Here is a 57671-nt window from a genome sequence, read left to right on the forward strand (position 1 = left end):
CTTACTAAATTCGACATTTTGGGGAGGTACTCCTTTTTTTAGTGCTTGAAAGCCTTGAGCCCGTAGGGCTCAGATTTACGAAATTGATTCACTTAAACAATTATTAAATGGAAATCCTGACATGAAAATGATAATTACTCATAGGTTGTAATAATGATCTAAGGGATAAATGATTAAAATTAGTACATATCTATTAATAATTCTATCAATATTTACTATTGTCCTCTTAGTTCAGATAAACTAAAGGGCTTTGTAAATATAACAATGATTATTGCTTCTTATCTTGTTGAACTAAACCAGTTTAGTACAATAAACAATCCAGAGCTCAATTAATTTCCAATTAATGTTATAATCTAATTAAGTAAAATTAAAAGGAGATGCTTATGCTTAAATATGTAAAATTCAAAAAAGTATTTATTGCATCAATGCTTTTTATATCTTTCTTTTATATCTTTTCATCTATACAAAAAAGTGCAGAACCTGAATCTGTAGATTCAATTGATAACAAGAATTTACCTATTAAAGATAAAAGCAAAATTCAAAGTGAAGACCCTGTTTATAAGGAAACAGGTGGCTTATACACTGAGGAAGATTTTGAAAGTGCAATTCCTGCGGATATGCCTTCATTAAAAAAGTAGACACCAACAACCTTTAAAATTTAAATTAGATGTATTAATACTTTTGAAGATTATCACTTAAATTATAAGGTGCGATACTTCTATACCGAAGTATCGCTTTTCCTAGTTAAACTAAGATAATAAAACTTTTCAAATTTTACCCAACAACGGGGTGCGTCCTAAATGATAAAAGGCTGTGTAGAATTATCTTGCATATTGAGTTAACGATGCAGAATAGTTGAATTTTATTATTTCCACTTCCTCCCAAAAGTACGGTTATTAATGCTAAAATTAAAGTGTAGTAAAAGCTAGAGAAGGAAGGAGCAATTTTAATGGTGGTTGGTCTATTTTTATTAGGAATAATACTTCTGATTATAAGTTTTTTAACACCTATTGCCTCAGGAACAACTTTATTGATTTCTGTATTTTTATTTGCTGCTGCAATCGTGTTCTTATATAAAAAAAGAAGAAGATTAAATTCTTGATTCTAAATTAATAGTTAGCGTAATTAATTATTTTTAAGTGTGGGTGATGATTTTTAAGTGAGTAAAATTAAAATACGGGTTCAAGATACTATCATAGAAATTGAAGAAAATGAAAGGTATTATATTGAGGTTGAGGATAGAACCTTTGTCGGTACAATTCTTAAGAATATGGATTTTGACTACGACGGTCGGGTATTCTTTTACATCTTCATTGATGAAGAAAACGAAGATTATCAAATTGTAGAAGATGAGATTATAAAAATTAAAAAACTTTAAGTATAATTATTGTCTTCTTGTGCTAACGGGAGTGATACTTCAATAAAGAGGTGTTGCATTTTTATTAAACTAACGATGCAGGTTAGTGGAAGAAAATAGGAGCGGTAAACAGAGGTATTATGTTAAGATAAACATACTTAGGTTTTAAATTGAAAGGACTATAAATATGAAAAGGTTAAAATATTTACTATTATTTATGTGTTGTTACTTTTTATTAACATTCTTCTATAGTGTGCTTGGCAGTAAAGGAGAAGTAATTCCTATTATACAGTTAATTTATGCAGGTATTTTTGGTTACCTTAGCTTCGTTATACATCAAAAAATGAATATTGCGAGTGATTAAGCGATACTTTATTAAAGAGTTATCGCTATTCTTATTGTACTAAAGGTGCAGAATAGTGGAATAAGTCGGTTGGGTTATTATGGTAATAATTGGATAAGGGGGATGGAATTGAATAAATTATTGATGATGTTAGTTATGTTAATTCTATTTACTGGTTGTTCTAACATGACAACCAAGAATGAAGAGAATACAGATTTACTAATTTCCGATGCTTTGACCTCTATTAGTGGAGTTAATGAAAGTTTTGATAGGCAAAATTTAAGTTATGAAATCACTATTATTAATAAGGGGAATGTTCCAATAATTGATGACTCTATCAAAGTAATTTTAACTGAATGGATTAATGAAAAACTAATAGAACATGAAATAACAGAGAAAAGATTTAATGAAGACAACATAATAGTTAAGGGCTATGTTGTTTTCGATTCCAAAGGTTTGACTAAGAACGATATTGTAGAAAATAAATCCTATATAAATGGAATTAATATCGAGACTATGAATGGTAAGGAAATACTAATTGAACATAAATATGATTAACTTGTGAAGAATTACACTTAAAGTAACGGGTAGCTTTAACACAATAAGGGATAAAACTAAAGAGCCTAAAATATGCAAGTTTTTATGCACTACTTGCGTATTTTGGCTCTTTTTTATTCTTAAAATATACTGCCACTTATAGCCTTTTTTAATTGCCAAATACATCTTCTACCTCTTTTATTAATTCAGAAGGAGACATTTGTAGTTCCTTTGCAAGCTTAAAAATTGTATCTAAGGAAGGCTGTCTTTTACCTCTCTCCAATAAACTAATGAAGGTCCTATCTAATTTACATCGAAATGCTAACTCTTCTTGATTTAGACCAAGCTCTTTTCTACGAGTACTTAAAACAAATCCAAAGGCTTTCTCAACCCCCATAAAATCACCGTCCTTTTTTGAATTCTTATTTAGAATCCAAAGGACGTCCACGGACTATAGTCTACAAGGAAGGTGACAATTATGTTATTGTAAGTAATGATGACTATAGTCTGCATTTCGAAAGGGAGTATGAATTTGTTTACTTATACTGAAATACCATCTGATTTATTTGAAAGAAATTTAAGTGCTGAGGAGTTGTATATTGAGATCTATAAATACAAAGTAAAGAGCTCAGGTGAAAAAGGTTTCAAGGTTGATGGAACCTGGATCAGCGTAGAATCAATAAATCTAGAAAAGAGAAATGAGAATTTTTTTGTACCATCTGTAATTTTTGGATTAGATGATAGTAAAGCAATCAGGGGAATCGATGTGATTATTTACACTTACCTTGCAAAAGTAGCCAGTTTAATTAAATCAGGAACTGTAAAGTTTGAGATTAGTGATTTATATAACAAAACAAAAATAAGGAAAACTCAGATAAAAACATCATTAAATAATCTTGCGAGAATGGGTATTATTAAACCTGACAAAAAGAGTGGTTATTACTTAATAGAGGAGTTGGACTTATTTTTCACAAACCCTGAACAGGTTATGGAAATTGAAAGAATGGCTAATTCAATCCTTAAAGATTGATGAGTTCACCCTTAATCACCTTAAAATTTCTTATAACATCAATGTTTTTCACTATATGTAAAGTATTGGGCTGAAATATTATAGTTTAATTTAAGATATTGGGATTTTGATAGGGTTACGAGGCGATTACTATGTCGGATATAGGTAGCTTTTGTTTACTTTATAAAAAGTGCAAGATATGTGGAGAAATAAAATACAAAACAGATTTTCCTCTATTGGGAGGGAAAAAGAATAAAGGCAAGAGAAGGTCATTCTGCAAGAGCTGTAAAGCAAGGAGATATGAAGTTGTTCTAGATAATACTTTGATATATAGCTTTGATACATCAATTTTGAATAAAAATGAGCTAATAATCATAAGGGGTAAGGACTAGTAATGATAAACGGTATGAGGACGTTATTGATTTAAAATTTGCAAGGACCTTAGTTGAAGAAGGCCGCGCAGGAATTGTTCATAAAGGATTAATACACAACCTATATAATAGGAAATCCTTCCGAATTATGATATTAGTGAGAGATAATTATACTTGTCACTATTGTGGGAATTATGGAGATACCGTAGACCATATTATCCCTAAATCAAAAGGGGGTTTAACTACACCTAAAAATTGTATCTGTGCTTGTAACGCCTGTAATAAAGAGAAAGCAGATCAGGATTATAATAATTTTCTTTAAAATTAGGCTTTTCATGTCCTTCTCTATATAAGGTCCATAGGGAATTTAAATTACCGCTCTGTTATTATATAATTAACAATGGAAAATTTTTTATTGGATAGAATAAAAGTGGAGGTGTTTTTAAAATGAAACTTAATATCGAACAAATTAAAGAAATTATTCCACATCGTTACCCTTTTTTACTTATAGATTCAATTGAAGAATTAGAACCGGGTAAACGGGCTATTGGAAAGAAAAATCTTACAGCGAACGAGGAAGTTTTTAATGGTCATTTTCCTAATTATGCTGTCTTCCCAGGTGTCTTAACTCTAGAAGCATGTGCACAAACTGGTGCGGTCGCACTTCTGTCAATGCCAGAGTATGCAGGTAAGATTGCTTTCTTCGCTGGGGTAGAGAAGTGCAGATGGAAACGCCAAGTTCGACCTGGTGATACTCTTATAATGGAAGTTGAATTATTGTCAATTCGTAGGGGAATCGGAAAAGGTAAGGCTGTTGCCAAAGTAGATGGTGAGACAGCTATGGAAGCTGAAATTATGTTTGCTGTTCAAAGCTAAAGTTAAATCTCCTTGTTTTTTATTATGTATAAGTTTTTATTACATATTCATTTTATATTTTTTAAAAGTTTTAAATGCATGTGTATATAAGAAAGTGTATAATGATAATAGTAAAATGTCCTTGAATTTAACGAATAAACACACTTAAGAACACATTAATCTACAACATATAACCCATAGCCCTTGCCCAAGTAGTTGGTATCGCTATGCTTCACAAAGAAGAAAACCATGGCCGTATTGCCTTTTTCACAGGAATCGATGGCTGCCGTTTCAAAAGACAAGTAAAGCCAGGAGACCAGCTTAAACTTGAAGTAGAAATCACTCGTGCACGTGGTGCGATCGTCAAAGCGACAGGTAAAGCAACAGTCGATGGTGAAGTCGCATGTGAAGCAGAGATGATGTTCGCTTTAGCAGCTGCAAAAGAAGAGTAGGATAAGAGAGCAATTTAACTTTTTATAGGTTAAATTGCTTTTTTTATTTAGGCTCTTTTCTAAGAGATTGTGGCTTTATGCACTAACCTTTTTAAGGGTTTGTTGGAGCGGAAGTGCGAGACTCCTGCGGGATGAGTGAGAGAGCTGAGACCCCGCAGGCGTTTACGCTGAGGAATACGATAGCCGCCGGAGCTAGACAGGCTCAGCACCCACCCCGCGGAAAGCGAGTACTGTAGCGGAGACAAACCCTAAACGACAACTGAGTTAAAAGCAACAATGTTTACGAAAACAGCCTTTATTTATTAAGAAACCTTCAAGTAAGACCAGAGCCTATGAGATTTTAATAAAAATTTGAAATAAATGTGGAATGAAAATAGTAATTTTGGAAATGCTAGTCATGGGCATGTGTAAATATGTTAACAAAATATGAAAGGAGAAATAAATATGAATAAAAAATGGCTCTTAACTTTATCTGGTTCATTATTAGCAGCTATGCTTGTAACAGGCTGTGGCGCAAATGATGATCAAGACCCAGCACCACCAGAAGATAACACCGAGGAAAATGCTCCAGCTGACGATGAAGGCAACATGGATGACAACAACGGCGGCACAGGCGAAAACAACGGTGACAATGGTGCAAACGAAGGTACGACAGGCAACAACGGTACAAATGAAGAAGGCAAAGACAACGGTACTGGCGGCCAAAATGATGAGAATGACGGTGCTGGTGACATTTTAGACGGTGCTGATGACAATAATAATGAAAATGGCACAAATGATGAGAACAACCCATTAAATCCAGATGAAGAAGAAGAGAATAAGTAATTGAGTGTAGAGGCTGACTGAATTGTAGTTGGCCTTTTTATTTTGGTGTGGGCGTGATGCGACGTGATGCGAGCGGCGAATTTTGTCGAATGGTAGATTTTTTTTAAAAGTTGACAAATTTTCCTCGAAAGTTGAGAGATTATCGCGAAAAGTTGAGAGATTTTTATTAAAAATTGACAGATTCCCTCATTTACGCCACCGATTTTGCCCGGGAAAATTGTGTTAAGCAACGGAGATGACAGCTTTTAGAATACGTTTTTGGTAGGAAAATAGAAAAAGTGCTCAGTTACTCAGTAGAATTAGAGCATTTTTTGAAAAAATAGACAAATCTTTAACAAAGTTCAGGGCTTCAGCAAACAGTTTTATGCCTCGAAAACAAGATAGTGGTCTATACTTATGTCCACCACGCCTCAACCATTATCCACACTAAAAGTACTGCTGTTCCCGACAAAGTGCACACCACCCGCCTTCCACCACATCAAAAGATACCAATTATATTCCAAAATCAATCATATCCACCAATCACCCCCGAATAAGATAGTGATAGGTAATTCCACATTAAGCATTCCCAAAAGAGGTGTAGATGATGAAAGTTCCTCAAAATGAGAAGCCGTCTTTTACGAGAGTGAAATATTATCAGCCGTACTACAGTCGCTTTGATCCTTGTCCTCCAATTGGTTTGAAGGTTTATTCAACACCGCCACATTTATATATGGGATTCCAACCAGCTAATTTGCAGCAGTTTTCTCCAAAGGTTGCGTTAAAAAAAGGTACATTATGGCCAGCGTTATATGACCCTTACCAAAATCCATATGAGGGAAAAAGGGGGTAGTAAGCGGTGAGTAACAAGCAAATGCCTGATGAGTACTACCAGCTGCTCGAGGAGATTCAAGCGGTCGACTTTGTGTTAGTAGAATTAACGCTTTACTTAGATACACATCCGAATGATTTACAGGCTCTTCAACAATTCAATCAATATGCAGCATATTGTAAGCAACTGAAGCAGCAATTCGAGGCAAAATTCGGCATGCTCCAGCAGTTCGGTGGGAGCTTTGCGGATGCGAATTGGAGCTGGGGAAGTGCACCTTGGCCTTGGCAAGTGTAAAAGTGAGCCACAACAACTAAAAGGAGTGCATCAACATGTGGGTTTATGAAAAAAAGCTGCAATACCCTGTAAAAGTAAGTACATGTAATCCGACACTTGCACGGTTTTTAATTGAACAATATGGCGGGGCAGACGGAGAACTAGCGGCCGCCCTCCGCTATTTAAATCAGCGCTATACAATCCCGGATAAAGTCATTGGACTGTTAAACGATATTGGTACAGAGGAATTTGCGCATCTAGAAATGATTGCGACGATGATTTATAAACTAACGAAAGATGCGACACCAGAGCAGTTAAAGGCTGCTGGCATCGCGCCACACTATGTAAACCATGACTCAGCTTTATTTTATGAAAATGCAGCAGGTGTACCTTTCACTGCATCCTACATTCAAGCGAAAGGCGACCCAATCGCGGACTTATATGAAGATATCGCGGCAGAGGAAAAAGCGCGCGCTACATATCAATGGATTATCGACCTCTCAGATGACCCTGATTTAAATGACAGTCTTGCTTTCTTAAGGGAACGCGAAATTGTGCATTCACAACGGTTTAGAGAAGCGGTTGAGATTTTGAAGGATGAGCGTGGGAAGAAGAAGTTTTTTTAATAGGAAAAAGGCTAAGGCTAGCTCAATAAAAAGAGCTAGCTTTTCTTATTTTATTTAAGTTCATATGTCATTTTTACTTTTCGACATAAAATTACATAAATAAGCATCTAACTGTGAAAAAGATCAGTTATATTGAACTATTTTATAATAATTTGTAGATTGGTATATTTTAGATTAAACTCTCACTAAAAAATGTAAATATATGATACGTGATACTTAGAGGTGTAATAATGGGCTTAAAAAAAATAATACAAACAACATTATTTTCCGGGAAAATAGTTATGAGAACTTGGGTAATCCCACTTTCATATTTACTGATACATAGTTATTTTATCTATATCTTCTATATATATCGCTATGACACATTTTCACCACCAACAGCATTAACCTCATCGAGTCAGTTGGTCATAGTAGGAATGTTAGCATACTTATTATTGGGTATTTGGATTGTTCGTATCGAAAACACTAGTAGTATGGAGGAGTTATCGAGTATTATTCAAAACGGACATTCCATGATGTTTATAGGTAAGTGCTTAGTTGGAATAATTTTTATACTTCTAGGTCAATTCATTATATTTGTATCCTACCTTGTCTTTTTCTATGGACAACCTATAATCGAATTTTCTTATTTCATAGCTGTTAATAGCTATATAAGTCTTTATTGGAGTGGTTCCTTTCTAATTGCCTATTTAATCGGGATGCTCCTTGCCAGTTTAATTAAGGGAAAATTTATCTACCCAGTTTCAATAGTGGTTTATTGTTTGTTAATCCCTATTAATTATGTTTTCTTAGAGTCTATAAATCGTTTTATAAAAGTCCCGTTAGATAAATGGTTAAACTTAGGGGAGCCGAATCCACATACTGTGTATCACGCTTTGTATGGTTTTTCCCTGGAGTCTTTTCATATATGGAAAAAGCTATTTTTGCTAACAATGTTACTAAGTATATTTCTGGTTTTGTTTATCAAAAAGGGGTTCATTCGCATAAGTAAAAAGCTATTATTACTGATGATTGTTTTTTTACTTATTATTACTTCTACTGCTTTAGAAATTTCAAAAGAAAAGCAGTTATTAAATGATGATAGCACTAGTTTAATTGACTACTATCGAAAATATAAACCAGATAATATAAATCAAAAACAATATTTAGAGCTAGAAAATGTAAAGATTTTTTTAGAACCACGGGAACAACTGCAATTAAATGTAGAGATTGAAATTGTTAATGTAGGGGAAGAGCGTTTAAGTAAGCTTTTTTTCACACTCTTCCATGAATTTGAAGTTAACAAAATAGAGACAAATGGGGAAAAATTAAATTTTCTCCAAAATGGAGATATGGTTGAAATTCAATTAAATCATGAGCTAGAAAAGGGTCAAAGAGTCAGCTTGTCATTTGATTATGATGGACTTCAAACAAACCTGTACTTTGGTAATCAGCAAGCTGTTTACTTACCAAGTCATTTTCCTTGGATACCAAGCATTAATGTAGCACCTGCATTTGATATTGTTTCGAACCAAAACGGCTTGCATAGAATTTCTCATAAATATTTGAAGGAAACAAAATATCAGCTAACAATCAATTACAATAATAAAATTTATACAAATCTAGATAAGCAGGGAGGAAATACGTGGAGTGGGTATAGTTCTTCTGGTGTAACTGTTATGTCTGGAATGTTGAATGAAAAGAAGTATGAAGATATGACATTTATATACCCAGTCACCTGGGAGGATGCCATACATGGTTTTGGTAAATTCGAAGCATATATTAACAGGGTATATGGCGATTTATCCAATGGATTTACAACATTAGCTGTAGAAAAGCCAAAAAACATTTACTTTCTACCTACAACGAATATTAGTGACAGTTTAATAGGTGAGAGCTCTTTTGTTGACCATGGCAGCCTTATTATAGGAATTCCGATTTATGTAGAACCAAACCGAGATTATTTTAATTACTTTTTAGCTGAATTAACGTATGAATTGGTACCAGCATATACAACAAAGGATTTAGCATATGAAAAACAGCAATACGAATTTAACAGCTTATTTAATCACGTATATGCTCAACTAATCAATAAACAATTGAGTTTAGATGATGATTCGGATTATTTGGAAAGCTTTATAGAACATAAATTAACTATTTCTAGTAAGGTAGACTCTGTATTAGAAGAATTACGAGCATGGCTTAAAACAGACGAAGCATATAACAGTCATCACCCTGTCTATGAAGAGTGGTATAACTTAGTTCGGGAAGGAAAAGGTTGGGACGAGTTAAATACATTGTTAAAGAAACACATTAGTATGTGAGGTGACTACATGGAAACAGTTGTCTTAAGTAATATAAGTAAAAAGATAAAAGGAAAAGAAATTATAAAGAATGTAAATATTGAGTTAAATGGATCAGTTGGTTTACTGGGGCCGAATGGAGCAGGAAAGACAACTTTAATGAGAATTTTGACTACACTAATTAAACCTAGTAGTGGCTTGATTCGTGCTGGTGAACTTAAATGGGAGAATAAGACAGAAGTGAGAGGTCATATAGGCTACTTGCCCCAACACTTTTCTATGTATAAGAATATGACAGTTATTGAATGTCTTAATCATATCGCATTGTTAAAGGATGTTGATACCGGAAAGAGGCACAATATCATCCAATCAACATTAGAAGAGGTCAACTTAGTAAATGTGCAATCACAAAAAATGAAACAATTATCTGGTGGAATGCTAAGACGGGTTGGCATAGCCCAAGCATTAATAGGTAACCCAAAGCTTCTAATAATAGACGAGCCAACAGTTGGTTTGGATATTGAAGAAAGAGTGCGTTTTAGAAGCTTACTGAGGAGACTAGGCCAGAACCGTAATATAGTCATTTCTACGCATATCGTAGAAGATATAGAGACTACGTGTGATAAAATTTGTATTTTGAAAAATGGGGAAGTTATTAAATTTGGAACGAAAACGGAAATATTGGATTGCGTAAAAGGAAAAGTAGCAGAAAAATCATATTTGCTTGAAAAGGTGAATTTAGATTCATTAAGAGTCATTTCAACTAAGGAGAGTGAAGGGGAGTATATTGTTAGATACTTCACAACAAATGATAAAGAAGATAATATCGTCGAACCAACTTTAGAAGATGCATATTTATTCCTAATCCAGGAACGAGAAGAAGTATGAAGAGTATAAGAAAAATTGATATTCCTTTCGAGTTAAAAACAATGGGATTGTCAGCTGTTCTACCGATAATTGCTTTCCTTATTCTAGTATTTCTTAATTATACAGATCAAGGACCAGAAATTACAAGAATGCTGTCTATATTAATTGAATTTGTGATTTGCCCACTCGCTGCATGGTGGTGTATTTATTTGTTTATTGATTATTATGAGGATAATATGGAGGAAGTTTTATTTACATATCCAGTATCAGCATTATACCATGGGGTTCTTCGTTCACTTATTTTTTTAACATGTTTCTTGGTGATTTTTACAGTTTGCCTAATCCTAATATCTCAAAAACATGAAGAAATATTATTTAGTATGCAAGTTCTTCAGTACCTGCCCCAATGTCTCTTATATGGAGCGATTGGCTTTAGTTTAATGGTCGTAACAAAAAATATTGTCATTCCAATTCTCTGTATTGTCGGTTATGTAGCTGGGAAGTACTTCACTGGAGGCTCAAAGTTATTCCCAGTTTACAACATCATGTTTTATGAAATAGAAAGTTCCTATCAGTTAGTAATAGAAAAAGCTCTAATTAACATAGGATTAGCATGCTTATTCTTCTTAGTAGGGCATTGGTTATTAGCGAAGGGAAAACATATATGATTTTTGTAAAAATATTAAGAGTGTAAATTAGATAAGTTCTCCAATAGTTTTGTTATGCACTCTACCTTAATTTATAGACGATTGAAAGGCTAGCTCACCAATCAGAGCTAGCCTTTATAATTTCGTCGTTTCCTTACGTATATTCACATTTTCAGTAAATGCATCAATCAAGCTGTCGCCAGTGAGCCCTTTGCCCATTAACGTGCGCAGTAATACTTCAGGGTCGTGAAGTGGCCGTGAGGCGATAAGGTGCCCATCTAATAAAATCGACATATGCTCTTCTAGTGGAGTAATTGTCCGAACTTTTGCAATGATTTGTGCTGGTGTGTTCGTTTTTTTAGAAATTGTCACGAATGCTCTAATTTGTGCTTGTGACTGATGGAGCTTTTCAAAAAAGTCATGCAAATCCTTGCTAATTAATGCCTCAATAAGCCATGAGTTCTCGCCGTCCTCACGATTTAACACGAGCCCATCCTTTAATTCAATTTCTTGTAACCGTTTCTCACTTGCTGCTTCATATTCAACCTCAAGCCCAACAAGTTTAAATGTTTTCACATCAATCACCCTTTTATTTGGATTGTCCGGTTTAGCTACATTTATTATAGCATAGGAAAATTAGCGATATTTTAGTCTGAGCTTATGAAAATGAAAAAAACGAAATAGCTGATACTGAGGAAATCTGTCGAAATAGACAAGATGTGTGGACGATATCAAATATATGACAGTGCAAAATAAGGATTTGGATATTTTTCCAATTACGGATATTCATGTACAATGCAGTTGTACATGACAGGAAAGGAGGGAAAAGGTGATAAATCAAGTTATCTTAGTCGGTCGCTTAACAAAGGACCCGGAAATACGCTATACAGCAGATGGTGCCCCTGTTGCTAGCATTATCCTAGCTGTGAACAGGCAATTTCGCAATCAAGCAGGTGAAATTGATACAGATTATGTAAGGTGCACACTGTGGCGGCGGACTGCTGAAAATACAGCAAATTACTGCAGAAAAGGCTCAATCGTAGGTGTCACGGGACGAATTCAGACACGAAGCTATGAAAATAATGAACAAGCCCGCGTCTATGTAACAGAGGTTATTGCCGATTCAGTCCGGTTTATGGGTGGCAAACCTCGCGAACTTGTTGAGCAAGGAAGCTAGTCGATTTACATTCTTCACTTTAAGAGAAAATCAATAGTATTCCTCCACTAATCCCCATGCATGATGAGGGTAACTCAAGAAATGACACCCCTCCAACAACCACTGGTAAGGGGTTCCCTGAGTGACCCTCGTTTTTTCAAAAGAAAAGCGACAGCTACGTAACTGTCGCGTTAATGTGATACCTTTTTCTCAATCAATTTGATTAGTTTTTCCCATTGAGGGGCTTTTTTCTCAGTCGCTTTTTTGTCCTTTGGCTTTTGTTTCGGTGCCATACGTTGTTACCCCTTTCTAGCTCATTGATAACGTAAATAATTCCTCAAGCTCTTCACCGGATAGCTCTGTAATCCAGCTTTCACTTTGGATAATTTCATCGTTCAATGATTGCTTTTTATCGAGCATGACGTCGATTTTTTCTTCAATTGTACCCGTCGTAATCAGCTTATGAACATGGACGAAACGTTCTTGCCCAATCCGATAGGCACGGTCGGTCGCTTGGTTTTCGACAGCAGGATTCCACCAACGGTCATAGTGGATGACGTGGTTGGCAGCAGTTAAATTGAGCCCTGTACCACCGGCTTTTAAAGACAAGATTAGAAATGGGAATTCCTTGTTTTGGAATGCCTCAACCATTCGGTCACGGTCAGCCTTCGCTAAGCTTCCGTTTAAAAACAACACTTTCTCCGCGAATTCTTTTTCTAGCAGCTTTTTAATCATGTTGCCCATCCCGATATATTGCGTAAAGATAAGGCAGCTTTCATCCTGCTCTCGAATTACCCGTGTTAACTCGAGGAGCTTTTCAATTTTATGTGAGCGCGACACGAGCTGATTCGGGTGCTCCTCTTTTAAATAAAGGGCAGGGTGGTTACATATTTGTTTTAGTTTACCGAGCATTTTCAAAATTAATGCCTTTCGTTGCATACCGGCGAGTGAATTCACTTGTGCAAATGTATCTTTAACAAGCTGCTCGTATAAAGAAGCCTGTTCAACAGAAAGCGGGATATACTCTTTTTGCTCCTGCTTTTCAGGAAGGTTTAAAGCAACCTGTTCATCACGCTTTGTTCTTCTAAGTAAAAATGGCTTAATATATCGTTGCAGCTGTTCAATTTGTTTCACGTCACGGTCTTTCTCAATCGGGAGCACATAACGTTTATGGAAGCTATGGAGACTTCCTAAGTAGCCGCGATTCAAAAAGTCATAGATGGACCAAAGCTCAGTGAGGCGATTTTCCATCGGTGTACCAGTTAACGCAATATGGTGCTGTCCATGAAGTTTACGAATTGCTCGTGACTGCTTCGTATGCGCATTTTTAATGTTTTGCGCTTCATCAAGACATATGGTACTCCAAGTTACAGCTGAGAGCTCCTCATAATCAGCGTGTGAAAGGCCATATGATGTAAGGATCACATCTGCACCTTCAAGCGATGGAGGAAACTTATCTGCTTTCGGACGGTTTGGTCCATAATGGAGCTTGACTCGTAAATGTGGTGCAAACTTTTCAAATTCCTTTTGCCAGTTCCCGAGTACAGAGGTAGGTGCAATAATGAGCGCAGGCTGCTCAGGATTCTCATGTTCCTTAACATAAGAAAAGTAAGCAATCATTTGAATCGTTTTTCCTAATCCCATATCATCTGCTAGACAAGCACCAAACGAGACACTTCGTAAAAACAATAACCAGTCCACACCGTTTTGCTGGTAAGGTCGGAGTTCACCAGTAAATGCAGCTGGAACTTCATGTGTCGGCAGCTCACTCGTATCCGTTAACTTTTTCAACATCTTCCGCATTTGTTGGCTTAATTCAATTTGTATCGATGCGAAGGCACGCGAATCGAGGACATCATCATCGTCTTCCTCGTCAAGTTCCTTCGCGTGAAGTTCCTGATGTAAAATATCAGAAAGGTGCAATCCTTCTTTATCTGCTTTTTTCAATATCGCCTGTACTTGCTTAATGAAGGCAGGATCTAATTTAATCCATTGCCCGCGAAAATTAACGAGACGACGTTTTTGGGAAACAAGTGCTAAAAATTCCTCCTCACTCATTTCAACACCGTTTGTTGCGAAGCGCCAGTTGAAATCAATCAGCGAGTTCATTCCGACAAACGATTGTCCGCGTGGTGTAGAAGAGACCTTTGCCTTCAACATGAGCTGTGAATCTTTGACAACCTGCCACCATGACGGAAGTAGTATTTCAATGCCCATATTAATTAATGTTTCACTTGCGCTCGTTAAAAACAGCCAAGCTTCATCCTCAGTAATATAAGTTGTTCCTGTTTGAAAGCTAAGCCACGGAACAATTTCTGAAAAGCGGTCTTGCTCACGTTCAATTTTATCTAAGTAAGGCTGCCACTTCTTCTGTAAACGGTCAGGCCCTTGGTAATGATGAATGTCTTCTTCATTCTTTTTGTTGCGCAGTAAAATTTCAAGTTGCCAATCCTCGCCATCGATTTCCGGCTCATTGAGACGCAAGCCTACAGTAAACGGCGTATCATCAATGTGCCAGCCGATTTTTTCGAGAAAATCACTTTCATCAATAAAATGCCCATCGAATGTTTGCAAAACAGGAAAATCAGTAAGCAGCTCATCCCAGACAGCTTTTAAGTTTACATCATTTACAATCAGGTCCTCGAGTGCCGCGGAAAACCATTCGAGCGCAAATCCTTCGAGCTGGTTCGTCGCATCTTTGAAACGGAATGCTCCTTGCTTCCATGCAGCAAAATCAGGCACATACTGTTTATCCGAAATTAACTCATAAATTAGGTGTGCATCATTTGCTAAGCGCTGCGCATCATCAGACAACGTAATTGTCGCGAGTGAATTGTATGTTTCTTTCCCTAAAAGCTCGACCATCATCCATGGCGAGAGGAGAACGGAGGGCATGCCGATATAGCTAATATCATCCAGTTTCGTACCAAAGAATGATGACTCATGCCATGTGAACAAATAGCGGGAAAATTCCTCGACCTCAAGGGGTACATCATCTACTGCCGCTGTGCAATAAACATAGAATTGATAATCTTCAATTTGTTCCGCATGAACAACAATGTGAACCGTATTAATCATGTATTAGCTTTCCTTTCGTTAACTCTTCCTTCAAGGCACGTAACCGTTTATGCTCTTCAGCAAGCTGTCTAATATAGTTATCCCAAACTTCTTCACGTTTTAATTTTTTATATTGCGATTTCATTCGTTTTAAGTAACGGACCGCCATTTTATAATTAGCACGTGTCTTCAGCTTAATTTCTTCCTGAACCGATTTCGCGTACAATGGCAGGAGAATCCCAGGTTGTTTCTTCTCAATCTCTTTTAATACATATGTGTCAAAATCACTAAGTGCAAAGCCAAGCAGTGATTGTAACTCAATCCATGTTTTATATTCTTCTTTATTTAATAAGTAGTCATTATATTCTGAGTAGCTATACGGAAGCATTTGCCGACAAGCTTTTTCATATAGCGTGTGATTCCCTGTTGCATCTACATATTGCCGCATCACTTGGAGCATATAGCGGGCCGTATTGCGTTTCTCATGAAATGGCAGACTGCTATTTAAATAGTCAGGTGTGTTAGCTAACAAATACGTAATCCAGTTTGAAAGCCGACTCCAATTTTTCTTATTTAAAATATCATTTACCCAATAAAACGTGAACGGCAATGCAGTAGGTGATAACCCTTCGATTTGCTTAAACAGCTCCTCATCTTTTGATTGGAGAAAATTCATATGCAACAGTGCTGTTTCATACTCATTTTGAAAAGGAGAATCCTGACCCTGTACAGCGTTTAACCATTCTCTCTCAATTGAAATAAATTTATCTCGACGTAACAGCTCAACCCATAATAATTGATAAAGCTGAAGACGTTCATATTGAAAATTAGTACCGACATGCAGAAGCTCACGAAAACGTTCGACACTATCGGTTAGTAATGGATCCAGTGCAAATGGCAAGGCATATCGTTTCATCTCGCGGATTGCATTCGAAACATTTTCAATCAGCTGGTCTAGGTAAGGAAAAATAATTGATTGTAACATATAGTCAGATGGCTTCGTCTCATTAATTAGTTGAATGATTTTTAAAAATACTGTAACAGAAGCCTGAACATAGAAAAACTGCTTCATTTCAGGAGACTTCGGTGCCTTTTGTTTAAGTGTAGAATAATAATGATAATAAAGACTTTGGAAAAGCTGATGTGGCGAAGAAACCTGTTCATACCACGTGTCATACTCACGTTCAAAAAAGGCAATCCAGCTTGCAAGCGAGGAATCCTCGTATTCCTTTTCTTCCGTGAAAAATGAGCTCGCCTTTCGAACGTGCTTCTTTAACACATCATCAATTGGCTTTTCTTCCTTCCAATTGTCTACAAATGTACCAACGCGGTCTACACTTGCATATACATAAAGGAAAGTAGCAATCCGGTGCCGGCAAATCGTTTCTGAAGGACATGTGCATGTACTCAACACAAAATCATCCAAGTCTAATTCAACTTGGACATTTGTGACATCCTGAACTCGCGCAGAAACTGTATGGCTTGTCGTCGAGACATTATAAATGCTCCCTTGCCGAAACAAGATAAGCCCTTTTTTCACTAAATTGCGATGATCTTCCTGAACAGGTGATAACAATTGCTTAATTTGCTCACCGGCACCAAGAACAAGCTCCTTACTAAGTTCCTGACCAAGCATTCAACAAACTCCTTTCACGACAAAATCGTCGTACCGTACTTAATAAAAATACAAAAAATCCTAATTCTTTTATTATAACCGATCCAAGCCTTCTCAAAAAGCTTTTGGAGCAATGTAAGAAAAAAGGATAATACTTAATGCAAAAAGTCACGTAAGGAGTAAAGGATATTTATTCCATATTGCTATTTTAATTGGAAGTTAGTATAATAGTTTCATATTGTCTGATTATGTAAAAAAAGAAAGGGATTTGTATAAATGAAAGAAAGTCAGCTAAAACAAGAAGAGCTGCTACAAATTCTGTTACGCGCTCACGATAAAGGTGAAAAATCAACAGATATTACCACACATGAATTACTGCAAGACTTAATTTCGCAAATTAAAAAAGTATATGCTACTTGAATAATGATAAAAACGAGTGCCTTTGGTGCTCGTTTTTTATTTAGTGTCTATTGCTTTTTCTATTAAAAGTAGGTTTGGGTGTTAAGGGAGTGCAATGTCGAGTAATGCTTGTGAAATGTGCGGATTGTGTACTAAGGGTGGTCCGTTGTCCACGCTGTGACCTATTATTGAGGGATAGAGTCTAGTATTTTAGATGTTCAGCTATTTCCTCGGCAATATAGTGACCCTAGTAAAAATCAGGCGTATGCGAAAAACTATTTTCTAGCACATCTTAAGTAGATTTTGTTTATACTATAGTACGTTTGAAAATGTAAGAAAAGATAGGAGGAATAGAGACGTTGTTACTAGATGAACTATTCAATTTGTCCAATAAAACAGCCATTGTTACAGGTGGGGGTAGGGGACTTGGTGAAATCATGGCTCACGCCCTTGCAGATGCAGGTGCCAATGTTGTTGTTTGCTCACGGGATATTGACACGTGCAAGGCTGTAAGTGAAGCGTTAAAGCAAAAAGGAGTTCAATCGCTAGCGTTTGAATGTGATGTAACAGACCCTGCTCAGGTCGAGCATGTTGTAAACGAAACAGTTGCTCAATTTGGAACACTTGATATTTTAATCAACAACAGTGGCACATCATGGATTGCTCCATTTACAGACTTACCGGCTGATAAATGGGATAAAGTGATGGCTGTCAATTTAAAAGGAACATTCTTATTCTCGCAAGCAGCAGCAAAAGTTATGACAAAGCAAAAGTCAGGAAAAATCATTAACATCGCATCCATCTCCGGCTTTGGCGGCACGATGGACACCTTCATGAATGCAACAGCCTATAACACAAGTAAAGGCGCAATAATGACCTTCACAAAAGACATCGCTGTAAAACTAGCCCCACACAACATTCAAGTCAATGCAATTGCTCCAGGCTTCTTCCCAACAAAACTATCAGCACCCGTCCTCAACCACTTCAGCAAAAAAATTATCGCCCGCACACCACTAGGCCGAATCGGCGAACCAGACGACCTCAAAGGCGCCACCCTCTTCCTAGCATCAAACGCATCCAACTACATCACCGGCCACATCCTCACCCTAGACGGCGGCGCCACCGCAGTCGTTTAAATGAATTGGGGGGGACAGACCCCCAATGCGTTAAAGCGGTAAACCACTGGGGGACAGACCCCCAACCCTTTAAAGCGGTAAACCACTGGGGGACAGACCCCCCAACCCGTTAAAGCGGTAAACCACTGGGGGACAGACCCCCAACCCTTTAAAGCTGTAAACCATCGGGGGACAGACCCCCAACACATTAAAGGAGTGAAGCACCTCAAATGACGAGAGATAGAATTGATGAGTTTTATCGTAATATCAAGCGCCTAGCTCAAGGTAGTGAGGCACAGTTAAATGAACAGATTCAAAATTTGTTAAACCAAGAGGATGTTGTTCAGCAAATAGCAACTGAATCAAATCAAGCTGCGTCACTTCTAAGGAACCTCCAAAGGTATGATGACCTTGTTACGACTATCCTACGCATTCCAACAAAGGATGACATTGCAAATGTGGCAAAGTTACTCATTCAACTAGAGGATAAGATTGATAGGCTTGAAGAAGAACTAATAGATATACGTCCAGCGTTGGCTAACAACAACGATTCAGATGCATATAATCAATTAATAGAGGAGATGGAAGATATGTTAAATCAAGCATACAAAACTGTGAGAAAATTGGCAAAAGGTCTTAAGGATAATTACGGATTAAATCTAAATCCAGCAAAGCGTAGACGTTCAGCGTTACGGAAAGAGTTAGCATCTGTACTAAGAGACCAGGCATTACAAAATCTACAAAATCTATCAAACACAAATGCTGACACACCAATACGACAAACTACTTCTGTACAGGAAGCACCAATAGAAGTTTTAAAACGGAGATTGAGAAATCGTGGCTAACAGCAACGAAAATAAGGATTTAACAAATCGAGAAATCAAACGCTGGCAGGGTTATTTTAGCCAGTGGACCGAGGAACCACCTCAAGTCGGGCTAACACCTAAACAAGCAATATGGCAAAAGAATAAGGCAACACTATGGTATTACCCAACACCAAACAAACGATTCCACACACCAATTTATATAATCTATTCTTTTGTAAATAAACCAACCTTGCTAGACTTAGGGCCAAACATGAGTCTTATTGAATCATTCGGTAAAGAAGGATACGATGTCTATTTAATAGACTTTGGCATACCCGGCTACGAAGACAAAGATATGAAACTAGATGATTATATTAGTAGTTATGTCCAACCTGGAGCAAAACGAGCGCTACACCATTCAAATGCTGATGGCCTTACGATCATTGGATTCTGTCTAGGAGGAACACTCGCAACCATTTATACAGCTATTGCTGATGAACCGATAAAAAACCTTATTCTCCTTGCAACACCAATTGATTTTAGCACGATACCTTTCCTAGAAAACTGGGCACAGGCAATTAAGGATGGCACATTTGATGTAGCGGAAATGATTGATGTTGTTGGTCTAGTACCAGCCTCTGCAATGGGAGTGGGAATGCGCATCATCACCTCACCACTTTATTACAGCCCACAAGCAGCACTTCTTCAAAAAAGCTACGACGACACACATGTAGACAGATGGCGGCGCCTTAATATGTGGTCAGAAGAACATATTCCACTACCTGGTGCAACATTAAAGCAATTAATATACGAAATTGGAATGGAAAACAAACTAATTAAAAATAAGCTAGTCATCAATAATAAAAGAGTTTCTCTTAAAAATATCAAAGCAAATCTATATGCTCTCTCCACAACGTACGATAGACTCGTACCACCTGAACAACTAAAACCAATCATGAGCAAAGTCTCAAGCCGTGATAAAAAATTCCTTGAAGTAGACGGCGGCCACGCCAACCTAGCACTAAGAGGAGAAATCCCTGACTACTTTGCAGAATGGCTCAACCCACGTTCTTAAAAATGTATCTTAGGGGGACTGTCCCCCTAAAATGCATTTTTCAAAACGAAGCAGGAATCTGAAAAAACAACCACGAATTATAAATATGAAAGGGCAAAACAGCTCAGCTCAAAAAATAATAAAGAAAGGTGAATTAACATGGTAAGAAGAAACAGAATATGGTTTCCCGGCGCAACCTATCATATAACTGCTAGAGGAAACCGAAAGGAAAACCTATTTCAAGACAATGAAGATTACAACAAGTACTTAAGCCTCCTTAAGGAAACAAAGGAAACATACCCATTCCTCCTCCACTCCTACTGCTTAATGAACAATCACATTCATTTACAATTGGAAACAGGAGAAACCTCAATTAGTCAAATCATGGCGATGCTCCATACGAAATATGCAATTTATTACAACAAACGCCATTCACTCGTAGGACATGTCTTCCAAGGCCGATTCGGCTCAAAACTCATCCTTAGTACAAATTACTTCTTAACGGTAAATCGCTACATTCATCGAAACCCACTTGAGGCAAACCTCGTTATTAACCCTGAGGATTATAAATGGAGCAGCTACAGAACATACATAAACACTCCTACTAAAAACACTCTCGTTACCACAACGAAAACTCTCTCATTCTTTACAAATTCTGATATGCAGGCATATAAGAGATTCATTGAAGAAGAAACGGATAGTCCTTATATGATCCAAAAAAAAGAACTGAAATAACTTTGATCATAGGGTGGGGACAGTCCCCCACCGCTTTAAAGCACTGAGGGACAGTCCCCGCTACTCTACATCTTCACAGGTCCAACTATTTCCGTTAAACTATCAATATAACATATAGTAAAGAAAGCGGTGAAGGTATGCGCATAGGTAGAAATGACGAATGTCCATGTGGGAGTGGAAAGAAATATAAGACGTGCTGCATGAAAAGTAGTGTAGTTTCATTAGAGGATATCCGTGATAGAGAACTTAATAGCTTGCAGGAAGAATTAATAGTTTATGCAACAACTCATTATGATGAAGTACTTACAGATGTGATGGATGAATTTCTAAGGGAAGAGTCGTTTACGGACATTGCCGAAGAGATTATCCTATTTTATATGACAGTATGGATTATTTTCTCAGTCGAGTATGTAGATGACCGTACGATTATTAAAGATTTTATCGGACAAAAGGAAAAGGAAAATAAGCTCCGTCCTTCAACAATAGCACAGCTGGAAAATTGGCAGGGAGCTACAGCCTCATTTAGTGTTGTAAGAAAAGTAATTGATGCGCAACATATAGAAATTGAAGAAATATTGAGTGAAGAAACGAGAGTAGTCAAAGTAGATGAAGACCAGTTAGGGATAGAAGAAGGACAAGTCCTTATGGGGTTTCTCCTCCCTTATGGTAGTTACGATGTCTATTACTCGACGTATTTAGATTTTGAATTAATGGAAGGACAAGACCTAGCTGAAAGAATTAAAGCAGACTTTGATGAAGCGGAGACTGAAGATGAGAAAGTTTTTATGAGGATGTTCTTCCCGCACATTTTTTTAGGAATGTTCGCTAGTAGTGAAAGTGAGCTTGTAAATATAGATGAATTACAATGGGATCAATCGACATATTTAATGGTTGCATTGAAATATAAGGAGTTCATTGACGACGAGGAAGTTCCGGAACCATTTTTTCAAATTGGGATTATGCTCTGGAATATCTATTGTTTAAAAGAACAACCACTTATAAAGAAAATTGACAACTACGCAGCAGCACTAGTCTATCTGATTGATAAAAACGTTCCATTTTTTGTCGACTATACAAAAAATGAATTAGCGCAACTGTTTAATATCAGTAAAGGTTCACTTGAAAGTGCCTACCGAAAGCTTGAAAAAGGAATCGGTTCAGATATTGAAAGAATGCTGGAAATGATGGCTAACGATAGCCTTTTTGATGATGAGCATGATGATTTTGGATTTGACTTTGATGATTTATTCCTTGAAGGGGAAAAGTTTAAAAAATAATGAATAGTGGGGACAGACCCGCCGCTTTAAAGCGGTGAGGGACTGTCCCTACTCACAAGGAGGAGTACATATGTATACAATCGGTATCGACTTAGGAGGCACAAATCTGCGCATCGGCCTTTTCAACGAGCAAGGGGAAGTAGTCGAGGAGTATAGCCGTCCAACAGAATCAGAAAAAGGGCCTGAATATGTTATCAATAACATGGCAGAAATAATTAATGCATTAAAGGATGAACATACCATTCATGCAGTAGGTATCGGCTCACCAGGCCCACTTAATCCATATGAAGGTGTCATTATTGAACCACCAAATTTAAAAGGATGGATAAACGTCCCACTAGTTAACATGCTAGAGAAAAAGACAGGTCTTCCTGTAAAGCTTGATAATGATGCAAATGCAGCAGCACTAGCGGAAGCAATTCTTGGTGCTGGAAGTGGTGCAAGTAGTGTGTTTTATGTAACCGTAAGCACTGGCATAGGTGGAGGTTATGTCTTAAATGGCAAACTTGTCTCAGGTGCGCAAGGAAGCTGTGGAGAAATTGGCAATATGATTGTAAACCCAAATCCTGATGCATACCAAGGACCTGGACTAAACAAGGGAGCACTTGAAGGATTAGCAAGTGGCACAGCAATCGGACGGATTGGGAACGAACGTCTAGGTATCACAAACGGTGCCCAAGGTGTATTTGAACTTGCAAGTCAAGGAGACAAAGCAGCCCAAGAAATACTCGATGAAGCAATTAACTACCTTGCAATCGGACTAGCCAACATCGTCCACACAGTCAACCCAGAGGTATTCGTCATCGGCGGCGGTGTCATGAAATCAAAAGAACTCATCCTAGAACCACTATATGAAAAAACAAAACAATACCTATACCCAAGCCTAAGAGACTCACTCATCATCAAACCAGCTAAACTTGACCAAAAAGCCGGCCTAATCGGAGCGGGATTATTAGCAAAATAAAATGGGGACAGTCCCGCAGTTTGTTAACACTTTAATGTGGTGGGGGACAGTCCCGCAATATGTTACAGCGTTAAAGTACTGAGTGGTGACCTCCCACACTTTTATAGTTGTAGCCTAACAAAATAAAAATCTCAGAATGTAGAAAAGTAAAAAAAGAAAGTCTGATTTCCCTAAGGTAAGGGAAAAGCAGACTTTCTTTTTTTGGGGCAACCCCAATGTTTTAGCGCATTACAGCAGCGGGGGACAGTCCCGCAGTCGTTCACCGCGTTAAAGAGTCGAGGGACAGTCCCCACAAATGAGTCCCTACAAACTATTGCGTCTTCAACCTCTTCTTAATCCGCACAGACAACACTTCCAGTAAGATTGCAATTGCCAGGATGAAGTACGTGATAGTACCGATTTCGCGGATGTCTAGGTAGAAGTTGCTGGCCATGAACATGTCGAAGCCGATTCCGCCTGCGCCGGCTGCTGCGCCCATGGCGACGGCAACGGCGAAGTTGATTTCAAAGCGCAGGAATGTCCATGATAATAAATAAGTAAGTGAGGAAGGGATGACCGCTTGGAAGATGATTTGCCACCAGCTTGCCCCACTTGCCTGAAGCGCCTCAATGACCCCTTTATCAAGCTCCTCAAATGATTCGGAATAAGCCTTAATCAAGTAACCAACAGAGTGAAACGTCATCCCGATGACAGCAGCGACACTACCAAGTCCTGCTGCAACAGCAAAGATTAACACCCATAAAACCGTTGGCACCGCCCGGATAAAAGCAACGATTCCCTTAATAACGGTAGACACACGTCGCGAAGTCAGGTTTTCCGCAGCAAGCAAGCCAAAGAAAACAGCAATCACAGCCCCAAACAAAGTTGTTAAAAATGCTAAACCTAGTGTGACAAAAACTTGATACAAAGCATGTTGGAAAGTAAAATGCTGAAAATGCGGCTCGAGAAACATCGCCCTAATGTTACCAAGTGTCTCTAAAATAGCGTCAAAAACATTGAGCTCCTTATAATCAAACGTAAAAAAGGCATAAACCGTTAAAAAACAAAGGGACAAAAGCGTCACCCTCGTCACGATCGCAGACTTTGTAAGCCTTTTAATTTTTATTTGCCCGCGAGGAGTAGGCAAGCTATCAATTGATGGAGTTCTTTCCATTATAAAATCACCCTCCTCACATAATTTGAGATTGCTTCAATAAAGAGAATTGCAACGACAATTACAATAACAACAAGAGATGCAATATCATAGCTCAAATTTTTATAATATAAGTTGAACGTAAAACCAATTCCAGACCCGGTAAGAAGACCAATTAATGTTGCATTACGAATATTCATTTCAATCATAAACAGAATCCAACTAATCATTTGCGGCAGACTAGATGGAATCACCGATTGAAAAATAATTGGGAAGTAACTCGCACCTGTTGCTCGTAACGCTTCAACTGAGCCACTGCTTACCTCATCAATTGCTTCAACGAATGCTCTTGTTAAAAACCCAAATGAACCGAAAAATAACGCAAAGTATCCTGTTAACGAACTCTGACCGAAGGAAAAGAGCAAAATCATCGCCCATGCCGCCACATCAATATTACGGAAAACCGTTGCAACACCGCGACAAATGCTACCGAAGAATCGATTGACCTTCGTCGTATTCGATCCCATAATCGCAAAAAACAGGGCGAATATTGCTCCAACAGTAGTTGCAGCAACGGATACGAGCAATGTCTCGATAAGCTTGTCCAAAATATCAGGGAGCTTTGCTAATGAATCAGCTGTCGGGTAAAAATTGCCGAGTGCCCACTCGACAGCCCGAGGGAGGGAAGCAAAGCCTTTGACAATATTATACTCTGTAATGATGATTGCTAAAAATGTGACGACACCTAATACTAAAATGAAGCCGGCGGTACTTAATCGTTTTTTGGCAAAGAAATCAGCTTGCATGGATGTCACCTAAATCAATCATAAGGTCATCGGCTTCAGAGCCGTAAATTTGCTGAATATGTTCCTTCGTAATTGTGTTTGGTGTACCTTGAAAAACGACACGACCGCTGTTAATGCCGATAATCCGATCTGAATACCTTAACGCAACATCAACTTGGTGGAGGTTAACAAGAACGGTAATCCCCATTGTTTTCGAGATGTTTTTCAGATGGTCCATAATTGTTTTTGCAGAGTTAGGGTCAAGGGAGGCAATTGGTTCGTCACATAGCATCATTTTTGGATTTTGAATTAACGCACGGGCAATGCCGACACGTTGTTTTTGCCCGCCACTTAGCTGGTCAGCCCGTTTATACATAAACTCACCAAGACCTAGTGAGTCTAACAGCTTAACCGCTTGTTGTTTCTCTTCTTGGCTATATAGCCCAAGCACACCGGCAATCGTTGACTTTTTCCCTAATACTCCGTGTAGTGTGTTCTCGATGACACTAAGCCGATGAACTAGATTATAATGTTGAAAAATCATCCCGATCTTAGTACGGGTAAGCTTCAATTCCTTTTTCTTTAATTTCATGACGTGCTGGTTGTCAAAAATAATGTCTCCACTCGTTGTATCTATCATGCGGTTAATACAGCGAAGCAATGTCGATTTTCCTGCGCCTGATGGACCGATAATTGAAACGAATTCGCCTTCGTTCACAGTGAATTCGATATTTGATAAGGCCATCGCATCGTTGCCAAACTGTTTCGAAACTTGATTTACTTGTAGTAAGGCTGTCATTGGTTTAACTCTCCTTATTTTTTACATGATAAGAAAGTATAAAATTTGTACCTTGTTATAGCGCGCCTAGCCCCTCGAGGTCATAAGTCACAAATGAATGGAAGACAAAGCTCGTATTCTATTTATTTACCTAAGGCTGTTCAAGGCGCTTTCGCTTTTCTTACATAGTAGAAGGGCAATCGAAGTGATGCTTGACTGCCCTTACGTTCATTATTTTGAAAGTTCACGAATTGGATCGAACCAAGCATCTTCAACTTCGATTAAACGCTCGTCTTCGGTTTTCTTGAATAAGCCTGAGAACTCAGAATCTTCTGGTACGAATACTTTTTCATTGTTGGCAACGTCATCAGATGACATCACTTCTAGTAATTGCTTTTGCAAGTCTTCGTCAATATTGTCTGTATTAATAACGAATGGTGCATTTAAAACAGGTGTGACAGAGATAAGCGTGAATTCTTTGCCTGTTACTGTGTTGAATGGCTCTGCTGCATCGTCTTTTACGCGGTAAATCGCACCAGCTTTGTTTTCTTCGCCTTCGACTAATTCAACATAGTTGTTGACACATGTATCACAGAATGCGGCAACTTCTGCTTTTTGTGATAAAAGGTTTACGGCTGAACCTTGGTGTGAACCACCGTATAAGACTTCACTAAAGAATTTGTCATCGCCACCTTCTAGTAGGTCTTCAGCTGTTAAGTCTTTGAAATCATCTTTCTCACTGAAGTAATCTACGATACCTGTTGAAGGGACTTTGAATCCTGATGTAGAGCTGTTTGAAACAAATGAGAATTTCTTGCCTTGGATGTTATCAATAGCAAAATCACTGCCGTCTTTGTAGTTGTCGGCGTTGTCCTTTTCAACAGCTAACCAGCTGTGGTAGACAGCATCTTCAAGTGTACCTGATGGGCCTGTTGGAACGACTAGTGGCTGAACTTTGTCATTTTTGTTATTTGCTTCAATATAGCCTTGCGCGCCTAGGAATGCCATGTCTGCATTTCCGTTAGCAATTGCTTCGATTGCAACGATGTAGTCAGTTGTTGTTTGGTGTTCGACCTTTTTACCTGTTTCTTCTTCGATGATTTTGCCAATTTCATCACGGGTTTCGGTAAGGTCTGAGCCTGATTCATTTGGAAGCCAAGCAATTGTTAACGTGTCTTTTGAGTCGGATTTTTTCTCTCCTGAACTAGACGTGTCGGATGATGAACAGCCTGCGACAACTACAGCGAAAATGAGTGCAACTAAAAATAACAACTTTTTCTTCATTTGAATTCTCCTCATACGTTTAATTTGATTGGTGGGCGCAGTGTAGCGCCTCTCGATTGTCCATTCGCTTTATACTATAACGATCAAATATAAATCTATTGTTAATCTAGTATTAGGATTTATTAAGAGTTTGTAAAACTAGTAGATTTTGTAAACTCTCCGTTTTGCATGTTGTACTCACGGTCACATAGGTGATGCATAAATTCTAAGTCATGGAAAATGCCAAGCATCGTTGTGCCTTCTTTCATAAGCTGTTCAATCAGTTGCTTCACCTTCAGCTTTGAATCATGGTCAAGACTTGCTGTCGGCTCATCTAAAAGTAACAGTCGCGGCTTTTTAACCATGGCACGGGCAATATTTAAGCGCAGCTTTTCACCGCCAGAAAACGTAGTCGGGTAGCTATCCCATAATTCACGGTCAAGCTCAAAGTGCACAAGGATATTCTCTGTTTCCTGCTCAGCAAACATCGCATCCTCACCCATTTCAACAATTGCCTGCTTCACAAGCTGACGTGCACTTGTCCGGGGCATGACATTTAAAAATTGCGAAACATAGCCGATTTCATGTTTTCGTAAATAGATCATTTGCCGGTCGCTGGCAGTTGCTAGGTTCAATGGACCGAATTTTTTAGAATGATAAATAATGTCGCCTTCTTCAATTCGGTATGTACCGTAAATACATTTTAAAATCGTTGACTTACCGCTGCCGCTTTTACCGGTAATCCCAACAAATTCACCTTCATTTAACCGAATGTCAACATGACTCGCGGCACGAATATGCTTACCGATATGATGGAGTTGAAACGTTTTTGATAGATTGTTAATCTCTAGTAATGTGTTCATCGTGTCACCTGCGTTTCTTGTGGTGTGACGCGATAATTTGTGCGTTGAATAAGCTCTCCATCGACAAATACACCAGTAATCACAGGGAAGTTATCACTAATTTTTTCTATAATTAAAAGGTCTGCCTTTTTCCCTACAGAAATCGAGCCTAGCTCATGACCCATTTTTACTGCCTTAGCCGGGTTTATCGTGACAAGCTTAATCATCTCAACAAGGTCTTGTCCGTAATCTTCTACTAACTTAAAAATAGAATGGAGCATGGCGGCTGGATAATAGTCACTACACAAAATATCAATCACTTTTTCTTCTATTGCTTCGGCTGCAGCGAGATTGCCACTATGTGAGCCGCCAAGCAGGACGTTTGGTGCACCAGCAATTGTGTACATGCCTAGCTCTTGGGCCCGCCGTGCTACCTCCATCGTGATTGGGAACTCACTAATTGTCGTACCGAAGCTATGGACAAGGTCGAGCTTCTCTAAAGTGTCATCGTCATGTGAAGCAATCGCAATATGATGGTCCTGTGCAAGTGCAGCAACATCGCGAATAGCTTCAATCGAAAGCTTTTCTTTCGTTTGATGTGTTTTAATAAGCACATCGATCGATGCATCACTCATATTGTTATAGCTTTTCACTGTTTCCCGCCAAATTTCTAAGTGACGGTATTGCCCTTGTCCAGGAGTATGATCCATAAACGACACTAAGTGAACCTTGCCCTCGCGAATATAGTCTTTTAAATTCTCAATTTCTTCTACATTATCAATCTCAAATCGCGCATGAAAACGATGGCGAACGAGATGCTTTTGATGGTGTGTATTTTCAATTAAATCGATAAATTTACGGACATTTTCAGGCTCGCGAATTGGCTTATATGAATAGTCAGAGCCTTTATAAATCGAAAGCGAGTGGAACATCGTCGTGATTCCGTGTGTAATGAGCTCTTTTTCTGTTTCGCGTAAGCTCAAATCAAAATTCATGAGTGAAGTCGGCCTTGGTGCAGCCATATGCTCGATATAGTCAGAATGGATATCGATAAAGCCAGGTGTGACATAACCGCCTTTTGCATCAATGATTTCCATGTCTTCGGCAAACTTGATTTCGCCTTTTGGAGCGATCCCTGCGATGCGGTCTCCTTTTATGAAAAGGTCATACCCTTGCAACAGGGCATCCTCGGTAATGATTTTCCCATTTGTAATGACAAACAAATTCGTTCCTCCTCAAAAATTGGACGTTACAGCAATGAATGGACAAGCTGTTGTGTATAGTGATGCTGCGGGTCCTCTAAAATTTGGTCTGTTAAGCCTTGTTCAATGACTTTGCCTTCAAGCATGACGATTGTGCGGTCGGCAAGCATTCGAATCACACCTAAATCATGTGAGACGAGGACGATGCTAATTCCAAGTTCCCTCTGTAAACCTTTAATTAAATCAAGCACACTAGCTTGGACAGACAAATCAAGTCCAGTTGTCACCTCATCTAATAGAAGCAGTGGGGGATTATTTGATAATGCTTTCGCAATTTGGACACGCTGCTGCATCCCGCCTGAGAAATTTTTAGGCGCTTCTTTCCGGCGATGAACGGGAATATTTACTTTATTCAGAAGCTCAGTACCACGCGCTTCCATCGTGCCAACATGAAGGCTGCCAGCTGCAATTAATTTCTCAGCAATATTCCCAATCGATGAAAAATTCATCTTTAAGCCAAGTAACGGGTTTTGGTACACCTTACCCATGACATGATTGCGAATGTAGCGTTGCTGCTGTGACGACTCTTCAAACAAGTTTTTCTCGCCATTTTGATAGGAAGAAATATACGCCGCACCACTTGTGACATCTTGGTCAAAATAGAGACATTGCATTAACGTCGACTTGCCGCTGCCACTTTCGCCAACGATACCGAGTACTTCCCCGGGAAATACATCGAAGGATACGTCGCGACATGCGTACACCGTTCCACAAACCTGACAATAGTTTTTTACAAGGGAGGGAGACACAGGATCCTCACAATGTGTACAGCCAGGACCAAATTGTTTATGTAAATGTTGTACCGACAATACCGGTTTTTCAAAATCTGTCATTTAGTTCACTCCAACTGCTTCATTTAGTTTTGCAAGACAATAGCTAGTATCATTGCATTGATAAACGGTTGCATCTGTCTGTTCATCAACGAGCTCATCTAAAAATACATCGCTTGAACCGCATAAACGGCATTGCTTCCCAGTAAACGATTCACTCTGGAACGGGTAATCGTCAAAATCTAGGGAGACAACCTTCGTATATGGCGGCACCGCGTAGACCTTTTTCTCACGCCCAGCCCCGAGCAAAATAAGCGCATCACTATGATTCATCTTCGGGTTATCAAACCGGGGAATCGGACTCGGCGCCATCACATATCGGTCATGGACAAAAACAGGGTGGTCAGCATCTGTCGTCATATTGCCAAACTTCATAATTTGCTCAAACAGCATGAGCCAGGCACCACTATATTCCTTCTCAGCATGAAGTCGTTTCGTCTCCTGCTCACTCGGTTCAAAATAACGGAGCGGTTCAGGGAGCGGTACTTGTAAAACGAGAATTTGCTTACTTGTGAGCGGAACCTCTGGAATGCGATGGCGTGATTGGATAAGGGTCGCTTCACTCGTTTCATCTGTCACGACAACACCTGTTGTATCTTTGACAAGCTTTTTAATATTTACAGCGTTGACGGACTCGTCAGAACCTTGGTCTATGACCTTTAACACATCTGTTTTTCCAATTAACGAAAGGGTGAGCTGCAGACCACCTGTACCCCAGCCACGGCCAATCGGCAATTCTCGTGAAGCGAATGGAACTTGGTAGCCTGGAATTGCGATTGCTTTTAATGTCGCTCTTCGAATTTCCCGCTTCGACCCTTCGTCAAAAAAGGCAAAATTATAGGCACTATTCATCAGTTTTTCACCTCTTGTTTTTCCTCATGCTTCGTTTTCCGGACACTATCAAGCTTTGATTGGAACGTTACGTAGTGAGGCATTTTTAAGTGTGAGATAAATCCGGTTGATTCAACGGAATCAATATGGAATAAAACAAATTCTTCATTTTGGCTCGGATATTCATTGTTTGGATGTTCAAGGCTATTATCTAAAATCCCCATCGCAATCGCCTTCGTTTCATTTTGACCAAAACAAAGCCCATAGCCGATTTCAAATTCAATTTCCTTTTTACCGTACTCTTTTTCAACGGTGACAGGCATGAGCATCTCTGCTTCAGTTACTTTCACTTCGCCGAGATAATAACCATCAAGGGCATCACCCGTATGAATTGGATGGTCAATTGTCACCGGCAATGTGCCAACGCGGATTTCCCCGACAGTTGGGTGCAGGGCGCCATAGCCGCGAATAACAGAATAAGCGAGGGAAGTAACCGCACCTGTTTGCCCTCTCGTTAAGCTTTGCAGCCGTTGACTGCGACTAGTAGGAAATGAAAGACTTTCCCGTGTGATATCATCTGGCATTGTGTCATTGTTTTCACAAGGTGGAATGAGTCCTTCTTTGCGTAAATAGTCGAGCACCTTTGGTAAAGTGAGTTTAGTAGGTGCTTCGGATTGTTGCGTATGTTCAAGTTCCTCTTCAAAATTTTGCAGCCATTCCTTGATGGTTTGTTCCGTTTCTTCTATTAAATTGAAATCAAGTAATCGGTGTGTATAATCAGTGGTGGCGCCGAGAATTTGCCCACCTGGAATGTCTTTAAAGCTCGCTGAAATTCGGCGCTCAATGTTCATTTCCTCAGACTCAATGACTCGTGAATAATGCTTACGAGGCACGGTTGAGCGGTAGGCACGTAGTAAAAACACGGCTTCCTCAGGATTTCCCTCTGCTTGCTTAATCGCAAGTGCTGCTAATGTTTCATTGTAAAGACTGCTTTCAGACATAACCTGGTCGATAAGCCCGCGCATGCCTGCTGCAATGCTTTCGACGTTCATTGTGTTTCCTGTTTGGATTCGTTCGTATTTGAGACGCTTAATCGACTCTTCAATCGCAAGCGTGCCACCTTTTACTGCAACATAGCCCATTAAAACATCACCCTAACTCAGTTATTTGCGTTGTGCGTGGCAGTGATAAAAGCTGATGTGACGCATCAATGAACATCAAATCAATGCCAAGCGGATATTCCTTGTTTTTTTCCTGACGGCTGTTCACCCAATGCTCAGGAGTGGAAACTGTAACAGAAACAGAGGTTTGAATTCCTGGTCCTGTTAATGTAAGTGGACCGTTGATTGCCAGTTTGTCTACTTCAGCAATAATTGTTGCCGATTGATGAGGGTCAGACAATGTGCCAGGATTTGCTGAAGAAATCGCCTCTTGAAGTGAACCTGTTTCTGCATCTCCTACAATAAACACGTAGTCTGCATCCTTAGTATCGGCAGGTCTTGCATACGTAAGTTCATTAATCATAGTTGTAATTAGGCTTTCTTGGGCAGAAATGACCTTAAAGGTAACTTCCTGATCAAGCAACGTGTGGGCAATGATGAAAAGAGAGGGATTGCACACTGCTTCATTATCAGCTACGTAAAGCTCAGCCTCTCTAGCAAGACTTGATAATTGCCCTGGTCTTGATGTAGAATCGACCATTTTTCGATAAACTGCTTGTAAATCATGAACGAAATCTAGCTTCATTTGTTATCACTCCTACACATCCATCGTTTCAAAGTTTACTTTCGTTTTAAGAATCGCTTGATTTCTTTTTGCTTGCTGTGCGGCTATGTTTTGCTCCTCGATTAAGAGACGGTCAGTCCATTGTGCTGTCTCTGGTAGTCCAGCTTCATAGGCTGCATCAATGACAGCTAAGTTGTGTGCAAGCTCATGATTGTCGCCCATGACAATGCCGATCCCAATCGTGCAGTTGATTTGCACCTTGCATTCTGTAACAAACACTTCGCCTGGGTAAAACAAACTGCGCTGTGACGTTTCACGAAGCTTTAACATCACAAGTCCATGCTCCGGCGCTTGAATGACAGTCACACGGTAGTTTCCAATAATTGATTGAGCAAGCTCTTGTGCAAGTGCGTGTGAGCCATTAATCAGAATTTCTGTTCGTTGTCTTCTTCGCATCTAAAGACCTCCAACATGAGTTTCTCTATCTTGTTTACATTTCTAATCTACCTTGTTGCCAAGTTTGGTGTTGTAAAAGATTGGTGAAGAATTGATGAAGATTGTTAAGGGATTGTTGAGGGGGGATTTACAAAAGGAGAAAAAAATAAGGCCACTATGTAAGTGACCGTTTAGATAACATATGTAAAACAATCGCTGCGATAGATGATGCGTGAATGCTCAAGCCAAGTACCGGATTGTTTATCTGCACAGCCGGATTCAACCTGCAGGAGCGGAACAAGGCTCGGACATTTTAATAAATCCCGTTCCTCCTGGTTAGGGAGGATGACGCTTAATTGGCTTCGGCTTGAATCAAATTCAGTGAAACCTTTGCTGCGATAATATTGGAATATGGAGGTGATTGCATCGCCTTCGTTAGAGATGTCTGGAAAAACAGATTGTGTTAAAAAGGATGTATGAACAGCAATTGGACAGTCTTCAATGATACGTAAGCGACTGATTTTATAAACGGTTTCATTTGAATCGACCCGGAGACTGCGATAGATTGCCGAGTCATACTCTATAACTTCGCAAGAGAGATTAACCGTTCGATAATCGTAGTTTAGCTCTCGCATTTTTTCGCTAAAGCTAACATCTCCAGTTAAAATGAGTGGAATTTGCAACTTTTGATTTTGGACAAAGCTGCCCTTGCCTTGCTTTGAGAATATATATCCAAGTTCCTGTAAGCGTTCATACGCTTTGCGGACGACCATCCGCGGAACATGATAACGATCAGCAAGCTCATTTTCGGATGGGAGCTTGTCGTTAGGTTTGTAGTAGCCGTCTTGGATCTCCGTGATGAGCTTGTCGACTAGCATTGTTTTAACAGACATTGTATCGGCTCCTTTCAACTTTTGGGGGACTGTCCCGCACTTCGTTAATGCGTTAAAATGCTGAGGGACTGTCCCCCGCCACGTTAGTGTGTTAAAACATTGAGTGTCAATTATTCTTGATTTTGTATTTGGCTCCTTCTTGCTCTCAATTGGTCTAATACTTCTAAACCAGGGGATTTACTACCAAGCCTTACAGGTTTTTCCCCATATGCACCGTGGAAATCAGATCCGCCTGTTTTGACAAGGTTATAGGTCTCAGCAAGGGATTTAGCGTTTTCCTCGTGTTCTGTGTTATGTAGCGGGTGCCATACTTCGATTCCTTGTAAACCAGCCACAACTAGCTCAGGTACCTTTTCGAAATTACCATATTGACCAGGGTGAGCAAGAACGGGTACACCACCGGCTTCTCGGATGACTTGGACGGCTTGCTTCGCGTCAATGTAAGTCATCGGGATGAAGGCAATGCCTGGTGGTTCACCGTTTTGTCCACGGTTAAATAGTTTTTTGTATAATGGCCCATAAATAGTATCTGTGTAACCAGCTTCTATTAAAGCTTGCATAATGTGCTGCTTGAACACACCGGTACCTGATCCGGCAATTTCTAAACAGCGTTCCCAAGTGATTGTATACCCTGCAGCGATGATGCGCTCGACCATTTCCATTGAGGCGTTGTGACGTTGTTCGATTAGCGGAAGGCATACTGAATCTATTGCATGGTGACCAGGTTCGATCCAATATCCGAGAATGTGGACTCGTCTGTTTCGTTCAAAATCGTAGCCGGAAATTTCGATACCAGGGATGATGTCTACATTGTGAGTCTTGCCAATCTCAATTGCTTCAAGTAGACCCTTTGTTGTATCATGATTCGTTAGCGCTAAATGACTGACATTTTCCTGTTTCGCTAGTAATATGACTTCTTCAGTAGAAAGTGGGCAATCAGATATGTTCGTATGACAATGGAGTTCGATTTTCATTGTTATTCCTCCTGAGGCTTTTATCTCTAGGATAACTTGGCACCATGTGGGGGTGATTAAGGGAGTGTTAAGATTTTGTAAATGGGGGACAGTCCCCCGGTACTTCACCGCATTAAAACGGTGGGGGACAGTCCCCAAAAAAGTGGGACAGTCCCCAAAAAATAAGTACAGCAAGGCCCCAGCCTTGCTGTACTTAACATATATCCACTCACCAAGCTCTTTTTGTACTCAATTGTTCAAGCTTATATTGATGGTATTTAAATTTACTATGTAATTGCTCTTTTAACTTTCGATCAAGACAGCTATCTAACAGTTCCTCGTGATAATTTTTTCTGATGTAATGCCAACTGTATAAAAGTTTAGATATTAAAGACATTTAACCGCCTCCTATCTTAATTACTTACATTATACATTAATGTAAGCGTATACAAAAGCGAAAATATAACTATTTGAAAAAGGTACTTTCCTCGTATACATTTCAGGAATATTGTTTATACTGTTTTCATATATAGAACTTCAAACTATTCATACTGAATATTTAACATAGCAATCTATACTAACATCTATAATAAATAAGTGATATGTACCACTACAATATTAATGAAACAACTGAATTACCACTAAAGTCCACTTGAATAATACTCAAATTTCAATAAAATATTAAGAGTGTTTCAATTTCTTTAAGAATAGCTTAAAAAAGTAACATTAAGACTATATAACTTTTTCAAAACTAGTCGATATAGAGTATAGATAAATCATGAATCGACATCGCGTCGAAAAAATATATAGGAGGCAACACATTTTGGCGAATTGGACAACACCCGAAGAGATGGCAAGAAAAAGGGAAATAAAGAAAAAAGTACTTACATTTACATTCCCAGTAATCGCAGTAATCATTGGTGTACTCGTAACAATAGCAGCTAACGGACTATAATAAAGGGACTGATTCATATACGAATAATGAATCGGTCCTTTTATTTTCGAATGCAATAGGTAAACGCTTCCACTATTTTGGTACAAATTACCCAAAAAAAACTGTAAAAAAATTAGCAGAAAGATGGTAGAATTAATTTTGTTGTTGAGAAAATGTAGAGAAATCTCTGCATTTGTAGGAATATGTAAATAATTATGGATATAATATAGAATATTCATTATAATAGTTAAGGCTTATGTTTTAATAGATTACAAACTTTGGAGGTTATCATGGAAGAAACAATCAGCTTGAAAGAGCTTTTTCTTACATTAAAGAAACGTCTTTCACTCATTATAATCATTGCGGCGATTGCAACAGCGACAAGTGGTATCGTGAGTTACTTTGTATTAACACCCGTATATCAATCATCCACACAAATTCTAGTTAATCAGGCGAAATCAGACCAGCAAGCATATAACGTAGGTGAAGTTCAGACTAACTTACAATTAATTAACACATACACTGTCATTATTAAAAGTCCAGCAATATTAGATAAAGTGATTGAAAAAGAGAAATTAGATATGTCAGCAGGAGCGCTTAACGGATTAGTTTCAGTGTCTAGTGAACAAAATTCACAAGTCGTAAACATAACTGTCCAAAATGAAGATCCTCAACAAGCAGCAAACATTGCGAACTCAATTGCGACAACATTCAAAGAAGAAGTCACTACTTTAATGAATATCGATAACGTCAATATTTTATCAGAAGCAATGATCGGTGAAAATCCATCACCAATTAAACCACAACCTGTCATGAACATGGCAATTGCGTTAGTCGTTGGTTTAATGGCGGGAGTTGGACTAGCATTCTTACTTGAATATTTAGATAACACACTTAAAAACGAACAAGATGTTGAAAATCAATTAGGTCTTCCTGTATTAGGGGCTATTACAACAATTAATATGGAAGAAGAAGCAAAGGCTAGTGCAAACATGACATCAACTTTAGGAGCGCGAGGTGAGTCAATTGGCTCGTAAGGATCGAAAACAAATATTCAATTTACAAAATAGAAGTTTAATCTCATTAACAAATCCAAAATCACCAATTGCCGAACAATTTCGGACGATTCGTACAAATATCCAGTTCTCAAGTGTTGATGAAGAACTGCAAACAATTATTGTAACATCTTCAGGACCAGCAGAAGGTAAGTCAACAACGACTGCGAATTTAGCTGTTGTATTCGCGCAACAAGGGAAACGCGTCCTATTAATAGATGCTGACCTACGTAAACCGACGGTACATTATACATTCCGTACAGAAAACCATGTAGGACTATCAAATGTTCTAACGAGACAAATGACATTAGAAGAAGCGGTGAGCGTTACTGCGCAGGATAAGCTCTGGGTGTTATCAAGCGGTCCAATTCCGCCAAATCCGTCTGAGGTACTCGGTTCAAAAGGCATGCAAGCGTTACTTGAACAAGCTAAGGAAGACTATGATTTGATTATTCTTGATACACCTCCAGTACTTGCTGTTACAGATGGACAAGTGTTAGCGAACCAAGCTGACGGTGTCGTTCTTGTTGTCAGCAGTGGAAAGACTGAGATCGAATCAGCGAAAAAGGCGAAAGAACTGTTAGATAGTGCAAAAGCAAAGATTCTAGGCGTTGTATTAAACAACAAGAAAGCTGAAGATTCTCATTATTATTACTATTACGGGGGAAAATAGTCAATATTCGACAAAATTACCCCCTTTTCATTGGGTAACTGTAATGCTAAAATTACGGGTATGCGCAAATTATAGTAAAATAGTATTAGAGATTACCCAATAATAACCATTGGAGGTGTTTGTTACATGATTGATATTCATAGTCATATATTGCCTGGAATTGATGACGGTGCGCAAACTGTCGAAGATTCAATCAATATGGCGAAGTTAGCAGTAGAAGAAGGAATTACGAAAATCATCGCAACCCCTCATCACCAGAATGGTAAGTATAATAATAAGAAGCATGACATCATTTCACGTGTTTCGGACCTTAACCAAATACTACAAAACGAGAAGATTCCTTTAGAAGTGTTACCTGGACAAGAAACACGGATTTACGGTGAAATGACAGATGATATTGATAAAGGTGAGATTCTCCCTCTCAATCATACAAACTACTTATTTATTGAACTACCATCAGGACATATTCCGAGATATACAGAGCAGCTTTTGTTTGATATCCAACTTAAAGGATTCACGCCGATTATTGTACATCCCGAAAGAAATTCAGGAGTGATGGAAAATCCTGATAAACTGCTTCACCTAGTAAAGAAAGGGGCCCTTACGCAAGTAACAGCGGGCAGTGTTACAGGGTACTTTGGGAAAAAAATTCAAAGGTTATCAAAGCAATTGATTGAGGCAAATATGACCCATTTTATTTCCTCTGATGCACATAATGTAACGAATCGGAGCTTCCATATTAGAGAATCAATTGCAGAAGTGAACAAAGAGTTTGGCAGCCAAGCCGTATATTATTTTCAAGAAAATGCAGAGCTAGTTGCAAAAGGTCAGACAATCTATAAATCGGAGCCTAGCTCAATTAAAAGGAAAAAGTTTTTGGGGATTTTCTAAAAGTTGATTGGATATAAAGGAGAAGCTTATGAAGTGTTTTGTTGAATTACCGAAGAACATAAAAAAGACAGTCCGTTATCTTTATCAGGATGCACCGCTAGACAAGCTGTTAGAGATAAGAAAAATCCTCAATGATGTAATTGATAAAAGACTGAGTGAGCAAAAAATTAGGCATGATTAAATGTCTAAGGAAAGAACGTAACAATTGCGTTTTTTCTTTAGATATGTGATTGAAAAATTTTTGTAAAGAAGGGGACAAATTTGAGCTATTCCAAAAGACTGTCACTACTTATAGGGTTAGATTCATTGATTGTATTATTCTCTGTTTATATTGGATACTTTACTCTTAACCCTTATTTTGACTATTATAATTTACAAATGCTAGTCATCAGTTCCTTAAGCTTACTCATAAGTCATCATGTGTTTGCCTTTATTTATCGTTTATATCATAAAGCGTGGGAATATGCGAGTGTTGGAGAATTAATGACAATTGTTAAAGCTGTTACGTTCTCAATCGCAACAACAGCGGTTGTACAGGTAGTAGCAAATGGACACATATATGTTCGTGTATTGTTTATCACATGGCTGCTTCATATGTGTCTAATAGGCGGAACTCGCTTTTCATGGAGAATGGTTAGAGACCGTTATATGAGTTCACAAGTTGAGAAGAAAAGGGCACTGATTATTGGTGCTGGTTCTGCTGGGACGATGCTTGTTCGTCAATTGTTGAAGAACAATGATAGTGGATTACAACCTGTTGCTTTCGCTGATGACGATCCGAACAAACAAAAGTTGCAAATTTACGGTGTAACAGTGCAAGGTAAGACTGAAAATATTGCTGAAATTGTTGAAGCGCATAATATTGATAACATTATTATTGCGATTCCTTCATTAAGTAAGCATGAAATTCAAAGAATCTATCAAGAATGTAGCAAAACAGAAGCAAAAACGAAAATTATGCCAATGATTGAAGATATCGTTACCGGTAAGATATCCGTCAATCAATTTAGAGATGTACAAGTAGAAGATTTACTGGGACGAGACCCGGTTGAGCTTGATATTCAAAGTATCTCGAAGAAAGTTACAGGTAAAACAATTCTTGTTACAGGTGCTGGTGGCTCAATTGGTTCGGAAATCTGTCGACAAGTATGTAAGTTTAATCCAAGAAAGCTTTTACTTTTAGGACACGGAGAGAATTCAATTTATACGATTGATATGGAGTTGCGAAACAAATATCAAAAAGAAATTGAAATTATACCTGTTATTGCAGACGTACAAGACCGTCATCGAATTTTCTCAGTCATTGAAGAGCATAAACCAGAGGTCGTTTATCATGCGGCAGCACATAAGCATGTGCCGTTAATGGAGTACAATCCGAAGGAAGCTGTAAAAAACAATGTAATTGGAACAAAAAATGTTTCAGAAGCTGCTGACACGTTTGGAGTAAGTACATTCGTTCTAGTTTCAACGGATAAAGCAGTGAATCCAACAAATGTGATGGGCTCAACTAAACGAATTGCGGAAATGTTTATACAAGAATTAGATAAACATAGCCAAACTAATTTTGTTGCTGTTCGATTTGGGAATGTGCTTGGTAGTCGTGGTAGTGTTATTCCGTTGTTTAAAAAGCAAATCCAAGCTGGGGGTCCTGTGACTGTGACACATCCTGATATGACAAGATACTTCATGACGATACCTGAAGCGTCACGACTAGTGATGCAGGCTGGTGCATTAGCTCGCGGTGGAGAAATTTTTGTGTTGGATATGGGAGAACCAGTTAAAATTGTTGATTTAGCTGAGAACTTAATTAAGCTCTCTGGTTATACAGTTGATGAAATCGGGATAAAATTTGCAGGAATTCGCCCTGGTGAGAAGATGTATGAAGAATTGCTAGGGGAAAATGAAGTCCATAAAGATGCGGTGTTCCCGAAAATCTTTATTGGAAAATCAGTTGAGGTTGAGTATGAACGTGTGACTAAATTAATTGAGAATCATGATAGTTACAAAGCAGATTATATTAGAGAGTATGTATTGAATTTAGCGAACAATAAGTCTGAAAAGATATTAGAAACTGCAAAATAAGTATGGGGTGAATATATCTTGCAAAAGGTAAGAAAAGCAATTATACCAGCAGCTGGGTTAGGAACAAGATTTTTACCTGCAACGAAGGCACAGCCGAAAGAGATGCTTCCAATCGTTGATAAGCCGACGATTCAGTATATTATTGAAGAAGCAGTACAGTCTGGAATCGAGGATATCATTATTGTCAGTGGTCGTGGCAAGCGTGCGATTGAGGATCATTTTGATAAGTCATATGAATTAGAGGAAACACTTGCGAAAAAGGAAAAGTTTGAACAGTTAGAGGAAATTCAAGAAATTGCTAAATTAGCAAATATCCATTATATCCGCCAAAAGGAGCCATTAGGATTAGGTCATGCAATCTCATGCGCAAGTCGTTTTATTGGCAATGAACCATTTGCGGTATTGCTCGGTGATGATATCGTTCATTCACCAGAAAATCCATGCTTAAAACAGTTAATTGATGTATATGAGCGTTACAATTCTTCTGTTATAGGTGTACAGGAAGTACCTGAAGAAGATGTGTCAAAATATGGAGTTATTTCGATAAAAAATGGTGAGATTAATAATCGAGTTTTTCATGTCGATAGCTTAGTTGAGAAGCCAAAAAAGGAAGATGCACCTTCAAATTATGCAATTTTAGGTCGTTATATATTGCGCCCTGAGATATTTGAAATCTTAGAAAAACAAACACCTGGTGCTGGTGGAGAGATACAATTGACGGATGCGATTAAGCAGTTAAATGATAAGCAGGTGGTTGTTGCTTATGAGTTTGAAGGTAAACGATATGATGTTGGGGATAAGTTTGGGTTTATTCAAGCGACTGTTGAGTATGCTTTAAGAAGAGATGATTTAAAAAGTGACATATTAGACTATTTAAAAAGGGTGTTACAAAGTGAGGAAGTTATTAAGTGATGTTACTTAATTCTTCCTTTTAATTGGTAGTGTTTTGCTAACGATTTATGGCTATGCATGTTGTAAGATAAGTTATGTAGCAATGAAAAACTATCACAATGTATTGAATTTGATACGTTTTAGGTGATGTCTCCTTACCATTATCAATGGAGGTACTCGACTACGCTGTGGGCATAATAGCCTTAGACACTTGTTGTCAGGAGTGTGGTGTGAGGTGGGGTTGGATGCCCTTTATGATTATTAGACTAGTGTTAAGAATTGAATCGAGGTGTATGTGAGATTAGATTTAAACGTGTACGTTTGAATGAAAGTGGACTTACACTCATTGAGCTTTTAGCAGTGATAACGATATTAGGAATCCTATTAGCTATTGCAGTTCCCTCATACTTTAGCTATATAGAAGAAACAAAGGCTGATGTATGTGATGTGAATAGAGTAAAATTAAAGGAGACTTATGAAGCACAACTGAGTATAGATGGAATGACTCATCGTGAGGTTCTTTTTAGAAAATTTTTATTAGAATATAATCATGATATTTGTCCTGATGATGGAGAGATTGTATATCTGGATAAAGAGATTAATTGTCATGTTCATCAGGGTGAGAATGATGTGGATGATAATGAGAATGGGGTTCCGTTTTTGTGAGGTTGTGATAAGGCTAAGGATGGGAGAGTTCACGATTTAGGTGTTTTAAAGATCTAGCTCTTTAATGTGGATAGTCACTGGGGATGCATTTGTAATGTAGGTTTTATTAGCTTTATATGAAGGTAATATTGAATAGTGGGAAGGAACTGAGAATAGTTAACAGATAACCACAACATATTGTGCTTGTTTTTTTGACTGATACCTAAGATATACCGTATATAGATCGTTATCTAAATGCTATATTGGTCAAGGATGTATTTTGATTATTAATAAAGATAAAAAGGTGAATTTTAGAAAATGTGTTATTGAGAAACGTTGATATAACAGGGCTTTTGAATAAGGAAACTCTGACAGGTACGCCGAAATGATTGAATGGAGAAACGGAACTGAGTATCGTAGTTAGATTGAACGTTAGAAACCTTGCGAGATAAGGGTTTGAGGCGATTTTAGTGAGAATTATAGATTGATTGAATGGTATATATAATAGGATGAAACACGGTTTAGAGTGGTTTTCTAGTAAATATCTATTTCGTATTTGTTTGGTAGATTGAATAGATATTACGAGGTGAGTATCATAATAAGATAACAAAACACTATATGTAGTATCTGAATATGTTTTTTATTAACAAAACATACTATATGTTGATTTTTTCATCTATTTCTCATATTGAATATTATATGCGAGGTGGCTATCAGTAGTAGATGAGATTTAGTGGTTTAGTAGTTGATTGGAATGGAGGAACAACAGATTCTAATTAAGTCCTAATCTACTAAAGAACAAATTTTAAAGGAGTGTAGCTGGATGTATATGAAGGTTAAAAGATTGATAGATATTATTCTTTCTTTGATTGGACTTATTTTATTATCACCGATTTTTTTGATTTTAATTATTGCTATTAAGCTTGAATCAAAAGGTCCTGTTCTGTTTAAGCAAAAGCGTATAGGCATCAATAAAACGCATTTCAATATCTTGAAGTTTCGTACTATGAGAATAGATACGCCTAAGGACACTCCTACTCATTTATTAGAGAATCCTGATCAGTACATCACTAAGATGGGTAAGTTTTTGAGAAAAACTTCACTTGATGAGCTACCGCAAATCTGGAATATCTTTATGGGGCAGATGAGTATTATCGGGCCAAGACCAGCACTGTGGAATCAATATGATTTGATCGATGAACGTGATAAGTATGGAGCGAATAATGTTCTGCCTGGATTAACTGGATGGGCACAGATTAATGGGCGTGATGAACTTTCTATTGAAGTTAAGGCTAAGTTAGATGGGGAGTATGTTGAAAAGATTAGTATTGGTATGGATGTTAAGTGCTTCATTGGTACCATCGTTAGTGTTTTAAAAAGTGACGGGGTTGTTGAAGGTGGGACTGGAACTACAGCGAAGAAGGAAATCGCAAGTAGTAAGGAGAGTGTTTCCAAATGACAAAAATACTGATAACAGGTAAAAACAGCTATGTGGGTAAGGCCCTGGAGAAATGGCTTGGAAAACATCCTGATAGATATTCAATAGATGCTATTAGTTTAAGAAACGATTCGTGGAACAAAAAAGATTTCTCAGATTATGATGTGGTTTTCCATGTGGCTGGGATAGCACATATAAAGGAAACAAAAGAAAATACACCTTATTACTACAAAGTGAACCGTGATTTAGCTTACGAAGTTGCCCAAAAGGCAAGAATTGAAGGGGTTAAGCAGTTCATATTTTTAAGCTCGATGAGTGTTTATGGTATTGAGACTGGTGTGATTGATAAAAATACTATTCCTAATCCAAGAAGTAATTATGGCAAGTCAAAGCTTCAAGCTGAGGAACTAATTACAAGTTTGGAGGACGTATCTTTTAAAGTTGCAATTTTACGCCCGCCTATGATTTATGGGAGGGGTTGTAAAGGTAATTATACTAGATTAGCAAGACTTGCACTTAAAATACCTATTTTTCCTGATATAGAAAATAAACGTAGTATGATTTATATTGATAACCTATGTGAATTGGTACGATTGTTAATCGACAGTTCTAGCAGTGATTTATTCCTTCCACAGGATAAAGAATATGTGTGTACGTCAGATATGGTTAAGCGGATAGCAGAAATCCACGGGAAGCAAATTAAGATGACCAGGTTATTTAATCCATTGTTAAGGCTACTGAAGACAAGTACTATAAATAAGGTATTTGGAGATCTAGTGTATGAGAAATATATGCCTGAACCAAAGATGGAATATCAAGTATATGACTTTAAGTCTTCAATTCATTTGACTGAAGGGGGGCATTAATATGAGTGATATCAATAAAAGAGAAAAGTTAATAAGTATTATCATGCCTGCCTATAATTGCGAGAAATTTATAGAGGAAGCTGTTACTTCTGTTATTGAACAAACATACAAATTATGGGAGTTAATAGTAATAGATGATGGTTCTAGGGATAGTACAGTAAGAATATTAAAAGAACTAGCAAATAAAGATGATCGTATTCGGTTCTATATAAATGAAGAAAATCAAGGTGTATCAGCAACAAGAAACAGAGGAATTTCGCTTGCAAACGGTGATTGGATTGCGTTTTTAGATAGCGATGATATGTGGGAAGAAACTAAATTACAAAAACAGATGGAACATGCATTTAAAACAGCTGCTGAATTTTTATTTACTGGTTCTTCTTATATAAATGAAGAGGGGGAATATTATCAAGGCATTTTTGAAGTCCCTAACCAGGTAACATATAAAATTTTAAGAACACATAATGTAGTATCCTGTTCATCTGTTCTTATAAAAAAGAAGTTTTTTGAGAATATAAAAATGGAAAAAGATGATATGCATGAAGATTATGCAGTGTGGCTTAGGATTCTAAAAACGGGGGTATCCGCCTATGGGATTAACGAACCTCTTCTTATATATAGAATATCACGGAATTCAAAGTCGGGTAATAAAGTCAAAACTATTAAAATGACATATAAAGTATATCGGTTTATAGGGATAGGCCCAATAAGCTCTGTATATTTTATGTGTAGACATATTATAGGGTCAGTTAAAAAGTACCGGAAGATTAAAGGATTATAGTCTAGAAAATTATATTGTTTAATTAACCAAAGTTAATTACAAATGAAATGGAGAGCAAAACATATGAGAATATTGCATCTCAATGTAGCCGGAATTGTTGATAAATTTTATGATACCTTTTTCGAACATTTAAGAAAGTCTGGGAATATTGATCAAATAGAATATATTGCTTATAAACCTGGGGAAAATAAAAAAGAAGAACTAGATAGATTTCAAAATTATCATGAGAATATTAAAGTGATTCTCAGCCCAATAAAAAGAAGTATATACAGAGTAATGTATTTTTTGAAAATCAGAAAGTATTTTTTAGATATAGAGGGAAAAATAAATAGTATAAAATCTATAGATGTTTTACACGCCCATAGTCTTTTTTCAGATGGTGGTGTGGCATATTATTTGAAAAAAAAATATAATATACCGTATGTTGTGGCTGTACGTATTACGGATGTTGATGTATTTTTAAAATACTTTTTTCATTTACGACCGTTTATGAAAAAAATATTATTAAATGCATCCAAAATAATATTTTTAAGTCCAAATATAAAGAAAAGTATAATTGATAATCTTGGTAACGATGCAATTAAAAACAACATCATAGGAAAGTCGGAGATTATCCCAAACGCTGTAGATAATTTTTGGCTAAAGAATCATTATTATAAAGAAGACAATTTACAACCTGAATTAAACTTAATCCAGGTTGGTAAGTTAAATAAAGGTAAAAATCCAAAAACTACAATACTTGCTGTCTCAGAACTAGTTAATCGTGGATATGATGTAAAAGTAGATTTCGTTGGGGAAGGACAAGAATTAAATAATTTAAAGAAATTGGTCCATGAATTAAATTTAGAAGACAATGTGAAATTCCATGGCTTTATTAAGGATAAGTCGGTTCTTATGAATCTTTATAGGAAAGCGAACTTTTTTATTTTGCCATCTTATTTTGAAACATTTGGAATTTCATATATTGAGGCAATGAGCCAGGGGTTACCGGTGATTTATTCCAGGAATCAAGGGATAGATGGTTATTTTGAGGAAGGTGAAGTAGGAGTATCGATTAATCCGTCCTCCCAAAGCGAAATCTGTGATGCAGTGCTTCACCTGCAAAAGTCGTATAATGATATATCAAAAAGATGTACTTCTAATGCATTAAGTTTTGATTGGGAAGACTTATCAATAAAATATATTGAAATCTACTCAAAGATAATAAAAGATAAATTATCATAGAAATTCAATGTGTGATTATTAACAAACTTTCAATAAATGGAGTTTACTAGTAGCAAATAAAAAAAGTTAGTAATGTTGATTTAAATATAATATGTTATTGCAGTTAGAAACTATAAGAAGCATATAAAAGGGAGAATATATAGAAATGAGTCTATTTGAGAAAATTGTTGGTAAAAAAGACAAAATCGCTGTAGTTGGTTTAGGATATGTAGGTATGCCGATTGCAGTAGCATTTGCCAAGAAAGTTGATGTTATTGGTTTTGATTTAAATGAGAAGAAGATAGAATTATATAAATCAGGTATTGATCCAACAAATGAAGTAGGTAATGAAGTAATCAAAAAGACTACGGTGGCTTTCACATCAGATGAAGCAAAACTTAAAGAAGCTAAGTTTCATATTGTTGCTGTTCCAACTCCCATCAATTCAGATAAAACTCCAGATCTTACCCCAGTTGAGGGGGCTAGTACAATTGTTGGGCGTAATCTCACTAAGGGGTCAATAGTAGTTTATGAATCTACTGTTTATCCAGGGGTTACAGAAGATGTATGTATTCCAATCCTTGAAAAGGAATCCGGACTAAAGTGTGGTGTTGATTTTAAGGTTGGGTATTCCCCAGAGCGTATTAATCCCGGTGATAAAGTGAACACTCTTGAAAAAATTATTAAAATCGTTTCTGGTATAGATAAAGAAAGTTTAGATGAAATTGCAAAAGTTTATGAATTAGTAATCCAAGCAGGAGTTCATAAAGCTAGCTCAATTAAAGTAGCAGAGGCTGCAAAAGTTGTAGAAAACAGCCAGCGTGATATTAACATTGCTTTTATGAATGAGCTTGCTATGGTATTTGATCGAATGGGCATTGATACACAAGAAGTTGTTGAGGCAATGAATACAAAGTGGAATGCACTTAAATTTCACCCTGGGTTAGTTGGAGGCCACTGTATTGGAGTAGACCCATACTATTTTATATATGAAGCTGAAAAACTTGGATACCATTCTCAAATCATTTTATCAGGTAGAAAGATTAATGATGGAATGGGAGCATTTGTTGCTGATGCAATTATTAAGAAATTAATTCTCACAAATAAGGTAGTTAAGAAGGCGAAGGTTGTTATTTTAGGTTTAACATTCAAAGAGAATTGTCCAGATATACGCAATTCCAAAGTAGATGATATTATTAAACATCTTAATGAATATGAAATCGAACCAGTTGTAGTTGATCCCTATGTAGATCCTTTGGAAGCAAAGCGTGAGTATGGTGTTGATATAGTTCCTTTTGATATGATAAATGATGCTGATTGTCTTGTTTTTGCTGTGGCTCATGATATGTTTAGGGACATGACCTTGGAAAAGATAAACGGACTGTTTGGAGAGTTTTCAAATAAGGAAAAAGTTATTATTGATGTTAAGAGTATTTTAGATAAGGGCGAGATTGAAAAGTGTGGATATAGTTACTGGAGATTATAAAATTTTACGGATATTAGTAAATGCAAAAAAGTAGTAAGTGTGAAAGGTACATCTATAGTTATTATTACTTACTTCCTTTTCGTTAAAATGAACTCCAATAAGTAAGGTGGCATTAAAATAAATTGCTAAGCCACTTTACTTAAAAGTGTGCTGTTATACTTGCAAATTTGTTCATACTACATGATTGTTGGTGGAAGACCATGGGGAAATGCTATAACTTGTAATTAATATGAAGGCCCATCAATTTTTGTATCTTACAAAGGCAAAATAGTGCATATCACACTCGGTTTTAAACGTTGACTTTTGTACAAGAAAGGGAAACTTTTCAATGATATATCTATTTGTATTAATCAATATCTTATATGTAATACTAAGCTTTAAATACTACAAAGCCAAGGTTAATCCGATTTCCTTATATAGTATTATGTGGGTAGCCTTAACAATTCTATATGAGATAAAGTTAGTCTATTATTACGACCTAACAATGTATACATGGTTGATTATAATCATTTTTCAAATCGTTTATAATATTGGGTGTGTTCTGGGAAAAAAACAGTATAGGAATAATCGCTTTAATAAGCAGGATAGTAATATTGCTGCTAAGGGTTCTAGTGAAAGAGATTTAAGAATTGCAATAATTATACTTTCTCTATTAACTTCAATTAGCACAATTTCTAATATATTGATTGCTGTAAGATCTTATGGATTTAATTTATTAGAGTACACCAATCAGATATATGTAGATCGTTTGGCTGGTGATATTGATACTGGGATACCCTATCTAGGTTCATTTGTATATCCAGCTTTAATATATGCAGGATTTTATTTTGAAAAATTTGGCTTCAAGAAAATTATATTATTACCAGTGCTATTATTGGCATTAGGTGGATTAAAAACTGGTGGGAGACTGGGGATTTTAATTGGTGCTTTTTTATTATTAGTTCCCATTATATTACAAAGAGGTAGGGTTATTAAAGAGAAAGTTAGAAAAGTAAAAGGAAGAAAAGGGAAAAATATTAAAATCCTGATCAGCAGTTCTATTTTAATTGCACTATTTATAACTATTACGAATAATCGAGCCTCATGGGAAACATATAACCCTTATATGAGCCCATTAATGGTAAAGGTTCTTGAATATAACCCTGCTATATATCAGATTTATACTTATATAACATTACCTTTAGGTGTTTTAAATGAATTTCTAAAAGATCCAACATTAAATTTTGGAGGCCACACATTTTTAACGATTTACAATTTATTGAATAGGTTAGGGGCAGACATATCGGTAAATCAGTATCAAACATTTTATAATGTTCCATTGCCAAGTAATGTAGGTACGTACATTAGAGAGCTAATTGAAGATTTCTCAATCCCATTAGCCCTCATGGTAACCCTGATAACTGGATTAATATTAAGTTATAATTATTCAAAATTCAGAAATGATGGCTTATATATGAATTTAATTTGGGCATCGACTTTTGCCTTTGTTATATTTTTTTCCTTCTTTATGTGGCAATTTCGTTCATCCACAATTTGGATTACTATAGTTGTAGGTAGTATTTCAGGATATATATTAGATCAAAGACATAAAAAAAGGTTGAAGAGATATGAGTTCAAAGAGTGAGGTTAACATATGAATATAATGATTGTCTTAAATTTTAATGATTTTGAAACCACAAATAATTATATTAGTCAAATAAAATGCTATGATGTACTTGATAAAATTATAGTTGTAGATAATTGTTCAACCGATAATTCCTATTCATTATTAAAAAAATTGGAGTCAGAAAAAGTTGACATTATTTCTACTGAAAAAAATAATGGGTATGCTAGTGGAAATAATTTTGGAATTAAATATGCTGAAAACTATTATAATCCAACAAATATAATAATATCAAATCCAGATATTGAAGTATCAGAAAAAAGTATAAGTAGAATATGTTCTTTTTTAAATACCCATAAGGAAATTGCTGCTGTTTCTGGTTTAATTCACGATAAAGACAACATGGTAGCAGATAATTTTGCATGGAAATTACCTACGTATACGAGCACATTGATTAGTACTTTTATCTCAATTTCAAAGGTTTTTGAGAAATTATTTAAAATCACTACAAAATATAATAAAAATAGGCTTAATAATAATGTTGTGAATGTTGATGTATTATCGGGTTGTTTTTTTGCGATTAAAGATAAGGTTTTGAGAGAAGTTAATTATTTCGATGAAAGAACCTTTTTATATAATGAAGAGTCGATATTAGCTTTTAAATTAAGAAACAAAAACTATAAACAGTGCGTATTAACTTCAGAAAAAATAATTCATTATGAAGGGGTTTCAATTAATAAATCTGTAAAGAGTTGGAAAAGCAAAAACAAAATTCTTGAGAATAGCCGGAAGGTTTATTTAAAAGAATATTTAAAGGTTTCTAGATTACAAATGTTTATATTCATATTATTGTTTAATATAGGTAAGTATGAGAAATTTATTCTTTTAAATTTAAGGGGAAAGTTTATGACATTAAAAAGCTAATTATATAGATAAAGGGCAGAGTCCTTTATATGGTATTGGGACTGTATTTTAATGTTCACCAACCAAGTATTTGGAATGTTTATATTTGTGTAAAGCCATTTAATTAAGTGAAAAAATAAGAATGACGAGGGATGAGTATTGAATAATAAGGCCATTACATTCATGAAAAACTTTTCCTATACCCTGTCATCGAATCTAATATCAATAATTATTTCGACAATAGTAATATTAATTGTACCAAAGTTTATAGGTGTTGAAGAATATGGATATTGGCAGTTATACCTATTTTATTCATCTTATGTAGGTTTCTTGCACTTTGGCTGGAATGATGGAATCTATCTTAGATTTGGCGGCAAGGAATATAAGGAGTTAAATAAAGATTTATTTTTTTCGCAGTTTTGGATGCTAACCATTTTTCAAGTATTACTAGGTGTCGCTATAATTTGCTTTTCAACAGTCTTTAGTACAGATGTTAATAAACTATTTATATTTAAAATGACTGCACTATGTATGGTTATAGTGAATGTTAGACATATGTTAATCTATATCTTGCAGTGTACAAATAGAATTAAAGAGTATGCACAGATAACAATGATGGAAAAAGTGCTATATTGCTGTTTGATTTTATTACTTTTAATTGTGGATATTAGGCAATACAAGTTATTGATTTTTGCTGATATAATTGGAAAAACTATTGCCTTAGTATACTCAATATATTGCTGTAGAGACATAGTATTTAACAAAATTTCTATGTTCTATTCCAATGTTAGTGAAGTATTTAGGAATATCAGTGTGGGAATAAAGTTAATGTTTGCTAATATTGCTAGCATGTTTATAATTGGGATTGTTCGGTTTGGCATTGAACGTACATGGGATATTTCAACGTTTGGTAAAGTATCACTAACTTTGAGTATATCTAATCTCATGATGATATTCATTAATGCAATTGGGATCATCATGTTTCCAGTCTTAAGACGGACTAATGAGGACAAACTTCCAAATATCTATACAACAATGAGAACTTTTTTAATGGCCCTTTTGTTAGGTCTACTTGTGATATATTATCCGCTGAAGGTTATCTTAACAGCATGGTTACCACAATATACAGAAATTTTAATTTATATGGCTCTTCTCTTTCCAATGTGTGTCTATGAGGGGAAAATGGTCCTTTTAATCAATACCTATTTAAAGACATTGCGGAAAGAGAAATTGATGCTTGCTATAAATTTAGTATCAGTAGTATTGAGTATCATTCTTACAATTGTATTTACAATTGTATTTACGAATCTAAACCTAGTTATAGCATCGATAGTAGCTCTTTTGGCTTTCCGTTGTATTTTGGCAGAGGTTCTTTTATCAAAGATACTAAATATTTATGTGTATAAAGATATAGTTCTTGAGATGGTGATGAGTCTTATATTCATACTAATAGGTTGGTTTGTGACTTCATGGTTAGGAGTATTAATCTATATAGCTGCATATGGGGTGTATTTGTTTATCAAAAGAGGAGATATTTCAGCAACAATTAAAAATGTAAATCAAATAATTAGAAGGTAGAAAACTAGAGTTAGTATTAACCATTAGTAAGATATAGAAGCTTTCTTTAAAATATGGGACTAAAGAGGGAAATTTAGCAATTTCGGTTTTCTAAATTAATAAATAATACTCTATATAATGAGGTGTAGACAATGAAAGGAATTATTCTAGCAGGGGGTAGTGGTACCCGATTATATCCATTAACTATGGTTACTAGTAAACAACTACTACCTATTTATGATAAACCAATGATTTTTTATCCGTTGTCATCTTTGATGCTTGCTGGTATTAAAGATATATTAATTATATCAACACCCGAGGATACGCCTCGATTTGAAGCTTTATTAGGAAATGGTTCACAATTCGGTATAAATCTTGAATATAAAGTACAGCCGAGCCCAGATGGATTAGCTCAGGCTTTTTTAATTGGTGAGGATTTTATTGGGAATGACTCTGTTGCCATGATCTTAGGAGATAACATCTACTATGGTAGTGGCATGAGGAAAATCCTTCAACGTGCTGCAAGTAAAGAAAATGGTGCTACGGTATTTGGATACCATGTACAAGATCCTCAACGTTTCGGGGTTGTAGAGTTTGATGAGGATGGAAAGGTTATTAGTGTTGAGGAAAAGCCGGAAGTACCAAAATCTAGTTATGCGATTACTGGATTATATTTTTATGATAACCGAGTTGTTGATATTGCTAGAAATGTACAACCCTCAGCCAGAGGTGAACTCGAAATCACATCAATTAATGATGCGTATTTAAAAATGGGAGACTTAGAAGTGGAGTTATTAGGTCGAGGATTTACCTGGTTAGATACGGGAACACATCAAAGTTTAGTAGAGGCAACCAATTTTGTTAAGACAGTAGAAGAACATCAAGGAATTAAGATTGCAGCTCCTGAAGAGGTTGCCTTTATTAATGGTTGGATTACTAAGAATCAATTATGGGAATGTGGCGAAAGGCTTAGTAAAACTGGATATGGTCAATATTTAATGAAAGTTGCAAATGGAGAAATACAATATTAAGCATTGAAAGAAGTGAATTGTAGAATGAAAATTACTAATACCAATTTAGATGGTGTAATCATTATAGAACCAAATGTATTCGGTGATCATCGTGGTTGGTTTATGGAAACATATAATGAATCTAATTTCTTGGATGCAGGAATAAATGTAAAGTTTGTTCAGGATAATCAATCTTTCTCTGCAGTAAAAGGTACACTACGAGGATTACATTATCAATTAAACCCTAAAGCACAGACAAAGCTTGTTCGTTGTACAAGGGGTTCCATCTTTGATGTTGCCATTGATATTCGAAAAGGAAGTCCTACGTATGGTAATTGGTTTGGTGTTGAATTAAGTGCTAAGAATAATAAACAACTGTTAGTGCCAAAGGGGTTTGAACATGGGTTTTTGACGTTAACAGAAAATGTAGAAGTACAGTATAAAGTGGATGAGTTGTATGCACCAGAATGTGATAGGGGTATACTCTGGAATGATCCTACCATAGGAATTGAATGGCCTATAGATATTGAGCCTATATTATCAGAGAAAGATCAAAAAGCACCTCTATTAAAGAATGCCGATAATAATTTTAATTATGGAGCGTAGTGTATTATGAAGGTTTTAGTAACTGGTTATACCGGTCAACTTGGTTATGATGTTACGCGTGAAGGAAATAAGCGCGGTATTAATGTGCTAGGAATTGGCAGAGATGATTTAGACATTACTAATGAAGCAGATGTATATCAATATGTGCAAAAAGTGAATCCGGATGCAATCATTCACTGCGCTGCATATACAGCAGTGGATAAAGCTGAAGATGATCAAGAAACATGTTGGAATGTAAATGTAAATGGTACTAAATATGTTGCTACGGCAGCTAAGAAAGTAAATGCAAAGTTCATGTATATAAGTACAGATTATGTTTTTGATGGTAAAGGTGAAGAGCCCTTTAACGAAATTGATAAACCTGAACCAGTGGGCTATTATGGCTTTACGAAATATGAAGGAGAAAAGATTGTAAGAGATTTACTAGATAAGCATTTTATCGTTCGTATTTCTTGGGTATTTGGAATCAATGGGCATAATTTTATAAAAACAATGCTTCGATTATCTGAGACTCGTAGCGAATTAAATGTTGTTGGAGACCAATATGGTTCACCAACGTATACATTTGATTTAGCACGTTTATTAATCGATATGATACAGACAGAAAAGTATGGTATCTACCACGCATCAAATGAAGGCTTTTGTACATGGGCAGAGTTTGCTACTGAAATCTTTCTACAAGCCAATAGAAAAGTTACAGTAAACTCAATTTTAACTGAAGAATATCCAACACGTGCTGTTAGACCAAAAAACTCACGTATGTCAAAGCAAAAGCTAATTGACAATGGGTTTGAGCCATTGCCTATGTGGCAGAATGCCTTAAAACATTATTTAAACGAATTAGTACAAGAGGTGAAATAAGTGGAACGAAAAAAAATTCTTGTTACGGGTGGTGCCGGTTTTATTGGTGGTAACTTTGTTCAATATATGGTGGACAAGTATCCTCAATATGACACTTATAATTTAGATTTACTAACCTATGCGGGAGATTTAACTAAGCACAAACATATTGAAACAAGAGAAAATTATCACTTTGTAAAAGCAGACATAGCTGAACGTGAAACAATTGTTGCACTTTTTGAAAAAGAAAAATTTGACTACGTTGTTCACTTTGCTGCAGAAAGCCATGTAGACCGTTCCATTACAGATCCAGGTGTCTTTGTGCAAACAAATGTTGTCGGTACACAAGTATTATTAGATGCATCAAGAACAGTTGATGTAACAAAATTTGTTCACGTATCAACAGATGAAGTATATGGCGAGTTGGATTTTGATCCAACAACATTTTTCACAGAAGATACTCCACTACAGCCTAATAGTCCGTATAGTGCAAGTAAAGCATCATCAGATTTATTAGTACGTGCATATAACGAAACTTATGGATTGCCAGTCAATATTACACGCTGTTCCAATAACTATGGTCCGTATCACTTTCCTGAGAAACTAATTCCTTTAACAATTTCACGTGTTCTAAATGAGCAAAAGGTGCCTGTTTATGGAGACGGAAAAAACATTAGGGATTGGTTGCATGTAATTGATCATTGTGCAGCGATTGATTTAGTACTACATGAAGGTATTAGTGGTGAAGTGTATAACGTAGGTGGTCATAATGAGCAGACGAACTTAGAAGTAGTTAAAACTATAATAAAAACTTTAGGTAAATCCGAAGAGTTAATTGAATTTGTAAAAGATAGATTAGGACACGATAAACGTTATGCAATTGATCCAACTAAACTAGAAAAGTTAGGATGGAAACCTACTTATACCTTTGATACCGGAATTGCCCAAACCATTCAGTGGTATCTTGATAACAGAGAATGGTGGGAACAAATTATAAGTGGTGAATATCAGAATTATTTTCAGAATCAATATTCGTTCTAATATAAAAATCAGTAGTGAGTTAGTACAAATTACCCGCTAGGCCAATTTTGGCTTGGCGGGCTTATTTGTCGTACTTTTTTTATCTTTTCCCACCACAAAAAAGATCATGCGATTCCTAACATAATCCTCTTAATTAATCCTTCGTATATTTACACAATATCTCTTCTTTTATAATTTTACCCCACTCTAGATCAATAAGCATTACATATAAATTAGCTCTAAGGGAAAGCGGTGGCCTTTTCATTATCATATCAAAATCTTTTTCCTCATTAACAACAATAGTTAGTTTATCGGTTTCTAATAATTCAAACATAACAATGCGACCATAAAGATGGTACGGATGGAAAGATGGGTGACGGCGTCCGTGAATATTTGGTCTGAAATCTAAATACCATCTATTATATCCATCATGGTCTATGTTAAGAGTCATATCAGGAAACCGGTACCTTTTTTCCTCAGTCTTTTCCACACTCCATTTATACGGACTTTCGTAGAGGTCCGCTAATATTACCTGTCTAAATTTTTTTTCTAACTCCTCAATTTGCATTCTTAGGTTCATTGGAGAATCTCTCTCGACTGTATTTTCTTTATTTCCATCCGATTCATCTTTTCTAGCTAAATGCCCTGCGGCTACCATCAAATCTTGATATGTAACTTCATTATGTGCTTTTGCTGCAAACTTTGATATCGTTTCCGGTGTTGGTGGTGAAGCAATCATTTGTCTTAAAAACCTAGAGATGTGGGCAGCACTAACTCCTGTTTCATTAGCAAAATTATTTATGGATCTGTCACCTTTCGCCCGGTCAAGAAGATTGGCAAACTCCTCTTTATGGAATTGTTCCTCGCTATGCATTATAATTCACCCCACTTTATCTTCTATCGTTATTATATTTTATCCATTAAGTGTAGTCAATAGACAACGAAATTAATTTCAATAAATGTGTTGTATAAATTTTTGTAGCGTGATATAATAATTTCAAAATTGCAAGATTAAAAGGTAGAACTTCCTTTGAAGATGTGTTGTTTATTTTGCCTACATATTTTTTTGTCTCATCCATTGACTGCAAACAATACCGAAGTTAAAGTTTTAACAACAGCATAATTAATTCAATTACATGATGTTTAAAGGGGATGGAATCAATGGCCAAAGTAGTAAAATGTCCAGTGTGCACAAAAAGATTAATGGACATGCTTTCAGCAAAGGAAGCTGAAGTGCAAATAAAATGTCCAAAGTGCAAAAAGGTGATTAATGTATCATTTTTAAATAATCAGGCTCATGGAGAAGCAGTGTAATCACTTACTCAACATCTACGAATTTGTTACTATTTGACAAATGTTTATTATTCTTACTGTACAGAACACATGCTCCTGTGTAAAATATAATTAAGGAATACTTTTAATTAAAATAGCTTCAGCATAGTTGGGAGGAAAACAAATGATTAAGGAAGCTAAAATTACGCGAGTAAAATGTCCTGCCTGTGGTTACAGGTTGTTTGATAAGGGGGATCAAGCATGTGGTCCCGTGCAAACGAAGTGTGGAAGATGTAAGCAGGTTTGGGAAGTTGAACTTGCGACAGATAAATTCAAACAGATAAGCGGAAAACCTAAAGCAAGACGAAAAGGAGATAGTGCCTCACCATGAGTTGCAAATCAAATCTACCTTAAGGTCCGGATAAATCAGTAGATACTTAACTGATATATCTGGGCCTTTTTTATTTATATAAAAAGTTCATATCACGATGATACCGAGCGAGGAATCGACTGCATTACCCAGGCCGGATGATCGATATTTTGAGAAAAAATGATCATCTAGCGAGTGAATGCACATTGAATCAAAAATAATCGGTACCGAGCAATGGAGTCGTGGTGTGAACTACCTATAAGCCGGACATGGATCGCCCTGCAAATAATGCAGTTGGGCGTTCTGTGTCCGGCTTATTTTTTTGTCTCTTTTTCCCTGCGGCTCTTTGCCGGGCCATAGGAGGAAAAGAGAATGAGCGAGTT

64 protein-coding genes and 1 pseudogene (1 of these 65 running past the window's edge) are annotated in these 57671 nt (G+C 36.8%); 46 read left to right on the forward strand and 19 right to left on the reverse strand.

What is annotated here, in order from left to right; all coding sequences use genetic code 11:
- Window positions 1-383 precede the first annotated feature (383 nt).
- The 4 genes from J2S19_RS18780 to J2S19_RS18795 all read left to right on the forward strand — a co-directional run bounded on the left by J2S19_RS18780 (window position 384) and on the right by J2S19_RS18795 (window position 2258).
- Complete coding sequence (locus J2S19_RS18780; protein ID WP_307344961.1) at window positions 384-638, forward strand: hypothetical protein; 255 nt, start codon at window positions 384-386, stop codon at window positions 636-638.
- Window positions 639-949: 311 nt separating this feature from the next.
- The gene (locus J2S19_RS18785; protein ID WP_307344964.1) at window positions 950-1102 is read left to right on the forward strand and encodes a hypothetical protein; all 153 of its coding nucleotides are present in this window, start codon (window positions 950-952) and stop codon (window positions 1100-1102) included.
- A gap of 57 nt (window positions 1103-1159) precedes the next feature.
- Window positions 1160-1378 (forward strand): hypothetical protein, encoded by a 219-nt coding sequence (locus J2S19_RS18790; RefSeq protein ID WP_307344967.1) that lies wholly within the window; start codon window positions 1160-1162, stop codon window positions 1376-1378.
- 451 nt (window positions 1379-1829) lie between these two features.
- Complete coding sequence (locus J2S19_RS18795) at window positions 1830-2258, forward strand: hypothetical protein (protein ID WP_307344970.1); 429 nt, start codon at window positions 1830-1832, stop codon at window positions 2256-2258.
- Between the two features lie 148 nt (window positions 2259-2406).
- On the opposite strand, the gene J2S19_RS18800 is transcribed toward J2S19_RS18795, so the two are convergent.
- Window positions 2407-2634: a helix-turn-helix domain-containing protein gene (locus J2S19_RS18800; protein WP_307344972.1), complete on the reverse strand. Its 228-nt coding sequence runs from the start codon at window positions 2632-2634 to the stop codon at window positions 2407-2409.
- A gap of 135 nt (window positions 2635-2769) precedes the next feature.
- On the opposite strand from J2S19_RS18800, the gene J2S19_RS18805 reads away from it, so the two are divergent.
- The 11 genes and pseudogenes from J2S19_RS18805 (at window position 2770) to J2S19_RS18855 (ending at window position 11276) form a co-directional block, all read left to right on the forward strand.
- Window positions 2770-3267, forward strand: a complete 498-nt coding sequence (locus J2S19_RS18805) for a hypothetical protein (protein ID WP_307344975.1) — start codon at window positions 2770-2772, stop codon at window positions 3265-3267.
- A 498-nt stretch (window positions 3268-3765) separates the two neighbouring features.
- Window positions 3766-3939, forward strand: a complete 174-nt coding sequence (locus J2S19_RS18810) for an HNH endonuclease (protein WP_307344978.1) — start codon at window positions 3766-3768, stop codon at window positions 3937-3939.
- Window positions 3940-4064: 125 nt separating this feature from the next.
- The gene (fabZ, locus tag J2S19_RS18815) at window positions 4065-4493 is read left to right on the forward strand and encodes a 3-hydroxyacyl-ACP dehydratase FabZ (RefSeq protein ID WP_075983110.1); all 429 of its coding nucleotides are present in this window, start codon (window positions 4065-4067) and stop codon (window positions 4491-4493) included.
- A 179-nt stretch (window positions 4494-4672) separates the two neighbouring features.
- Window positions 4673-4924 (forward strand): annotated as a pseudogene (locus J2S19_RS18820) (hotdog domain-containing protein); the annotation flags it as partial.
- A gap of 444 nt (window positions 4925-5368) precedes the next feature.
- Complete coding sequence (locus J2S19_RS18825; protein WP_307344983.1) at window positions 5369-5749, forward strand: hypothetical protein; 381 nt, start codon at window positions 5369-5371, stop codon at window positions 5747-5749.
- Between the two features lie 586 nt (window positions 5750-6335).
- On the forward strand, window positions 6336-6581 hold the full coding sequence (locus J2S19_RS18830) for a spore coat associated protein CotJA (RefSeq protein ID WP_307344986.1): 246 nt from the start codon (window positions 6336-6338) through the stop codon (window positions 6579-6581).
- A 21-nt stretch (window positions 6582-6602) separates the two neighbouring features.
- Entirely contained in the window at window positions 6603-6854 is a 252-nt protein-coding gene (locus tag J2S19_RS18835; RefSeq protein ID WP_307345178.1) for a spore coat protein CotJB, read from the forward strand.
- Window positions 6855-6889: 35 nt separating this feature from the next.
- Window positions 6890-7459, forward strand: a complete 570-nt coding sequence (cotJC, locus tag J2S19_RS18840; RefSeq protein WP_307344989.1) for a spore coat protein CotJC — start codon at window positions 6890-6892, stop codon at window positions 7457-7459.
- 230 nt (window positions 7460-7689) lie between these two features.
- Complete coding sequence (locus J2S19_RS18845; RefSeq protein ID WP_307344992.1) at window positions 7690-9762, forward strand: hypothetical protein; 2073 nt, start codon at window positions 7690-7692, stop codon at window positions 9760-9762.
- 9 nt (window positions 9763-9771) lie between these two features.
- Window positions 9772-10629, forward strand: coding sequence for an ATP-binding cassette domain-containing protein (locus tag J2S19_RS18850; protein ID WP_307344995.1), 858 nt, complete (start codon window positions 9772-9774; stop codon window positions 10627-10629).
- Entirely contained in the window at window positions 10626-11276 is a 651-nt protein-coding gene (locus tag J2S19_RS18855; RefSeq protein WP_307344998.1) for a hypothetical protein, read from the forward strand. The genes J2S19_RS18850 and J2S19_RS18855 overlap by 4 nt, the downstream gene beginning before the upstream one ends.
- A gap of 114 nt (window positions 11277-11390) precedes the next feature.
- Here the strand turns inward: J2S19_RS18855 and J2S19_RS18860 are convergent, their stop codons facing one another.
- On the reverse strand, window positions 11391-11831 hold the full coding sequence (locus J2S19_RS18860) for a YwpF family protein (protein WP_307345001.1): 441 nt from the start codon (window positions 11829-11831) through the stop codon (window positions 11391-11393).
- Between the two features lie 253 nt (window positions 11832-12084).
- Here J2S19_RS18860 and J2S19_RS18865 point away from each other — a divergent pair, with 253 nt between their 5' ends.
- A complete protein-coding gene (locus J2S19_RS18865; RefSeq protein ID WP_307345003.1) occupies window positions 12085-12432 on the forward strand; it encodes a single-stranded DNA-binding protein in 348 nt (115 codons plus the stop codon).
- Between the two features lie 288 nt (window positions 12433-12720).
- Here the strand turns inward: J2S19_RS18865 and J2S19_RS18870 are convergent, their stop codons facing one another.
- The gene (locus J2S19_RS18870) at window positions 12721-15489 is read right to left on the reverse strand and encodes a DEAD/DEAH box helicase (protein WP_307345007.1); all 2769 of its coding nucleotides are present in this window, start codon (window positions 15487-15489) and stop codon (window positions 12721-12723) included.
- Complete coding sequence (locus tag J2S19_RS18875) at window positions 15482-17104, reverse strand: SWIM zinc finger family protein (protein WP_307345011.1); 1623 nt, start codon at window positions 17102-17104, stop codon at window positions 15482-15484. The genes J2S19_RS18870 and J2S19_RS18875 overlap by 8 nt, the downstream gene beginning before the upstream one ends.
- A gap of 255 nt (window positions 17105-17359) precedes the next feature.
- Between J2S19_RS18875 and J2S19_RS18880 the strand changes: the two genes are divergently transcribed.
- The 7 genes from J2S19_RS18880 (at window position 17360) to J2S19_RS18910 (ending at window position 23433) form a co-directional block, all read left to right on the forward strand.
- Window positions 17360-17503: a YwzD family small protein gene (locus tag J2S19_RS18880; RefSeq protein WP_307345014.1), complete on the forward strand. Its 144-nt coding sequence runs from the start codon at window positions 17360-17362 to the stop codon at window positions 17501-17503.
- A 338-nt stretch (window positions 17504-17841) separates the two neighbouring features.
- Entirely contained in the window at window positions 17842-18618 is a 777-nt protein-coding gene (locus J2S19_RS18885) for an SDR family oxidoreductase (RefSeq protein ID WP_307345017.1), read from the forward strand.
- A gap of 209 nt (window positions 18619-18827) precedes the next feature.
- A complete protein-coding gene (locus tag J2S19_RS18890) occupies window positions 18828-19442 on the forward strand; it encodes a hypothetical protein (protein ID WP_307345020.1) in 615 nt (204 codons plus the stop codon).
- Complete coding sequence (locus J2S19_RS18895) at window positions 19435-20478, forward strand: alpha/beta fold hydrolase (RefSeq protein ID WP_307345023.1); 1044 nt, start codon at window positions 19435-19437, stop codon at window positions 20476-20478. Before J2S19_RS18890 ends, J2S19_RS18895 begins: the two co-directional genes overlap by 8 nt.
- A gap of 138 nt (window positions 20479-20616) precedes the next feature.
- Window positions 20617-21192 (forward strand): transposase, encoded by a 576-nt coding sequence (locus J2S19_RS18900; protein ID WP_307345025.1) that lies wholly within the window; start codon window positions 20617-20619, stop codon window positions 21190-21192.
- A gap of 137 nt (window positions 21193-21329) precedes the next feature.
- Complete coding sequence (locus J2S19_RS18905) at window positions 21330-22469, forward strand: YecA family protein (RefSeq protein ID WP_307345027.1); 1140 nt, start codon at window positions 21330-21332, stop codon at window positions 22467-22469.
- A gap of 70 nt (window positions 22470-22539) precedes the next feature.
- A complete protein-coding gene (locus J2S19_RS18910; protein WP_307345031.1) occupies window positions 22540-23433 on the forward strand; it encodes an ROK family protein in 894 nt (297 codons plus the stop codon).
- 310 nt (window positions 23434-23743) lie between these two features.
- On the opposite strand, the gene J2S19_RS18915 is transcribed toward J2S19_RS18910, so the two are convergent.
- The 14 genes from J2S19_RS18915 to J2S19_RS18980 all read right to left on the reverse strand — a co-directional run bounded on the left by J2S19_RS18915 (window position 23744) and on the right by J2S19_RS18980 (window position 35559).
- Window positions 23744-24586: a PhnE/PtxC family ABC transporter permease gene (locus J2S19_RS18915; protein WP_307345035.1), complete on the reverse strand. Its 843-nt coding sequence runs from the start codon at window positions 24584-24586 to the stop codon at window positions 23744-23746.
- A complete protein-coding gene (locus J2S19_RS18920; protein WP_307345038.1) occupies window positions 24586-25371 on the reverse strand; it encodes a PhnE/PtxC family ABC transporter permease in 786 nt (261 codons plus the stop codon). The genes J2S19_RS18915 and J2S19_RS18920 overlap by 1 nt, the downstream gene beginning before the upstream one ends.
- Entirely contained in the window at window positions 25361-26149 is a 789-nt protein-coding gene (gene phnC, locus J2S19_RS18925; protein ID WP_307345041.1) for a phosphonate ABC transporter ATP-binding protein, read from the reverse strand. Before phnC ends, J2S19_RS18920 begins: the two co-directional genes overlap by 11 nt.
- Before the next feature lie 210 nt (window positions 26150-26359).
- A complete protein-coding gene (gene phnD, locus J2S19_RS18930; protein WP_307345044.1) occupies window positions 26360-27412 on the reverse strand; it encodes a phosphate/phosphite/phosphonate ABC transporter substrate-binding protein in 1053 nt (350 codons plus the stop codon).
- A 122-nt stretch (window positions 27413-27534) separates the two neighbouring features.
- Window positions 27535-28254 (reverse strand): phosphonate C-P lyase system protein PhnL, encoded by a 720-nt coding sequence (locus J2S19_RS18935; protein ID WP_307345046.1) that lies wholly within the window; start codon window positions 28252-28254, stop codon window positions 27535-27537.
- A complete protein-coding gene (gene phnM / locus J2S19_RS18940; protein ID WP_307345049.1) occupies window positions 28251-29456 on the reverse strand; it encodes a phosphonate metabolism protein PhnM in 1206 nt (401 codons plus the stop codon). Before phnM ends, J2S19_RS18935 begins: the two co-directional genes overlap by 4 nt.
- A 26-nt stretch (window positions 29457-29482) precedes the next feature.
- Entirely contained in the window at window positions 29483-30328 is an 846-nt protein-coding gene (locus J2S19_RS18945; protein ID WP_307345053.1) for an ATP-binding cassette domain-containing protein, read from the reverse strand.
- Window positions 30329-31177, reverse strand: a complete 849-nt coding sequence (locus J2S19_RS18950) for an alpha-D-ribose 1-methylphosphonate 5-phosphate C-P-lyase PhnJ (RefSeq protein ID WP_307345056.1) — start codon at window positions 31175-31177, stop codon at window positions 30329-30331.
- On the reverse strand, window positions 31177-32298 hold the full coding sequence (locus J2S19_RS18955; RefSeq protein ID WP_307345058.1) for a carbon-phosphorus lyase complex subunit PhnI: 1122 nt from the start codon (window positions 32296-32298) through the stop codon (window positions 31177-31179). The genes J2S19_RS18950 and J2S19_RS18955 overlap by 1 nt, the downstream gene beginning before the upstream one ends.
- A gap of 7 nt (window positions 32299-32305) precedes the next feature.
- On the reverse strand, window positions 32306-32902 hold the full coding sequence (gene phnH / locus J2S19_RS18960; protein WP_307345061.1) for a phosphonate C-P lyase system protein PhnH: 597 nt from the start codon (window positions 32900-32902) through the stop codon (window positions 32306-32308).
- A gap of 12 nt (window positions 32903-32914) precedes the next feature.
- On the reverse strand, window positions 32915-33337 hold the full coding sequence (gene phnG, locus J2S19_RS18965) for a phosphonate C-P lyase system protein PhnG (RefSeq protein ID WP_307345064.1): 423 nt from the start codon (window positions 33335-33337) through the stop codon (window positions 32915-32917).
- 170 nt (window positions 33338-33507) lie between these two features.
- The gene (locus J2S19_RS18970; RefSeq protein ID WP_307345181.1) at window positions 33508-34209 is read right to left on the reverse strand and encodes a GntR family transcriptional regulator; all 702 of its coding nucleotides are present in this window, start codon (window positions 34207-34209) and stop codon (window positions 33508-33510) included.
- Window positions 34210-34319: 110 nt separating this feature from the next.
- Complete coding sequence (locus J2S19_RS18975; RefSeq protein ID WP_307345067.1) at window positions 34320-35183, reverse strand: PHP domain-containing protein; 864 nt, start codon at window positions 35181-35183, stop codon at window positions 34320-34322.
- A 208-nt stretch (window positions 35184-35391) separates the two neighbouring features.
- Window positions 35392-35559, reverse strand: a complete 168-nt coding sequence (locus J2S19_RS18980) for a hypothetical protein (RefSeq protein WP_307345070.1) — start codon at window positions 35557-35559, stop codon at window positions 35392-35394.
- A gap of 426 nt (window positions 35560-35985) precedes the next feature.
- Between J2S19_RS18980 and J2S19_RS18985 the strand changes: the two genes are divergently transcribed.
- From J2S19_RS18985 to rfbB, 20 genes are all read left to right on the forward strand, one after another.
- Window positions 35986-36117, forward strand: coding sequence for a hypothetical protein (locus J2S19_RS18985; RefSeq protein WP_307345073.1), 132 nt, complete (start codon window positions 35986-35988; stop codon window positions 36115-36117).
- Window positions 36118-36386: 269 nt separating this feature from the next.
- The gene (locus J2S19_RS18990) at window positions 36387-37133 is read left to right on the forward strand and encodes a YveK family protein (RefSeq protein WP_307345075.1); all 747 of its coding nucleotides are present in this window, start codon (window positions 36387-36389) and stop codon (window positions 37131-37133) included.
- Window positions 37123-37824, forward strand: a complete 702-nt coding sequence (locus J2S19_RS18995) for a CpsD/CapB family tyrosine-protein kinase (RefSeq protein WP_307345185.1) — start codon at window positions 37123-37125, stop codon at window positions 37822-37824. The genes J2S19_RS18990 and J2S19_RS18995 overlap by 11 nt, the downstream gene beginning before the upstream one ends.
- Window positions 37825-37950: 126 nt before the next feature.
- Window positions 37951-38715, forward strand: coding sequence for a tyrosine-protein phosphatase (locus J2S19_RS19000; RefSeq protein ID WP_307345077.1), 765 nt, complete (start codon window positions 37951-37953; stop codon window positions 38713-38715).
- Window positions 38716-38743: 28 nt separating this feature from the next.
- Complete coding sequence (locus J2S19_RS19005) at window positions 38744-38896, forward strand: hypothetical protein (protein ID WP_307345080.1); 153 nt, start codon at window positions 38744-38746, stop codon at window positions 38894-38896.
- 80 nt (window positions 38897-38976) lie between these two features.
- Window positions 38977-40797 (forward strand): polysaccharide biosynthesis protein, encoded by a 1821-nt coding sequence (locus tag J2S19_RS19010; protein WP_307345082.1) that lies wholly within the window; start codon window positions 38977-38979, stop codon window positions 40795-40797.
- 18 nt (window positions 40798-40815) lie between these two features.
- Window positions 40816-41709, forward strand: a complete 894-nt coding sequence (galU, locus tag J2S19_RS19015; RefSeq protein ID WP_307345086.1) for a UTP--glucose-1-phosphate uridylyltransferase GalU — start codon at window positions 40816-40818, stop codon at window positions 41707-41709.
- 258 nt (window positions 41710-41967) lie between these two features.
- The gene (locus J2S19_RS19020) at window positions 41968-42354 is read left to right on the forward strand and encodes a prepilin-type N-terminal cleavage/methylation domain-containing protein (RefSeq protein ID WP_307345091.1); all 387 of its coding nucleotides are present in this window, start codon (window positions 41968-41970) and stop codon (window positions 42352-42354) included.
- Window positions 42355-43156: 802 nt separating this feature from the next.
- On the forward strand, window positions 43157-43792 hold the full coding sequence (locus J2S19_RS19025) for a sugar transferase (protein WP_307345094.1): 636 nt from the start codon (window positions 43157-43159) through the stop codon (window positions 43790-43792).
- The gene (locus tag J2S19_RS19030; protein ID WP_307345097.1) at window positions 43789-44637 is read left to right on the forward strand and encodes an NAD-dependent epimerase/dehydratase family protein; all 849 of its coding nucleotides are present in this window, start codon (window positions 43789-43791) and stop codon (window positions 44635-44637) included. Before J2S19_RS19025 ends, J2S19_RS19030 begins: the two co-directional genes overlap by 4 nt.
- A gap of 1 nt (window position 44638) precedes the next feature.
- Window positions 44639-45418: a glycosyltransferase family 2 protein gene (locus J2S19_RS19035; protein ID WP_307345100.1), complete on the forward strand. Its 780-nt coding sequence runs from the start codon at window positions 44639-44641 to the stop codon at window positions 45416-45418.
- A gap of 63 nt (window positions 45419-45481) precedes the next feature.
- Window positions 45482-46642, forward strand: a complete 1161-nt coding sequence (locus J2S19_RS19040; RefSeq protein ID WP_307345103.1) for a glycosyltransferase family 4 protein — start codon at window positions 45482-45484, stop codon at window positions 46640-46642.
- 145 nt (window positions 46643-46787) lie between these two features.
- On the forward strand, window positions 46788-48107 hold the full coding sequence (locus tag J2S19_RS19045) for a nucleotide sugar dehydrogenase (protein ID WP_307345106.1): 1320 nt from the start codon (window positions 46788-46790) through the stop codon (window positions 48105-48107).
- 328 nt (window positions 48108-48435) lie between these two features.
- Window positions 48436-49731 carry an O-antigen polymerase gene (locus J2S19_RS19050; RefSeq protein ID WP_307345109.1) on the forward strand — a complete coding sequence of 432 codons (1296 nt, stop codon included), beginning with the start codon at window positions 48436-48438 and terminating at the stop codon, window positions 49729-49731.
- Between the two features lie 9 nt (window positions 49732-49740).
- Window positions 49741-50634, forward strand: coding sequence for a glycosyltransferase (locus J2S19_RS19055; RefSeq protein WP_307345112.1), 894 nt, complete (start codon window positions 49741-49743; stop codon window positions 50632-50634).
- A 138-nt stretch (window positions 50635-50772) separates the two neighbouring features.
- Window positions 50773-52191 (forward strand): lipopolysaccharide biosynthesis protein, encoded by a 1419-nt coding sequence (locus J2S19_RS19060; protein WP_307345116.1) that lies wholly within the window; start codon window positions 50773-50775, stop codon window positions 52189-52191.
- A 131-nt stretch (window positions 52192-52322) separates the two neighbouring features.
- Complete coding sequence (rfbA, locus tag J2S19_RS19065; RefSeq protein ID WP_307345119.1) at window positions 52323-53201, forward strand: glucose-1-phosphate thymidylyltransferase RfbA; 879 nt, start codon at window positions 52323-52325, stop codon at window positions 53199-53201.
- A 24-nt stretch (window positions 53202-53225) separates the two neighbouring features.
- Window positions 53226-53786, forward strand: coding sequence for a dTDP-4-dehydrorhamnose 3,5-epimerase (rfbC, locus tag J2S19_RS19070; RefSeq protein WP_307345122.1), 561 nt, complete (start codon window positions 53226-53228; stop codon window positions 53784-53786).
- A gap of 6 nt (window positions 53787-53792) precedes the next feature.
- Complete coding sequence (gene rfbD, locus J2S19_RS19075; RefSeq protein WP_307345125.1) at window positions 53793-54647, forward strand: dTDP-4-dehydrorhamnose reductase; 855 nt, start codon at window positions 53793-53795, stop codon at window positions 54645-54647.
- A complete protein-coding gene (gene rfbB / locus J2S19_RS19080) occupies window positions 54648-55667 on the forward strand; it encodes a dTDP-glucose 4,6-dehydratase (protein WP_307345128.1) in 1020 nt (339 codons plus the stop codon). It abuts the gene before it with no gap.
- A 133-nt stretch (window positions 55668-55800) separates the two neighbouring features.
- Here rfbB and J2S19_RS19085 read toward each other — a convergent pair whose 3' ends face one another.
- Window positions 55801-56520, reverse strand: a complete 720-nt coding sequence (locus J2S19_RS19085; protein WP_307345130.1) for a hypothetical protein — start codon at window positions 56518-56520, stop codon at window positions 55801-55803.
- A 287-nt stretch (window positions 56521-56807) separates the two neighbouring features.
- Between J2S19_RS19085 and J2S19_RS19090 the strand changes: the two genes are divergently transcribed.
- The 3 genes from J2S19_RS19090 to J2S19_RS19100 all read left to right on the forward strand — a co-directional run.
- Window positions 56808-56960: a hypothetical protein gene (locus tag J2S19_RS19090; protein ID WP_307345134.1), complete on the forward strand. Its 153-nt coding sequence runs from the start codon at window positions 56808-56810 to the stop codon at window positions 56958-56960.
- A 142-nt stretch (window positions 56961-57102) separates the two neighbouring features.
- A complete protein-coding gene (locus tag J2S19_RS19095) occupies window positions 57103-57309 on the forward strand; it encodes a hypothetical protein (RefSeq protein WP_307345137.1) in 207 nt (68 codons plus the stop codon).
- Window positions 57310-57660: 351 nt separating this feature from the next.
- Window positions 57661-57671, forward strand: partial view of a hypothetical protein gene (locus J2S19_RS19100; RefSeq protein WP_307345139.1) — the 5' end (the start) only. 253 nt of this gene lie beyond the right edge of the window; 11 of the gene's 264 nt are visible here — the first part of the coding sequence; it begins with the start codon at window positions 57661-57663; its stop codon lies beyond the right edge, outside the window.

The sequence above is a fragment of the Metabacillus malikii genome, assembly GCF_030813355.1.
GTDB lineage: Bacteria > Bacillota > Bacilli > Bacillales > Bacillaceae > Metabacillus > Metabacillus malikii.

Coding starts and splice junctions, on each gene's coding strand:
- J2S19_RS18785 (WP_307344964.1), top strand. CDS start 950: ATGGTGGTTGGTCTATTTTTATTAGGAATAATACTTCTGATTATAAGT.
- J2S19_RS19030 (WP_307345097.1), top strand. CDS start 43,789: ATGACAAAAATACTGATAACAGGTAAAAACAGCTATGTGGGTAAGGCC.
- J2S19_RS18880 (WP_307345014.1), top strand. CDS start 17,360: ATGAAAGAAAGTCAGCTAAAACAAGAAGAGCTGCTACAAATTCTGTTA.
- J2S19_RS18990 (WP_307345075.1), top strand. CDS start 36,387: ATGGAAGAAACAATCAGCTTGAAAGAGCTTTTTCTTACATTAAAGAAA.
- J2S19_RS19050 (WP_307345109.1), top strand. CDS start 48,436: ATGATATATCTATTTGTATTAATCAATATCTTATATGTAATACTAAGC.
- J2S19_RS18810 (WP_307344978.1), top strand. CDS start 3,766: ATGATATTAGTGAGAGATAATTATACTTGTCACTATTGTGGGAATTAT.
- J2S19_RS18845 (WP_307344992.1), top strand. CDS start 7,690: ATGGGCTTAAAAAAAATAATACAAACAACATTATTTTCCGGGAAAATA.
- J2S19_RS19045 (WP_307345106.1), top strand. CDS start 46,788: ATGAGTCTATTTGAGAAAATTGTTGGTAAAAAAGACAAAATCGCTGTA.
- J2S19_RS18875 (WP_307345011.1), bottom strand. CDS start 17,104: ATGCTTGGTCAGGAACTTAGTAAGGAGCTTGTTCTTGGTGCCGGTGAG.
- J2S19_RS18915 (WP_307345035.1), bottom strand. CDS start 24,586: ATGGAAAGAACTCCATCAATTGATAGCTTGCCTACTCCTCGCGGGCAA.
- rfbA (WP_307345119.1), top strand. CDS start 52,323: ATGAAAGGAATTATTCTAGCAGGGGGTAGTGGTACCCGATTATATCCA.
- J2S19_RS18780 (WP_307344961.1), top strand. CDS start 384: ATGCTTAAATATGTAAAATTCAAAAAAGTATTTATTGCATCAATGCTT.
- phnG (WP_307345064.1), bottom strand. CDS start 33,337: ATGCGAAGAAGACAACGAACAGAAATTCTGATTAATGGCTCACACGCA.
- J2S19_RS19055 (WP_307345112.1), top strand. CDS start 49,741: ATGAATATAATGATTGTCTTAAATTTTAATGATTTTGAAACCACAAAT.
- J2S19_RS18855 (WP_307344998.1), top strand. CDS start 10,626: ATGAAGAGTATAAGAAAAATTGATATTCCTTTCGAGTTAAAAACAATG.
- J2S19_RS19000 (WP_307345077.1), top strand. CDS start 37,951: ATGATTGATATTCATAGTCATATATTGCCTGGAATTGATGACGGTGCG.
- J2S19_RS18825 (WP_307344983.1), top strand. CDS start 5,369: ATGAATAAAAAATGGCTCTTAACTTTATCTGGTTCATTATTAGCAGCT.
- J2S19_RS18945 (WP_307345053.1), bottom strand. CDS start 30,328: ATGACAGATTTTGAAAAACCGGTATTGTCGGTACAACATTTACATAAA.
- rfbC (WP_307345122.1), top strand. CDS start 53,226: ATGAAAATTACTAATACCAATTTAGATGGTGTAATCATTATAGAACCA.
- J2S19_RS18950 (WP_307345056.1), bottom strand. CDS start 31,177: ATGAATAGTGCCTATAATTTTGCCTTTTTTGACGAAGGGTCGAAGCGG.
- J2S19_RS19040 (WP_307345103.1), top strand. CDS start 45,482: ATGAGAATATTGCATCTCAATGTAGCCGGAATTGTTGATAAATTTTAT.
- fabZ (WP_075983110.1), top strand. CDS start 4,065: ATGAAACTTAATATCGAACAAATTAAAGAAATTATTCCACATCGTTAC.
- J2S19_RS18920 (WP_307345038.1), bottom strand. CDS start 25,371: ATGCAAGCTGATTTCTTTGCCAAAAAACGATTAAGTACCGCCGGCTTC.
- phnH (WP_307345061.1), bottom strand. CDS start 32,902: ATGAAGCTAGATTTCGTTCATGATTTACAAGCAGTTTATCGAAAAATG.
- J2S19_RS18935 (WP_307345046.1), bottom strand. CDS start 28,254: ATGAACACATTACTAGAGATTAACAATCTATCAAAAACGTTTCAACTC.
- phnD (WP_307345044.1), bottom strand. CDS start 27,412: ATGAAGAAAAAGTTGTTATTTTTAGTTGCACTCATTTTCGCTGTAGTT.
- J2S19_RS19085 (WP_307345130.1), bottom strand. CDS start 56,520: ATGCATAGCGAGGAACAATTCCATAAAGAGGAGTTTGCCAATCTTCTT.
- J2S19_RS18850 (WP_307344995.1), top strand. CDS start 9,772: ATGGAAACAGTTGTCTTAAGTAATATAAGTAAAAAGATAAAAGGAAAA.
- J2S19_RS18980 (WP_307345070.1), bottom strand. CDS start 35,559: ATGTCTTTAATATCTAAACTTTTATACAGTTGGCATTACATCAGAAAA.
- J2S19_RS18830 (WP_307344986.1), top strand. CDS start 6,336: ATGAAAGTTCCTCAAAATGAGAAGCCGTCTTTTACGAGAGTGAAATAT.
- J2S19_RS18900 (WP_307345025.1), top strand. CDS start 20,617: ATGGTAAGAAGAAACAGAATATGGTTTCCCGGCGCAACCTATCATATA.
- J2S19_RS18890 (WP_307345020.1), top strand. CDS start 18,828: ATGACGAGAGATAGAATTGATGAGTTTTATCGTAATATCAAGCGCCTA.
- J2S19_RS18800 (WP_307344972.1), bottom strand. CDS start 2,634: ATGGGGGTTGAGAAAGCCTTTGGATTTGTTTTAAGTACTCGTAGAAAA.
- J2S19_RS19090 (WP_307345134.1), top strand. CDS start 56,808: ATGGCCAAAGTAGTAAAATGTCCAGTGTGCACAAAAAGATTAATGGAC.
- J2S19_RS18910 (WP_307345031.1), top strand. CDS start 22,540: ATGTATACAATCGGTATCGACTTAGGAGGCACAAATCTGCGCATCGGC.
- J2S19_RS19095 (WP_307345137.1), top strand. CDS start 57,103: ATGATTAAGGAAGCTAAAATTACGCGAGTAAAATGTCCTGCCTGTGGT.
- J2S19_RS19005 (WP_307345080.1), top strand. CDS start 38,744: ATGAAGTGTTTTGTTGAATTACCGAAGAACATAAAAAAGACAGTCCGT.
- J2S19_RS18835 (WP_307345178.1), top strand. CDS start 6,603: ATGCCTGATGAGTACTACCAGCTGCTCGAGGAGATTCAAGCGGTCGAC.
- phnC (WP_307345041.1), bottom strand. CDS start 26,149: ATGACAGCCTTACTACAAGTAAATCAAGTTTCGAAACAGTTTGGCAAC.
- J2S19_RS18870 (WP_307345007.1), bottom strand. CDS start 15,489: ATGATTAATACGGTTCACATTGTTGTTCATGCGGAACAAATTGAAGAT.
- J2S19_RS18970 (WP_307345181.1), bottom strand. CDS start 34,209: ATGTCTGTTAAAACAATGCTAGTCGACAAGCTCATCACGGAGATCCAA.
- J2S19_RS18955 (WP_307345058.1), bottom strand. CDS start 32,298: ATGGGCTATGTTGCAGTAAAAGGTGGCACGCTTGCGATTGAAGAGTCG.
- J2S19_RS18975 (WP_307345067.1), bottom strand. CDS start 35,183: ATGAAAATCGAACTCCATTGTCATACGAACATATCTGATTGCCCACTT.
- rfbD (WP_307345125.1), top strand. CDS start 53,793: ATGAAGGTTTTAGTAACTGGTTATACCGGTCAACTTGGTTATGATGTT.
- J2S19_RS19025 (WP_307345094.1), top strand. CDS start 43,157: ATGTATATGAAGGTTAAAAGATTGATAGATATTATTCTTTCTTTGATT.
- cotJC (WP_307344989.1), top strand. CDS start 6,890: ATGTGGGTTTATGAAAAAAAGCTGCAATACCCTGTAAAAGTAAGTACA.
- J2S19_RS19035 (WP_307345100.1), top strand. CDS start 44,639: ATGAGTGATATCAATAAAAGAGAAAAGTTAATAAGTATTATCATGCCT.
- J2S19_RS18905 (WP_307345027.1), top strand. CDS start 21,330: ATGCGCATAGGTAGAAATGACGAATGTCCATGTGGGAGTGGAAAGAAA.